The 54,514-nt window shown below is 70.6% G+C and carries 54 protein-coding genes and 2 pseudogenes (1 of these 56 running past the window's edge); 17 read left to right on the top strand and 39 right to left on the bottom strand.

Going from position 1 to position 54,514, the window contains the following annotated elements; translation table 11 throughout:
- Nucleotides 1-204 precede the first annotated feature (204 nt).
- Entirely contained in the window at nt 205-1,248 is a 1,044-nt protein-coding gene (locus EZM51_RS17895) for a helix-turn-helix domain-containing protein (protein WP_248305727.1), read from the top strand.
- An 18-nt stretch (nt 1,249-1,266) separates the two neighbouring features.
- On the opposite strand, the gene EZM51_RS17890 is transcribed toward EZM51_RS17895, so the two are convergent.
- Both EZM51_RS17890 and EZM51_RS17885 read right to left on the bottom strand, forming a co-directional pair.
- Nucleotides 1,267-3,387 carry a DUF2905 domain-containing protein gene (locus EZM51_RS17890; RefSeq protein ID WP_136709669.1) on the bottom strand — a complete coding sequence of 707 codons (2,121 nt, stop codon included), beginning with the start codon at nt 3,385-3,387 and terminating at the stop codon, nt 1,267-1,269.
- Nucleotides 3,388-3,512: 125 nt separating this feature from the next.
- Nucleotides 3,513-3,986 carry a GyrI-like domain-containing protein gene (locus tag EZM51_RS17885; RefSeq protein WP_136709668.1) on the bottom strand — a complete coding sequence of 158 codons (474 nt, stop codon included), beginning with the start codon at nt 3,984-3,986 and terminating at the stop codon, nt 3,513-3,515.
- Nucleotides 3,987-4,095: 109 nt separating this feature from the next.
- Between EZM51_RS17885 and EZM51_RS17880 the strand changes: the two genes are divergently transcribed.
- Nucleotides 4,096-5,508: a phosphotransferase gene (locus EZM51_RS17880; RefSeq protein ID WP_136709667.1), complete on the top strand. Its 1,413-nt coding sequence runs from the start codon at nt 4,096-4,098 to the stop codon at nt 5,506-5,508.
- Between the two features lie 36 nt (nt 5,509-5,544).
- Here the strand turns inward: EZM51_RS17880 and EZM51_RS17875 are convergent, their stop codons facing one another.
- The 3 genes from EZM51_RS17875 to EZM51_RS17870 all read right to left on the bottom strand — a co-directional run bounded on the left by EZM51_RS17875 (nt 5,545) and on the right by EZM51_RS17870 (nt 6,740).
- Entirely contained in the window at nt 5,545-5,940 is a 396-nt protein-coding gene (locus tag EZM51_RS17875; RefSeq protein ID WP_169053978.1) for a type II toxin-antitoxin system VapC family toxin, read from the bottom strand.
- Nucleotides 5,928-6,191, bottom strand: a complete 264-nt coding sequence (locus tag EZM51_RS20685) for a hypothetical protein (RefSeq protein WP_169053977.1) — start codon at nt 6,189-6,191, stop codon at nt 5,928-5,930. The genes EZM51_RS17875 and EZM51_RS20685 overlap by 13 nt, the downstream gene beginning before the upstream one ends.
- A 96-nt stretch (nt 6,192-6,287) precedes the next feature.
- Nucleotides 6,288-6,740 carry an isoprenylcysteine carboxylmethyltransferase family protein gene (locus EZM51_RS17870; protein WP_169053976.1) on the bottom strand — a complete coding sequence of 151 codons (453 nt, stop codon included), beginning with the start codon at nt 6,738-6,740 and terminating at the stop codon, nt 6,288-6,290.
- A 98-nt stretch (nt 6,741-6,838) separates the two neighbouring features.
- On the opposite strand from EZM51_RS17870, the gene EZM51_RS17865 reads away from it, so the two are divergent.
- Nucleotides 6,839-7,426 (top strand): TetR/AcrR family transcriptional regulator, encoded by a 588-nt coding sequence (locus EZM51_RS17865; RefSeq protein WP_136709664.1) that lies wholly within the window; start codon nt 6,839-6,841, stop codon nt 7,424-7,426.
- Nucleotides 7,427-7,434: 8 nt separating this feature from the next.
- Here the strand turns inward: EZM51_RS17865 and EZM51_RS17860 are convergent, their stop codons facing one another.
- Nucleotides 7,435-8,127, bottom strand: a complete 693-nt coding sequence (locus tag EZM51_RS17860; RefSeq protein ID WP_136709663.1) for a nucleoside/nucleotide kinase family protein — start codon at nt 8,125-8,127, stop codon at nt 7,435-7,437.
- 63 nt (nt 8,128-8,190) lie between these two features.
- Nucleotides 8,191-8,700, bottom strand: a complete 510-nt coding sequence (locus tag EZM51_RS17855; protein WP_136709662.1) for a methylated-DNA--[protein]-cysteine S-methyltransferase — start codon at nt 8,698-8,700, stop codon at nt 8,191-8,193.
- Between the two features lie 145 nt (nt 8,701-8,845).
- Between EZM51_RS17855 and EZM51_RS17850 the strand changes: the two genes are divergently transcribed.
- On the top strand, nt 8,846-9,049 hold the full coding sequence (locus EZM51_RS17850; RefSeq protein ID WP_136709661.1) for a hypothetical protein: 204 nt from the start codon (nt 8,846-8,848) through the stop codon (nt 9,047-9,049).
- Between the two features lie 56 nt (nt 9,050-9,105).
- On the opposite strand, the gene EZM51_RS17845 is transcribed toward EZM51_RS17850, so the two are convergent.
- From EZM51_RS17845 to EZM51_RS17830, 4 genes are read right to left on the bottom strand one after another with little or no spacing between them, the layout of a single operon-like run.
- The gene (locus tag EZM51_RS17845; protein ID WP_248305726.1) at nt 9,106-10,008 is read right to left on the bottom strand and encodes a carbohydrate ABC transporter permease; all 903 of its coding nucleotides are present in this window, start codon (nt 10,006-10,008) and stop codon (nt 9,106-9,108) included.
- Entirely contained in the window at nt 10,008-10,961 is a 954-nt protein-coding gene (locus tag EZM51_RS17840) for a sugar ABC transporter permease (protein ID WP_136709660.1), read from the bottom strand. The genes EZM51_RS17845 and EZM51_RS17840 overlap by 1 nt, the downstream gene beginning before the upstream one ends.
- A gap of 50 nt (nt 10,962-11,011) precedes the next feature.
- Nucleotides 11,012-12,298 (bottom strand): extracellular solute-binding protein, encoded by a 1,287-nt coding sequence (locus tag EZM51_RS17835; RefSeq protein WP_136709659.1) that lies wholly within the window; start codon nt 12,296-12,298, stop codon nt 11,012-11,014.
- A 40-nt stretch (nt 12,299-12,338) separates the two neighbouring features.
- Nucleotides 12,339-13,274 carry an N-acetylmuramic acid 6-phosphate etherase gene (locus tag EZM51_RS17830; protein ID WP_136709658.1) on the bottom strand — a complete coding sequence of 312 codons (936 nt, stop codon included), beginning with the start codon at nt 13,272-13,274 and terminating at the stop codon, nt 12,339-12,341.
- A gap of 91 nt (nt 13,275-13,365) precedes the next feature.
- Between EZM51_RS17830 and EZM51_RS17825 the strand changes: the two genes are divergently transcribed.
- Nucleotides 13,366-14,448 carry a serine hydrolase domain-containing protein gene (locus EZM51_RS17825; protein ID WP_169053975.1) on the top strand — a complete coding sequence of 361 codons (1,083 nt, stop codon included), beginning with the start codon at nt 13,366-13,368 and terminating at the stop codon, nt 14,446-14,448.
- Nucleotides 14,445-15,326, top strand: a complete 882-nt coding sequence (locus EZM51_RS17820; RefSeq protein ID WP_136709656.1) for a MurR/RpiR family transcriptional regulator — start codon at nt 14,445-14,447, stop codon at nt 15,324-15,326. Before EZM51_RS17825 ends, EZM51_RS17820 begins: the two co-directional genes overlap by 4 nt.
- A 20-nt stretch (nt 15,327-15,346) precedes the next feature.
- Here EZM51_RS17820 and EZM51_RS17815 read toward each other — a convergent pair whose 3' ends face one another.
- A complete protein-coding gene (locus EZM51_RS17815) occupies nt 15,347-15,709 on the bottom strand; it encodes a helix-turn-helix domain-containing protein (protein WP_136709655.1) in 363 nt (120 codons plus the stop codon).
- 94 nt (nt 15,710-15,803) lie between these two features.
- On the opposite strand from EZM51_RS17815, the gene EZM51_RS17810 reads away from it, so the two are divergent.
- The 4 genes from EZM51_RS17810 to EZM51_RS17795 all read left to right on the top strand — a co-directional run bounded on the left by EZM51_RS17810 (nt 15,804) and on the right by EZM51_RS17795 (nt 20,997).
- Nucleotides 15,804-16,241 (top strand): pyridoxamine 5'-phosphate oxidase family protein, encoded by a 438-nt coding sequence (locus EZM51_RS17810; RefSeq protein WP_136709654.1) that lies wholly within the window; start codon nt 15,804-15,806, stop codon nt 16,239-16,241.
- Nucleotides 16,242-16,441: 200 nt separating this feature from the next.
- Nucleotides 16,442-18,748, top strand: a complete 2,307-nt coding sequence (locus EZM51_RS17805; protein ID WP_248305725.1) for an immune inhibitor A domain-containing protein — start codon at nt 16,442-16,444, stop codon at nt 18,746-18,748.
- Nucleotides 18,749-18,908: 160 nt separating this feature from the next.
- Complete coding sequence (locus tag EZM51_RS17800) at nt 18,909-19,850, top strand: DUF1254 domain-containing protein (RefSeq protein WP_136709653.1); 942 nt, start codon at nt 18,909-18,911, stop codon at nt 19,848-19,850.
- 34 nt (nt 19,851-19,884) lie between these two features.
- Nucleotides 19,885-20,997: an epoxide hydrolase family protein gene (locus EZM51_RS17795; RefSeq protein ID WP_136709652.1), complete on the top strand. Its 1,113-nt coding sequence runs from the start codon at nt 19,885-19,887 to the stop codon at nt 20,995-20,997.
- A gap of 92 nt (nt 20,998-21,089) precedes the next feature.
- Here the strand turns inward: EZM51_RS17795 and EZM51_RS17790 are convergent, their stop codons facing one another.
- Nucleotides 21,090-21,488, bottom strand: coding sequence for a DUF1801 domain-containing protein (locus EZM51_RS17790; protein WP_169053974.1), 399 nt, complete (start codon nt 21,486-21,488; stop codon nt 21,090-21,092).
- Nucleotides 21,489-21,559: 71 nt separating this feature from the next.
- The gene (locus EZM51_RS20680) at nt 21,560-22,489 is read right to left on the bottom strand and encodes a hypothetical protein (protein ID WP_169053973.1); all 930 of its coding nucleotides are present in this window, start codon (nt 22,487-22,489) and stop codon (nt 21,560-21,562) included.
- Nucleotides 22,490-22,639: 150 nt separating this feature from the next.
- On the opposite strand from EZM51_RS20680, the gene EZM51_RS17780 reads away from it, so the two are divergent.
- The 4 genes from EZM51_RS17780 to EZM51_RS17765 all read left to right on the top strand — a co-directional run bounded on the left by EZM51_RS17780 (nt 22,640) and on the right by EZM51_RS17765 (nt 28,067).
- Nucleotides 22,640-24,229 carry a glycosyltransferase family 39 protein gene (locus EZM51_RS17780; protein WP_211195974.1) on the top strand — a complete coding sequence of 530 codons (1,590 nt, stop codon included), beginning with the start codon at nt 22,640-22,642 and terminating at the stop codon, nt 24,227-24,229.
- A 241-nt stretch (nt 24,230-24,470) separates the two neighbouring features.
- Nucleotides 24,471-25,793: an FAD-dependent oxidoreductase gene (locus EZM51_RS17775; protein ID WP_136709650.1), complete on the top strand. Its 1,323-nt coding sequence runs from the start codon at nt 24,471-24,473 to the stop codon at nt 25,791-25,793.
- The gene (locus EZM51_RS17770; protein WP_136709649.1) at nt 25,783-27,567 is read left to right on the top strand and encodes a cytochrome bc complex cytochrome b subunit; all 1,785 of its coding nucleotides are present in this window, start codon (nt 25,783-25,785) and stop codon (nt 27,565-27,567) included. The genes EZM51_RS17775 and EZM51_RS17770 overlap by 11 nt, the downstream gene beginning before the upstream one ends.
- Before the next feature lie 119 nt (nt 27,568-27,686).
- Complete coding sequence (locus EZM51_RS17765; protein ID WP_136709648.1) at nt 27,687-28,067, top strand: YciI family protein; 381 nt, start codon at nt 27,687-27,689, stop codon at nt 28,065-28,067.
- A gap of 15 nt (nt 28,068-28,082) precedes the next feature.
- Here EZM51_RS17765 and EZM51_RS17760 read toward each other — a convergent pair whose 3' ends face one another.
- The 4 genes from EZM51_RS17760 to EZM51_RS17745 form a co-directional block, all read right to left on the bottom strand.
- Nucleotides 28,083-28,313, bottom strand: coding sequence for a hypothetical protein (locus EZM51_RS17760; protein WP_136709647.1), 231 nt, complete (start codon nt 28,311-28,313; stop codon nt 28,083-28,085).
- Nucleotides 28,314-28,396: 83 nt separating this feature from the next.
- Entirely contained in the window at nt 28,397-28,822 is a 426-nt protein-coding gene (locus tag EZM51_RS17755; protein ID WP_136709646.1) for a type II toxin-antitoxin system VapC family toxin, read from the bottom strand.
- Nucleotides 28,819-29,118, bottom strand: a complete 300-nt coding sequence (locus tag EZM51_RS17750) for a hypothetical protein (RefSeq protein WP_211195973.1) — start codon at nt 29,116-29,118, stop codon at nt 28,819-28,821. Before EZM51_RS17750 ends, EZM51_RS17755 begins: the two co-directional genes overlap by 4 nt.
- A 29-nt stretch (nt 29,119-29,147) precedes the next feature.
- Complete coding sequence (locus EZM51_RS17745; RefSeq protein ID WP_211195972.1) at nt 29,148-29,519, bottom strand: hypothetical protein; 372 nt, start codon at nt 29,517-29,519, stop codon at nt 29,148-29,150.
- A gap of 246 nt (nt 29,520-29,765) precedes the next feature.
- Here EZM51_RS17745 and EZM51_RS17740 point away from each other — a divergent pair, with 246 nt between their 5' ends.
- Complete coding sequence (locus EZM51_RS17740; RefSeq protein ID WP_136709644.1) at nt 29,766-30,242, top strand: GNAT family N-acetyltransferase; 477 nt, start codon at nt 29,766-29,768, stop codon at nt 30,240-30,242.
- 80 nt (nt 30,243-30,322) lie between these two features.
- Here the strand turns inward: EZM51_RS17740 and EZM51_RS17735 are convergent, their stop codons facing one another.
- The 7 genes from EZM51_RS17735 to EZM51_RS17705 form a co-directional block, all read right to left on the bottom strand.
- Entirely contained in the window at nt 30,323-31,126 is an 804-nt protein-coding gene (locus tag EZM51_RS17735; RefSeq protein WP_136709643.1) for an ABC transporter ATP-binding protein, read from the bottom strand.
- The gene (locus EZM51_RS17730; protein WP_211195971.1) at nt 31,123-31,995 is read right to left on the bottom strand and encodes an ABC transporter permease; all 873 of its coding nucleotides are present in this window, start codon (nt 31,993-31,995) and stop codon (nt 31,123-31,125) included. Before EZM51_RS17730 ends, EZM51_RS17735 begins: the two co-directional genes overlap by 4 nt.
- A 20-nt stretch (nt 31,996-32,015) precedes the next feature.
- Complete coding sequence (locus EZM51_RS17725) at nt 32,016-32,885, bottom strand: ABC transporter permease (protein WP_136709641.1); 870 nt, start codon at nt 32,883-32,885, stop codon at nt 32,016-32,018.
- Between the two features lie 61 nt (nt 32,886-32,946).
- Nucleotides 32,947-33,933, bottom strand: coding sequence for an ABC transporter substrate-binding protein (locus tag EZM51_RS17720; protein ID WP_136709640.1), 987 nt, complete (start codon nt 33,931-33,933; stop codon nt 32,947-32,949).
- Nucleotides 33,934-34,112: 179 nt separating this feature from the next.
- Entirely contained in the window at nt 34,113-35,720 is a 1,608-nt protein-coding gene (locus EZM51_RS17715) for an AMP-binding protein (protein WP_136709639.1), read from the bottom strand.
- A gap of 2 nt (nt 35,721-35,722) precedes the next feature.
- Nucleotides 35,723-36,634, bottom strand: coding sequence for an SDR family NAD(P)-dependent oxidoreductase (locus EZM51_RS17710; protein WP_136709638.1), 912 nt, complete (start codon nt 36,632-36,634; stop codon nt 35,723-35,725).
- Entirely contained in the window at nt 36,631-37,101 is a 471-nt protein-coding gene (locus EZM51_RS17705) for a MaoC family dehydratase (RefSeq protein ID WP_136709637.1), read from the bottom strand. The genes EZM51_RS17710 and EZM51_RS17705 overlap by 4 nt, the downstream gene beginning before the upstream one ends.
- Nucleotides 37,102-37,388: 287 nt before the next feature.
- On the opposite strand from EZM51_RS17705, the gene EZM51_RS17700 reads away from it, so the two are divergent.
- Nucleotides 37,389-39,647, top strand: a complete 2,259-nt coding sequence (locus tag EZM51_RS17700; protein ID WP_136709636.1) for a beta-galactosidase — start codon at nt 37,389-37,391, stop codon at nt 39,645-39,647.
- A 59-nt stretch (nt 39,648-39,706) separates the two neighbouring features.
- On the opposite strand, the gene EZM51_RS17695 is transcribed toward EZM51_RS17700, so the two are convergent.
- The 14 genes and pseudogenes from EZM51_RS17695 to EZM51_RS21165 form a co-directional block, all read right to left on the bottom strand.
- Nucleotides 39,707-40,894: a Wadjet anti-phage system protein JetD domain-containing protein gene (locus EZM51_RS17695; RefSeq protein WP_136709635.1), complete on the bottom strand. Its 1,188-nt coding sequence runs from the start codon at nt 40,892-40,894 to the stop codon at nt 39,707-39,709.
- Entirely contained in the window at nt 40,894-44,226 is a 3,333-nt protein-coding gene (locus EZM51_RS17690) for an SbcC/MukB-like Walker B domain-containing protein (protein WP_136709634.1), read from the bottom strand. Before EZM51_RS17690 ends, EZM51_RS17695 begins: the two co-directional genes overlap by 1 nt.
- Nucleotides 44,223-44,918 (bottom strand): DUF4194 domain-containing protein, encoded by a 696-nt coding sequence (locus EZM51_RS17685; RefSeq protein WP_248305724.1) that lies wholly within the window; start codon nt 44,916-44,918, stop codon nt 44,223-44,225. Before EZM51_RS17685 ends, EZM51_RS17690 begins: the two co-directional genes overlap by 4 nt.
- Nucleotides 44,915-46,369, bottom strand: a complete 1,455-nt coding sequence (locus EZM51_RS17680; protein ID WP_136709633.1) for a DUF3375 domain-containing protein — start codon at nt 46,367-46,369, stop codon at nt 44,915-44,917. Before EZM51_RS17680 ends, EZM51_RS17685 begins: the two co-directional genes overlap by 4 nt.
- A gap of 96 nt (nt 46,370-46,465) precedes the next feature.
- Nucleotides 46,466-46,903 carry a helix-turn-helix transcriptional regulator gene (locus tag EZM51_RS17675; protein ID WP_136709632.1) on the bottom strand — a complete coding sequence of 146 codons (438 nt, stop codon included), beginning with the start codon at nt 46,901-46,903 and terminating at the stop codon, nt 46,466-46,468.
- Nucleotides 46,884-47,651: a hypothetical protein gene (locus EZM51_RS17670; RefSeq protein ID WP_136709631.1), complete on the bottom strand. Its 768-nt coding sequence runs from the start codon at nt 47,649-47,651 to the stop codon at nt 46,884-46,886. The genes EZM51_RS17675 and EZM51_RS17670 overlap by 20 nt, the downstream gene beginning before the upstream one ends.
- A gap of 128 nt (nt 47,652-47,779) precedes the next feature.
- Complete coding sequence (locus EZM51_RS17665; protein ID WP_136709630.1) at nt 47,780-48,109, bottom strand: ribbon-helix-helix protein, CopG family; 330 nt, start codon at nt 48,107-48,109, stop codon at nt 47,780-47,782.
- Nucleotides 48,106-48,339 (bottom strand): hypothetical protein, encoded by a 234-nt coding sequence (locus EZM51_RS17660; protein ID WP_136709629.1) that lies wholly within the window; start codon nt 48,337-48,339, stop codon nt 48,106-48,108. Before EZM51_RS17660 ends, EZM51_RS17665 begins: the two co-directional genes overlap by 4 nt.
- Before the next feature lie 63 nt (nt 48,340-48,402).
- On the bottom strand, nt 48,403-48,816 hold the full coding sequence (locus tag EZM51_RS17655) for a hypothetical protein (protein ID WP_136709628.1): 414 nt from the start codon (nt 48,814-48,816) through the stop codon (nt 48,403-48,405).
- Between the two features lie 113 nt (nt 48,817-48,929).
- Complete coding sequence (locus EZM51_RS17650; RefSeq protein ID WP_349236075.1) at nt 48,930-49,730, bottom strand: DUF4143 domain-containing protein; 801 nt, start codon at nt 49,728-49,730, stop codon at nt 48,930-48,932.
- A 42-nt stretch (nt 49,731-49,772) separates the two neighbouring features.
- Nucleotides 49,773-50,009: pseudogene (locus EZM51_RS21320) on the bottom strand (AAA family ATPase); the annotation flags it as partial.
- Nucleotides 50,010-50,102: 93 nt separating this feature from the next.
- Nucleotides 50,103-51,965, bottom strand: a complete 1,863-nt coding sequence (locus tag EZM51_RS17645) for a hypothetical protein (protein WP_136709626.1) — start codon at nt 51,963-51,965, stop codon at nt 50,103-50,105.
- Between the two features lie 71 nt (nt 51,966-52,036).
- Nucleotides 52,037-52,912: a DUF4143 domain-containing protein gene (locus tag EZM51_RS17640; protein ID WP_248305729.1), complete on the bottom strand. Its 876-nt coding sequence runs from the start codon at nt 52,910-52,912 to the stop codon at nt 52,037-52,039.
- A 45-nt stretch (nt 52,913-52,957) separates the two neighbouring features.
- Nucleotides 52,958-53,248, bottom strand: a pseudogene (locus EZM51_RS21165) (AAA family ATPase); the annotation flags it as partial.
- Nucleotides 53,249-53,740: 492 nt separating this feature from the next.
- Here EZM51_RS21165 and EZM51_RS20675 point away from each other — a divergent pair.
- Nucleotides 53,741-54,514 carry the 5' portion of an NINE protein gene (locus EZM51_RS20675; protein ID WP_211195970.1) on the top strand. 255 nt of this gene lie beyond the right edge of the window, so only the first 774 of its 1,029 coding nucleotides appear in the window; it begins with the start codon at nt 53,741-53,743; its stop codon lies beyond the right edge, outside the window.

Below are 54,514 nucleotides of genomic sequence, written 5' to 3'. Positions count from 1 at the left end.
CGTCGGGCGCGGCGGTCGCGGGGAGCGCGGCCGCGCCGACGCCGGCGACGCCGATCGCGAGGCCGCTCAGGGCGGCCGCGATCGCTCGGCGGCGACGCGGCGCCGCGGGATGGATGGATGGTGGCATAGGGAACACCTCTCGCACGTGCTGACTGCTTGCCATGCAACCTCTCACGGCGGAGTGGTTAGGGTGGTGGCGGAGAAATGCCATGGCCGCGATCCGCCACGACGGTCGCCGAGCCGGGTGGATCGGCCGAGGCGGTCGAGGGGAACGGAAGGCGTCGCGTGCTCGAGGCGATCGGACTGGACGACGAGCACACCGCCGTGTACCGGCTGATCCTGCAGGCCCCCTCGGCGAGCATCGACGAGCTCATCGCGTCTGCCGCCCTCCCCGCCGGCCGGGTGCACGAGGTGCTCGCCGAACTCGAACGCCTCGGACTGCTCGCGCGCCAGGCGTCCGCCCCCGACCGGGTCGTCGCCTCACCGCCCGCGGTGGCGCTCCGCCCGATGCTGCTCGAGCGCGAACGCGGCCTGACCCAGGCGCACGAGGCCCTCGTGCAGCTGAGCGAGCTCTACCGCACGGGCGCCGCCCGGCGCGAGGCACCCGACGTGGTCGACGTGGTACTCGGAGCGGACGCCGTGCGCCAGCGGTTCGCGCAACTGCAGGCGTCGGCCACGCAGCAGGTGCGCGTGTTCGTGCTGAGCGAGGTGGCCTTCCTCGACGCCGACGAGAACCTCGCGGAGGACGACGCGCTCGCCCGCGGGGTGCGATACCGGGTGATCGTCGAGAAGCCCGTGCTCGAGCGTCCGGGATTCATCGACGCGGCACGTGAGGCGGCCACCTTCGGCGAGGAGGTGCGGGTGCTGCCGACGCTGCCGACCCGGCTCATCATCGCCGACGACGCCATGGCGCTCCTGCCCATGCGGTCGCACGGCGAGGAGCGGTCGTCGGGCGCGCTGCTGGTGCATCCGAGCGGGCTCCTCGACCTCGTGGTCTCGATCTTCGAGGTGTTCTGGGCGAACTCGACCGAGTTCATCTCCACGGGCGATCTGCCGGGCTCTCACGACTCGGTCGACCGCGACCTGCTGAAGCTCCTCCTGCTCGGGCTCACGGATGCCGCGGCCGGCGCCCAGCTCGGCATCTCGGTGCGCACGGTGCAGCGCCGGGTGGCCGAGCTCATGGAGACGGCGGGCGTGACGACGCGCATCCAGCTCGGCGCGGAGGCCGTGCGCCGCGCGTGGGTGTAGGACGTCAGGTGTAAGACGTCAGGTGCGGGGACGCGCGAGCACGCCGCCGATGTAGCCGAGCACCGCGCCGAACCAGACGATCGGGAGTCCGAGGGCGAGCTCGGGCACGAACGACGTGATCGCGAGGAAGATCAGGAACCCGACCGACAGCAGCACGACGAGGATCGCCGACTTGCGCGTGAGGCCGCCCGCCTTTCCAGCCAGCCCGAACGCCATCATCAGGGCGAGCACGAGGAGCACGAGACGCAGCGGCGGCTCGACGACCTGCGCCCCGACGGTGAACGCACTCAGGGTGAGGAGCTCGCGGATCCACTCCACGAACGGGAGCAGCGGCGGGAACCCGGCGAACCAGGGGCTCAGCGCGCCGATCACCACGAGGATCGCGCCGATGATGACGAGCCACTTGCTCGCCGGGCCGCGGCGGTTCGGTGCGGTCTGGGTGAGCTCGGCGGCGGCGCTGAGGCTCTGCGCCCCGTCGGTCGCCTCCACCTCCAGTCGGCGCACGCCGACCTGGTTCGCGGGCGGGTGCGGGCTCGACACCCGCAGTTGCGACTGTCCGACGCCGCCCGGTCCGACGGCGAGCTGCGGCGGCGCGAAGGTCGCGCGCGCCATCCCGTCTTCGGATCGTGCCGAGAACGTGACGTGCAGCGGCTCGGCGCCACGGCGGTTGTCGACGATGACCGCGAATCGCCCCTCGCGGCGCGTGCCGACGTTCAGCTTCGGCGGCTCCACCTGCAGTTCGGCGGTCGTGATCGCGGCGGCGGACGACGTGATCTCGAGCACGCCGGATGCCTCGACGTCGTTCGTGCCGTCCGACGCGACGACGGTGAACGGATGCGTCGCGGTGCTGCCCCGGGCCGGCAGGTGTGCGCGCACGCGACCGTGGGCGCGCGTGATGTGGCCGGGCACGGCGAGGAACCGCGCGGGCGCGAACGCGAAGGCGAGCCGGTGCTCGGGATCGTTGCCCGCGAGCGAGACGGTGACGCCGTTGTGGCCGCCGCGGTTGTCGACGTGCACGTCGAAGTCCGCGTCGGAGGCGTCGGCGATGCGGAGGGTGCTCGGCTGCAGCCGCACGCGGATCGGCTGGTCGACCGGGGCGGGCGTCGTGTGCTGCACGAGCGTGACGATCGCCGTGATGGGTCCCTCGTCGTTCGACGCCGTGACGGTGAGCTGGCGGTTGAGCTGCTGGCCCGGCGCGGGCTGCGGGGCGGTGAAGTTCACGGCGGCCTCGACCATCGCGCCGGCGGGGACCTCGACCACGGCGGGGGAGAATGCGAAGCGCACCACGCTCTCGGGATCGCTGCCCGACAGCCCGACGGTCTGCGGGTAGTTCGCGCCGCGGTTGTCCAACCGGAGCGAGAGCGATCCCGAGCCCGAGTCCTCGAGCCGGATGAGCGTCGGCCGTGCCTCGAGCGAGATCCTGGGCCCCCTCGGCGGCACCGTCACGTGCACGCTCGCATCGATCGTCAGACGTGGATCCTCCATCGACCGCACGACGAACGCGAGCGTGAGCCGTTGCGCGAGCACGAGGACGCCGGGCCGCATCGTGAGCGACACCGGGACGGTGCGGCGCTCGCCCGGCATGAGGTGGGTGTCGGGGTGCGTGAGCTCGAGCCAGGCCGGCGGATCGACGGCCTCGATGACGTAGCCGTCGACGATGGTCGACGTGTTCTCGATCGAGAGCTCGACGCGGGCGGGCGCATCCTGGGCGATCGTCACCTCGGGCGTCGTCACGTCCACGTCGGGCGGATCGTAGCGCGACGGGTCCCGGTCGCCGGGCTCGGGCTCGCCCTCGGCGGGGATCGTGACGGCGGGCTCCGTGGCGGCGGCCTCCGTCACCGCGCCCGAGCCGTCGACGGTCGGGACATCCGTCGCGGTTCCGGATGCCGCGGACGACCCGCCCGTCCCCGCGCCCGGCGCCGTCGTGCCTGCTGCCGCAGTGCCTGCCGCCGCAGTGCCTGCCGCCGCCGTCGTGTCGGTCGGCACCGTGCCGACCACGCGGGGGATCGTGCCCGTGAGGGCGTCGCCGCCGAGCGTGGAGCGTCCCACGTCCCAGCCCAGGTACGCGTCGCACGTCGCGCAGAAGCGGGCGCCGACGTCGTTCTTCGCGCCGCACGTCTCACAGGTGCGTTCGGCCATCCCCGTCCCTCCGGCCGCAGCGTCGCGACATCAGGATGTCGCGATACCGCCGATCGTACGAATCCTTCGGAGCTTCCGGCCAGTCAACTGCCTCAACGGGCACCGATCCCTGCCCATGGCGCGCCTCAGGCCGCGGCCTTCAAGGGGCAGTAGACGACCGTCTTCGTCTGGTCGTCGGGCGTGCCGGGCGGGCTCCAGTACTCCTCCCACATGGTGGTCTCGTCGAGCTCGCGACCCTGCACGGCCATCGCCTTCGCGATCGCGTCGTACGCCTCCGAGACCGTGGCGTAGGTGCCCAGGTGCGTCGTCGTGGCGACCTCGCTCGCGGGCGTCTCGTCGGGCACGATGTCGCCCTCGCCCTCGACGGGTTGCGGCACGACGAAGCCCGCGGCGACCACGACCTCGCCGCTCGTCATGTCCATCTCGGTGTAGCGGCCGATCGCGGGGTGCGGTCCGAGCAGGCCCTTCGGGCCGAGGTAGGCCGCGACCTTCTCGAACGCCGAGCCCATGAACGTCGGGATCTCGCCGAACGTCGTGCGTTTCCGTACGACCGCGAGATCCTGTCGCGGCTGCTGGATGATGCGGACCTCGTAGGCCATGAGACCTCCCCCGTGAGTCGTCCCGCCTCCAGTATGGCCCGCGACACGCGCGGGCGTACCCCCCGGTCGGGTCCTCGACTTCGGATGCCCCGCACCCTACTGTTCAGGCATGGACAGCGCCGTCGCCGCGATCGCCGCCTGGCTGCCGCGGCAACGCTGGTGCGGCGGCAAGGCCCACGCGCCCCGGCTGCGCCTGATCGGCGCGTTCGAACTGCCGTCGGCCGATGCGGACGCCCGCGTCCGCACCCTGCTCCTCATGGACGATGCGGCGACGCCGCCGATCCTCTACCAGCTGCCGGTGGTCGAGCGTGCCGAACGACTGCCCGCGGCATCCGACCATCTCATCGCGCACCTGCCCGAGGGCGGGTTCCTCTACGACGGACCGTACGACCGCGCCTACACCGATGCGCTGCTCGCCCTGATCGTGGACGAGGGGCGGGCGGTCGCCGAGGGGGCGGATGCCGCGGGGCGATACTCGGGGGCAGGGGGTGCGTCGGGCGCCGAAGATGCCGCGGGCGCCGCCCACCCGCCGCTCAGCGCGCCCGCCACGGTCGTCGGCGGCGAGCAGTCGAACACGTCGATCGTCTACCGTCCGGCGGATGCGGCGCCCATCATCTGCAAGGTGTACCGGCAGCTGCATCACGGCGAGAATCCGGATGTCACGCTGCAGACGGCGCTCGCGGCATCCGGTTCGCTGCACGTGCCCGCGAGCATCGGGCACGTGGTGGGCGAGTGGGCCGACGTGGGCCGCGCCGACGGGCGGGCGCACGGGCACCTCGCGTTCGCCCAGGAGTTCCTGCCGGGGGTGGCGGACGCGTGGCGCGTGGCCCTCACCGCCGCCGCGGCGGACACCCCGTTCACCGACGAGGCGCGCGGGCTCGGCGCGGCGGTGGCGGCGCTGCACCTCTCGCTCGGCGAGCTCTTCCCCCGCGAGGAGCCGTCGCCCGAGCTCATCGGCATGATCACGGGCGCGTGGGCCCGGCGGCTCGCGATCGCGGTCGCGGAGGTGCCGACGCTCGCGCCGCGCCGCGCCGAGATCGAGGCGATCCACGAGCGGGCGCGGGCGGGCGCGTGGCCGCAGCTGCAGCGCATCCACGGCGACCTGCACCTCGGGCAGGTGATCCTCGCGCCGGGGCGCGGCTGGGTCATCCTCGACTTCGAGGGCGAGCCCATGCGGCCGATGGAGGACCGCACGCGACCCGACCTGCCGGTGCGCGACGTCGCCGGCATGCTGCGCTCGTTCGACTACGTCGCCGGGTCGACGGCGATCGCCTTCCCCGAGCGCGCGTCCGCCGCGGTGCGATGGGCGGATGCCGCGAGGCGGGCGTTCCTCGACGGATACGTCGCGGCATCCGGCCTCGACCTCGGCGTGTACCGCGACCTCCTCGCCGCGTTCGAGCTCGACAAGGCGGTGTACGAGGCGACCTACGAGACCCGCAATCGCCCGAGTTGGGCGGCGATCCCACTGGGCGCGATCTCGAGCCTGCTCCGGTCGGAGCCGTTGCCGGTCGAGCCCGCGTAGCTCGCAGCTCGCAGCCGTCAGCTCGTAGCCCGCAGCTCAGGCGAGGTCGACGACGGCGACGGCGAACGTCGAGGCCGCGCGCGCGAGCCGGTCGTCGAACGTCGCGAGCCCGGCGCGGTTGCCCATGGCGACGTCGATCACGCAGCAATCGGGAAGCTTGAGGCCGGTCTCGACGCGGATCCGTGCGAGCCGCGCCGCACCGGGAGGCGGAGCCCATTCGGTGATGCCGAGTTCGGCGAGGTGATGCTCGGCGACCGAGCCGGCCCCGACTCGCATGGGGCCGACGAGCACCTCGGTGATCGTCAGGGGATGCATGACGAACTCGGCGTCGAGATGCGCACGGAGGAATCGCCCCGCTGCGGCATGGTGCGGGTCGCGGGACGACAGGTGCGCGATGACCACGCTCGCGTCGAGCGCGATCACTCGGGCCATTCGCTGCGCAACTTCTCGAGGTAGTCGGGTTCGTACGCCACGTCGAGGCTGCCCGCGCTCGCGTCGACCGCCTGCCGTCGGCGGGACCGCGGCTGCTCCGCGTCGGCGTCGATGGCCTCCGCACCGCGGAGGAAGAGCCGCAGGACGAGTTCGCTGCGGCTCGCCTCGGGCCATGCCCGTGCGGCGACGTCGAGTGCGCGCCGGATCTCGGGCGTCTCCGTCACCTGGAACCGAGGACGGGTGGTGGGCATGCGACAAGTGTACCACCGGCAGGGTTCGGTGGTACACCTCGGTGGATGCACGAGTGAGGTCCCACTCATCCGAGTCGGGAGAACGGCCCGGGCGGGTCAGCGGATGCCGCGGGCGAACAGCAGCAATGGCGTGCGCGCCGCGTACTCGCGGTACTCGTCGCCGTACGCATCGATGAGCCGTCGCTGCTCGACGTGCGCCTTCGTGACGAGCACGGCGACCAGGAGCACCCAGATCACGACGAGCTCGATGCGGCCGCGCCAGAGCACCCAGCCGGCCGCGCCGATGAGGATGCCGAGGTAGATCGGGTTGCGCGTCCACCGATAGATGCCGCCCGTGCGGAGCGGGGCGTCGGGCTTCGGTGCGACCCACGGCACCAGGTCGCGGCCGAGGGCCACGACGCCGGCGGTCGCAAGTCCCGCGCCGACGAGCGCGAGGAGCACCGCGACGACGGTGATCCACGTCGCGCCCCACAGCGGGTCACCCGGGAGCAGCAGCAGGGCGAGCAGCAGGAACTGCGCCCACACCAACCAGTTCGCGCGGTCTCTCACGGTCGCCTCCCTCGTCGAGTCCCATCCTCCCCCACTCAGGACCGGCTGCTACCGTGAGTGAGCGTTCACCTTTCGCGGCATCCCAAGGAGACGGACCCATGACCTCGTCGTCACCAGCTCGAGAGCGCATCCTCGATGCGGCCGCCACGGTACTCGCCCAGCGTGGCGTGGCCGGCGCGACGACCCGCGAACTCGCCCGCGCTGCGGGGTACTCCGAGGGCATGCTCTACAAGTACTTCACCGACAAGCAGCAGCTCTTCGTCGCGGTGCTCAGCGAGCGGATGCCCCGCATCGAGCTGCCCGCGGCATCCGACCGATCCGACCTGACGTCGTCGCTGGCGGGCATCGTCTCGGCACTCCTCTCCTTTTTCACGCGGACCTTCCCCCTGTCCGTGTCGATCTTCAGCGCCCCCGACCTGCTCGCCGAGCATCGCGACGGCGTGCGGGCGCACGGCGCCGGACCCGAGGGCGTCGTGCCGCTCGTCGTCGGCCTCCTCGGCGAGGAGCAGGCGGCCGGCCGCATCCGCGACGACGCCGACCTCGAGGCCGCCGCCCACCTGCTCGTGGGGCTGGCGTTCCACCGGGCGTACCTCGCCGCCTACGAGGGCGAGATGGAGGTGACGGATGCCCCGGACTTCGCACTCCGGGGCATCCGGTTGCTCGTGCCGTCGCTGGCGCCGCACTGAGCTGATCGCTACCGCGGTGGCTGACGCGGCCCGCCCTCGGCGACGACCTCCCACGTGACGCCCGACACGACGAGGTCGGCGCGTTCACGCCCGGGCGCGATGCGTCGTGCGTTCGCACCGTCGACCTGTGTCGCCCAGTCCCGTGCCGCCTCGGGCGAGCGACCGGAGGCGGTGTGCCGGCGCACCAGGCGCGGCATCCGCTCGTCGTCGTCGGCGTCGCAGAACCACGCCTCGTCGAGCAGGCCCCGCACGCGCCGCCACGGCTCGGACTCGTCGAGCAGGTAGTTTCCTTCGACGACCACGATGCCGTGGCTCGGCGCCACGGCGATCTCGCCCGCGACCGGCTCGTCGACGTCGCGCTCGAACGCCGGTGCGTACACCGTGTGCTCGAGCTCGCGCCGCGCCCGTTCGAGCAGCGCGACGAAGCCCCAGCCGTCGAACGTCTCGATCGCACCCTTCCGGTCGCGGAGGCCGAGTCGGTCGAGGGTGGCGTTCGCGAGGTGGAAGCCGTCCATCGGCAGGTGGACCGCGGATGCCCCGCCTGCGCCGTTCGCGTTCAACGCCGCCACGAGCTCGACGGCGAGTGTGGTCTTGCCCGCGCCGGGGCTCCCCGTGATGCCGATGAGCACCCGGCCCCGGGATGCCGTGGCGCGCACGCCGCGCGCCCGGGCCGCGAGCACGGCGAGCGCGGGATCGGGCATGCCTTCAGTATGTCGGGATGCCCCCGGGTGCCGGTCGCATCCCTCCGACTTGCCGCGATCTCCTCAGATCGAGAACAGGCGCGGCTGCGACACCACCTCCGCGCCCTCGAGCTCGAGCAGGAACCGCTTGCGCTCGAGCCCGCCCGCGTAGCCCGTGAGCGACCCGCTCGCGCCGACGACGCGATGGCACGGAATGAGGATGCTGACAGGGTTCCGCCCGACGGCCTGGCCAACCCGGCGCGCGAGGCCGCGGTCGCCGAGCCGCTCGGCCAGCGCGCCGTACGTCGTCGTCTCGCCGTGGCGGAGGTCTCGGAGCATCCGCCACACCCGCTCCTGGAACGGGTCGCCCGAGGTCGCGACCGGCACGTCGAAGCCGGTGCGGCGCCCGTCCAGGTACTCCCCGAGCTGCGCGGCGGCGAGCGCGAACAGCGGATCGGTGCGCGCATCGACCTCGACGCCGACGTCGCTCGGCGGATACCAGTGGCCGGGGAAGTACAGTCCGACGAGCGCGGGCCCCTCGCCGACCGCGAGCAGTCCGCCGAGCGAGGTCGGGAGCGTGGCGTGGCGTGTCATGGTTCCATCGTCGCGCCGAACGGCCCCCGACGGCGCTCGCGCACCAGCGGGAATCGGACCTCATCGCGGACGCCGCAGTCAACCCCGCGCGGCCGGCGCGGCACCGTGCCTACGATGACCGGACGATCCGATCGAGGAGCGACCGATGACCGACGAGATGCGACCCGACGACCCCATCCGTGTTCCCGGCGAGCGCGAGCGTCCCGACGAGACGCAGCCCGCCGACGACCGGCCCGGCGATCGCGAGCCGGCCGGCGAGGAGACGCCCGGCGCGCCCGGCAGTGCCGCCCCGATGACCGAGTCCACCGACGGCGGCCTGGAGGGCGGCGACCCCGGCGTCGAGGAGTAGTTCCGCGCGTCGGATGCTCACCACGTCGGCGAGAGCCGCCCGCGATAGCCCGCCCGCTACTTGCTCATGCCCGCCGTCAGCCCCGAGACGATCTGCTTCGTGGCCAGGAGGAAGAGCACCACGAGCGGGATCGTCGCCAGCGTGAGGCCGGCGAAGAGCGTCGCCCAGTCGGTCTGGTACTCCCCGAAGAACCGGGTGATGCCGACCGGGAGCGTGTACGACGACTGGTCGCGGATGAGGATGAGCGGGTAGAAGAAGTCGTTCCACACCGGCACGAACCGGAACACGATGACCGTCGCGATCGCCGGGCGCACGAGCGGCAGGTGCACCCGCCAGAAGGTGGTGAACGGGCCGGCACCGTCGAGCCGTGCGGCCTCGTCGAGTTCGATCGGCAGCTGACGGAAGAAGCTCGCCAGGACGAACGTCGAGAACGGGATGCCGAGGGCTCCGTAGACGAGGATGAGTCCCCAGAGGTTCGAGATCATTCCGGCCGCATCGAGCATGAAGAACAGCGGCAGGATCGCGAGGTACACCGGCAGCATGAGCCCCGAGAGGAACACGCCCTCGAGAGTCGTGAAGAGCTTCGATCGGGTGCGTGCGAACGCGTAGGCCGCGAGCAGTGACACTGCCGTCGAGAGCAGCACGGATGCCACGGTCACGAAGATCGAGTTGAAGAAGTACGTGTCGAACGACGCGGTGATCCACGCCTTGCCGTAGCTCGTGAAGTTCGGCGGCAGCGGCAGCCCGAGCGGTTGCTTGGCCATGTCCTGCGTGGTGCGCAGCGAGTTCGACAGCATGAGCAGGAGCGGCGCGATCGAGATCGCCGCGTACAGCCAGAGGAACGTGCTGGAGGCGACTCCGCCGACGGTGGCCCGGCGACCCGCGCGGCGGCTCGGCGCCGTGCCCCCACGGTCGGTCGAGTCATCCGTCGAGGTGTCGGGCGTGATCGTCGCGGTCATCAGAACAGCTTCCGTTCCGTCCGGCGCATGAACCAGGTGATGAGCATGGAGATCCCGAAGATGAAGAGGAAGAGAAGCGTGGCGATCGCCGAACTCGTCCCGATGGCATTCGACGAGCCCGACTCGAACGCCGTGCGATAGAAGAGCAGGCTCATCACATCGGTGGCACCGGCCGGATTGCCCTGCGAGCCGCCGAGTGCGTAGGGAATCGGGAACGCCTCCATGGCGCCGATGAAGGTGAGCACGCTGACGGTGCCGATCGCCGGCAGCAGCATCGGGAGCGTGATGGCGCGGAACCGCTGCCACGCCGACGCCCCGTCGATCGACGCGGCCTCGTCGATCTCCTGGGGGATGCCGCCGAGTGCGGCGCCGTAGAGCAGCACGGGGAACCCGATCCACTGCCAGGCCGTGACGACGACCACGACCCAGATCGCGGTCTGCGGGTTGCCGAGCCACGGCTGCGCGAGCTCACCGAGGCCGATGCCTCGGAGCACCGCGTTCACCGGCCCGAACAGCGGCGAGAGCATGAGCGACCAGAGGTAGCCGATCACGAGCGGCGAGACGAGGTACGGCAGCGTGTACATCGTCTGGAAGAACCGCTTGAACCGCCCGATGCGGTGCAGCAGGGTCGCGAGTCCGAGGCCGATAGTGTTCTGGAAGACCATCGCGCCGACGAACAGCAGCAGGTTGTGCACGAACGCGTTCGGGAGGTCGTCGCGATATGGCAGCCGGGTGAACAGGGTGACGTAGTTCTCGACCCCCACGAAGCCGCCGCGCACGATGCCCGTCCAGTCGAAGAACGAGTAGCTGAGTGCCGTGAGCAGCGGGTATGCGATGAAGATCGAGAAGAGCGCGAGGGCGGGGAGCACGAAGACCATGCCCGCCCGACGTGACAGGGTGATGCCGGTGCGGACGGTGCCGCGGCGCACCCTGGGCGTCGTGATGGCGGACATGGTCTTCGTTCCTCGCGATCGGATGGTGTGTGGTGGGCGACTCGCCGTGGCTACTCGCCGGGCGTGAACCACTGCGAGATGCCGGCCTGCAGGGAGGCAGCGGCGGCCGCGGCATCCGTCTGGCCGAGGAACATCTTCTGTACCTCCGCGCCGAGTACCGCGGTACCGAGCGGCTCACCGTAACGGAAGTCGACGAGCAACAGGTACGGAGCCTGTCCGTCCTCGTAGTTCGCCCATGCCTCCTTCATGACTTCGTCCTCGTACTCGACGCCCGGGATGGCGGAGAACTGGTTGAGCTCATCGGCGACGAGCTGGCCGAACTCGGGGGTCGCGAGCCAGTTGAGCAGCTCGAAGGCCTCGTCCTGGTGCGTCGACTTCGTGTTCACCGCGAAGTTCCCGTCGGCGTACGCCGGCGAGACCGGCGCGTCGAGCACGGCACCATCGGGCAGCGGCACCTGGTACGAGCCGAACTCGAGGTCCGGCGCCTGGTTGCGGAAGGTCGCGATCTCGAACGATCCCCCGGGGAACTGCGCGGCCTGGCCCGACGTGAACTGGATCTGGCTGTCGGTGTAGCTCACGCCGACGACGTCTGGGGTCAGGTACTTCTGCACCTGCGTGACGAGTTCGAGCGACGCCACGTAGTCGGGGTCGGTGAAGTCGGTCTCGCCCGCGAGCACCTTCTCCTCGAACTCCGAGCCGCCATATCGGGCGCTGCCGATGATGTCGGCGAAGATCGGCAGGATCCAGTCGTCCTTCGCACCGAGCGCCATCGGCGTGACGCCGGCGGCGAGGAGCTTCTCGTTCACCTCGATGAACTCGTCCCACGTATTCGGGACTTCGAGTCCGTGCTCGTCGAAGATGGCCTTGTTGTAGAACATCTGGAGCGTCTGGGTGGCGAGCGGCACGGCGTACGTCTTGCCGTCGGCCTTGCCCTTGGCCCCGGCGATCACGCTCGGGGCGATCTCGTCGAGACCGTCGACCTTGCCGTCGATCGGCTCGAGCTGGCCCGCCTCGATGTTCGGCTGCAGCTGGCCGTACGCGCGCACCATGGGCACGTCGGGGCCGTCGCTGCCGGCGAGGCCGGTGGTGAGGATCTGGTTGTACTCGGTGTTCTGGAACGCCTCGAACTCGACTGTGATGTTCGGGTGCTGCTCCTCGAAGACGTCGAAGATCGTGTTGTACGCCTCGACGTCTTCGGTGCGCCAGGACCAGACCTTGAGGGTGACCTGGTCACCCTCCTCGGCCCCATCGCCGCTCGCTGCGCTCGGCGCGCAGGCGCTGAGCAGGAGTGCGGACCCGGCCAGCAGGGCCGTCGTGGTGAGGATGCGTCGCCTCATGGGTTCTCCTTCGGTGGGGTGATGACTGCGGGGTGGTGCGTCAGGTGTCGGATGCCGCGGCGAGCGCGTCGCGCACGGAACCCTCGTGGTCGGCGAGCAGCGCGCGGGCGCTCGCAACGTCGGTGACGGCCAGCGCAGCGACGATCGCCGTCTTCAGCTGACCGTCGGAGGCGAAGAGCAGGTCGCGTGCGGCATCCGAGTCGAGGTCGGCGGCCTCTTCCAGGATGCGCACCGTGCGGCGACGGAGTTTGTCGTTCGTCGCGACCACCGAGACCATGAGGTTCGACCACGTGCGCCCCACCGCGACCATGAGCGCGGTCGAGAATCCGTTGAGCACGAGTTTCTCGGAGGTCGCGGCCTTCAGCCGGGTCGAGCCGGTCAGCACCTCGGGCCCGGTGTCGAGCACGATGTTCGTGTCGGCGAGCGTCGCGAGCGTCGCATACGGGTTGCTCGACACGAGCACCGTGTAGGCGCCGGCGCGGCGTGCCGCGGCGAGCGCACCGCCGACGTAGGGCGTATTGCCGCTTGCGGCGAGCCCGATCGCGACGTCGTCAGGGCCGACGCCATCGGCCGCGGCGCCCCCCTCGATCTCGGAGTCCTCGGCGTCCTCGACAGCGTTGACGATGGCGTCAGCGCCGCCTGCGATGTGGGCGACGACGCGGCCGGCCTCGAGGTTGAACGTGGGCAGCAGCTCCGCGGCGTCGAGCACGCCGAGTCGGCCGGACGTTCCCGCGCCGAAGTAGTGCACGTTGCCGCCGCGGCGGAACCGCTCGGCCGCGACGTCGACGACCTCTGCGAGCTGCGGCAGGATCGCCGCCACCGCGTCCACGGCCACGCGATCGTGCTCGTTGAGGAGCCGGAGCACCTCGACGCTCGCAAGTGCGTCGAGTCGAGCGGATGCCTCGAGGCGCTGCTCGGTCGGCGACACGAGGTCGTCGCCGTCGTGCTGCCGGTCGAGGAGTCGGTGGCTGGGCATCGTGGTGGGGCATCCTTCGGTTCCGCTGAGCTTCCGACTCAGTATGTACAGAACTGTCGCATTTCGGAAGAGCATCGATTATTTTTTTCAGATGACGTCTTCGAGGTTCACGATCGACTCCCTCGACGACGTCCTCGAGCAGGCGGCGGCCGACGGCGCCTACTCGGCCGCGGTCGTCCTCGTCACCGTGGACGGCCGGCTCGTGTACCGGCACGCGACGGGCGACATCCGTTCCTGGGATGCGCCGGGGGTGCCCGCCGGTCGCCCCTGGGCGGAGGCGGATGCCTCGACCCGGTTCGATCTCGCCTCGGTGACGAAGCCCATCGTTGCGGCAGCGCTCCTCGCTGAACTCGAGGCGCGGAGCCTGGAGCCCGACCTGCCGGTCGCCGAACTTCTCGACGAGTTCCGCGACCCCGCCCTCCGCGCGCTGACGCTCGCCCAGCTGCTCACGCATACGGCGGGCTTCCCCGCGGAGTGGGCCGATCGCGACCCCGACCCCGACGGTGCGCGGTTCCGGGCGAGAGCACGGCCGACGGCCCCTCCTGATGCCGCGCACCGCTACTCCTGCGTGGGCTACATCTGGGCGGGCTTCGCGGCAGAGGCGCTTGCGGACGCACCTCTCGACGAGGTGGTGCGAGCGCGTGTGCTCGACCCGCTCGGAATGGCGCAGACCACCTACCGACCCGAGCCCGCACTGCGGTCGGCCATCGCCGCGACCGAGTTCCAGCCCGGGCGCGGACTCGTGCACGGAGAGGTCCACGATGAGACCGCATGGGCGCTCGGCGGCGTCGTCGGCAACGCCGGCCTCTTCGGAACGGCGGGCGACCTCCTCCGATTCGCGGAGTCGCTGCGCACGGGCGGGCATCTCGACGGCCGGCGGCTGCTCTCACCGGCCGTTGCGACCGCGCTCGTCACCGCCGTCCCCCTGCCCAGCAACCCCGGCTACCGACAGGCGTTCGGCACGCGCCTCGACGAGCACTGGATGCGGGGTCTCGGCCCGCGCACCGCCGGGCACACGGGATTCACGGGAACCGGCTTCGTCACCGAGCCGGGCGGTCGGCGCTCGGTAGTATTCCTCACGAACCGGGTCCACCCGACCCGATCATCGACCGAGCTCCACGCGTTGCGGGGCCGAGTCGTCGATCTCGCAGCCGGCCTCGGAGGCACCGCATGACCGATGTGTTCGTCACCCTCCGGCAGCGCCTGCCGACACTGAGCAAGGCTGAACGACGCGTCGCCGAGGCGGTCATCGATCGCCCCTCGCTCGTCATCGAGTCGACCATCACGCAGCTCGCGGCCGCGTGCAGCACCTCGCCCGCGAGCGTCGCCCGCATGTGCCGCGCGGCCGGCTTCGGCGGCTACAAGGAGTTCCGCATCACCGTGGCGGCCGCGAACAGCCGCGAGGAGGCGGCCCGCGAGCTCTTCAAGGTGGCTGATGCCGAGATCTCGCCGACCGACTCGATCGCCGACCTGGTGGCGAAGGTCGCCTACCAGGAGGCGCGCGCCATCGAGGAGACGGCGCGTGAGATCGACCTCGACGCGCTGGACGCCGTGGCCTCCCTGATCCGCGGTGCATCCCGCATCGACATCTTCGGTGCCGGCTCGAGCGGACTCACGGCACAGGACTTGCAGCTGAAGCTGCATCGCATCGGTATTCCGGGATTCTGCTGGTCGGACGCGCACCTCGCCCTCACCTCCGCGGCTATCACAACCCCGGGCAGCGTCGCGATCGGCATCTCCCACACGGGCACGACCCTCGAAACGAATCAGCTCATCGGCCTGGCACATGAGCGAGGCGCCGTCACGGTCGCGATCACGAATCATCCGGATTCTCCACTCGGCCTCGCCGCCGATCACGTGCTGACCACCTCGGCCCGCGAGTCGGGATTCCGAACGGGCGCCATGTCGAGTCGCCTCGCCCAGATGGCGATCGTGGATTTTCTGGTCGTGCGCCTCGTGCAACAGGATTTCGCCGCGGCGAGCGAGTCGTTGCATAGTACGTATCGCGCGGTGCAGAATCACCGCATCGGCGGCAGTGCCGACACAAGGTAGCCAGGCACCGCCGCCGCCGCTCAGCGCCCCACGATCACGTCCGCCCGCGCCGCCACCCACTCCACGAGGGGAAGCATGCGCTCCATGAGCTCCTCGCCGAGCTCGGTCAGCGAGTACTCCACGCGCGGCGGCACCTCGGGATACGACGTGCGCATCACCAGCCCGTCGGCCTCGAGCGTGCGCAGCGTCGAGGCGAGCATCTTCTCGCTGACGCCCTGCACCTCGCGGCGCAGCTCGCCCCAGCGGTGGGTGCCGTCGGTGAGCGCGAGCAGCACGAGCACGCCCCACTTGCTCATGATGTGGTCGAGCACCACGCGCGAGGGGCATCCCTCCATCAGGACCTCGGGCCTGCGTTCCCGGAGCTGCGCAAGACTTTCCACCATGCGGGTACCCTACGACACCGTGGGTACAGGCGTTCAGGAGGGTGGTCGTGCGGCGAGATCGCAGCGTGTCGGCGGTGCGGCATAGCGTCGTGACATGACCCTCGAATCCCTCGAACCCACCACGCCCGAACGCGAGAAGGCGCACGGCAAGCTCGAACGCGATCTCATCTGCTGGTTCACGACCACGTACCCCGACGGCCGGCCGCACGCCGTGCCGACGTGGTTCTTCCGGCACGACGAGCGGCTGTTCGTGTTCAGCCGGCCCGACGCCGTGAAGGTGGCGCACGTGCGTCGCGGCTCGCCGGTGCTGGTGCACCTCGAGAGCGGCCGCTTCGGCAACGACGTGGTGGTGCTGAGCGGCACGGCCGAGATCTCGAGTCGCAGCACGACCGAGGTGCTGCGCGAGTTCCGCGACGCCTACGAGACGAAGTACGCCGAGGCGATCGCCGACTACGGCATGTCGCTCGACGAGATCGCCGAGCTGTTCAGCACGGCCATCGTGTTCACGCCCGAACGCCTGATGGCGTGGTGACGCGGGGTCGCGGCATCCCGTCGCGGCATCCCGTCGCGGCATCCCGTCGCGGCATCCCGATCTCGAAGACGATCTCGAAGAACCTGCGAAATCCTCATGAAGATGACCGTGGTCAACATCTTCCCCTGCCCCGAACCGGGGTGCTAGCGTGACCGCACCGTGCCCGGCGATCCCGGGCGCTTTTCTGTGAAGGAGAACTCGTGATACGACGCACGCGCGGCATCCTCGCCGTCGCTGCGGCGGGTGCCACGATGATCGCGGGGGCGGCCTTCGGGCCGGCCGCGATCGCCGCACCGGCCGACAGCCCGACCGATGAGCCGACCACCGCCCAGCGGCTCGACAACCGCCCCGGTCCGCTCACCGCCCGTCAGGACGAACGGCGCAAGGCGGCGCAGGAGCTGATCCTCTCGGGTCAGGCGGCGCCCGGAGAAGACGGGGTCGTGCAACTCGCGGAGGACAAGTACTACCAGGCCGCGGTCACCGGCACCGGCCGGCTGTTCACGATCCTGTCGGAGTTCGGCGACCAGGGCAGCGGCAAGCTCGGCACCGCGCCCGGACCGTCGCACAACGAGATCCCCGAGCCCGACCGTGCCGTGAACAACACCACGCACTGGGCGCCCGACTTCACCACGGCGTACTACGAGGAGCTGTTCTTCGGCGACGGCGACGCGGCCACCTCAGAGGAGTCGTTCGCCGACTTCTACACGAAGCAGTCGTCGGGCAACTACACGGTGGCCGGCTCGGTCAGCGACTGGGTGCGGGTGCCGGGCAACGCATCGACGTACGGCGACAACAGCGTCGAGGACTACGGCGGCGCGTGGCAGTTCATCGAGGACACCGGGAACGCCTGGTACCAGGCCCAGCTCGACGCCGGCCGGACCGTCGACGAGATCAAGGCCGAGCTCGCGACATTCGACGTCTGGGACCGCTACGACCACGACGGCGACGGCGACTTCGACGAGCCCGACGGATACCTCGACCACTTCCAGGCGGTGCACGCCGGTGAGGGCGAGGACGCCGGCGGCGGCGCCCAGGGCGAGGACGCCATCTGGTCGCACCGGTGGTACGTCAACTCCACCGACTACGGTGTGACCGGCCCCTCGGACGCCGCACTGTTCGGCGGTTCGCAGATCGGCGACACCGGCTACTGGATCGGCGACTACACGGTCGAGGCCGAGAACGGCGGCCTCGGCGTCTTCGCGCACGAGTACGCCCACGACCTGGGCCTGCCCGACTTCTACGACACGTCCGGCGGCGAGAACTCGACCGGGTTCTGGACGCTCATGTCGAGCGGTTCGTGGCTGAACCACGGCCCCGACGACATCGGCACGACCCCGAACTACATGGGTCCCTGGGAGAAGCTCCAGCTCGGCTGGCTCGACTATGCGATCGTGAACCCGGGCGAGAACGGCTCGTACACGCTGAGCCCCGCCGCGCTGCAGGCCGACGGCCAGGAGCAGGCGCTCGTCATCGACGTGCCCGACCAGGGCATCGAGACCACCTACACGACCCCCGCCTCGGGCACCGGCATGTGGTGGACCTCGAGCGCCGATGACCTCAACACCACGCTCACGCGCACGCTCGACCTCACCGGCGTGACGAAGGCGACGGTCACGGCGAAGGCCTGGTACGACATCGAGGCCGGCTACGACTACCTCTACGCCGAGTACAAGGATGCCTCGGGCAAGTGGGTCCAGATCGGCCAGCCGATCGATGGCACGACGAACGGACGCTGGTCGACCCTGCGGTTCAGCGTCCCCGGTGGCGGCCCGGTCGACTTCCGGTTCCGCTACCAGAGCGACGGCGGCGTGCACCTCGCGGGCGCGTTCATCGACGACATCGTCGTGAAGAGCGGCGGCACGACCATCCTGAGCGACGACGTCGAGGGCGATTCCCAGTGGACGGCCGACGGCGGCTTCAAGATCAGCACCGGCACCGAGACATCCGTCGGCGACCGGTACTACCTCGTCGAGAACCGCACGTACGTCGACTACGACACGACGCTCGAGACCGGCGCCTACCAGTTCAGCAAGGGCCTCACCGCCCCCGACTGGGTGGAGCGGTTCCCCTTCCAGGACGGCATGCTCGTGTGGGCGGTCGACGAGACCTACACCGACAACAACACGATCGACCACCAGGGTCACGGCCTCGCGCTCCCGGTGGACGCTCGTCCGGCGAAGTTCACGTACCCCGACGGCACGGCGCCGAGCAACCGTCGCCAGCCGTTCGACGCGACCTTCGGCACCCAGACCCTCGACGCGGTGTCCCTGCACAAGGAGATCGTGGTCGGCAAGGGCAAGAGCCAGACGGTCGAGACGGTGGCGGCCGTGGGTTCCGACGGCACCCAGACGCAGGCGGCGACGTTCACCGACCTCGACCCGAACGCGTTCATGCACTCGAGCAACCCGCTCGGCGGCGTGATCGTCGCCGGACACGGCGTGACCGTGACGGTGACCGGCCAGAACACCGGCGGCATCATGACGGTCGACGTGGTGAACCCGGAGTAGTCCGCGTTCCCGCGCACGATTCGTGCACGACAGGGCGGGCCCGTCTCCTCGGAGGCGGGCCCGTTCGCGTGTGCGGCGAACGGCGGCGCGGCTGAGACATCCGGGGATCCGCTCGTCGGTATCCTCGGCTGGGCAACCGTCGGAAGGATGAGGGGACCGAATGGCCGAGCACGTGAACGTCGACAACTTCGCGCACGCCGAGACGAGCCGCATGTTCGCGGCGATCGCGGCGCAGGCGGGCGGCTCGGGGCGGTGGTCGCACAACCGCACGCCGACGCCGCTCGACAACCAGCCGGTCATCCGGCAGAACCGCGACACGATCTACAGCACCGTGATCGTCGACGTCTCGAAGGGGGCGACCCTGACGATCCCCGATGCCGGCGATCGCTACCTGTCGGTGATGGTCGTGAACCACGACCACTACATCCCGCTCGTGCTGCACGAGGCCGGCGAGCATCGCCTGCATGCCAACGAGCTCGGGTCGCGGTTCGTGCTGCTCGCGGCGCGCATCCTGGTCGACCCGGCGGATGCCGCGGATGTCGCCGCCGTGAACGCGCTGCAGGACGGATTCATCGTGGATGCGGCATCCGACGCACCGTTCGTGGCGCCCGACTACGATCAGGCGACGCTCGACGAGACCCGCGACGCGCTGCTCACGCTCTCGCGCGGGCTCAGCGGCTTCGGCGGCGCGTTCGGCACGCGTGACGAGGTCGACCCGATCCATCACCTGCTCGGCACGGCGGCCGGCTGGGGCGGCCTGCCGGAATCGGAGGCGTTCTACGTGAACGTCGAGCCGCGCCTGCCCGTGGGCGAGTATGCGCTCACCGTGGGCGACGTGCCGGTCGATGCGTTCTGGTCGGTGTCGCTGTACAACGCCGACGGGTACTTCGAGCAGGCCGACGGCCTCGTGAGCGTGAACAGTGTCACCGCGGCGCGGAACGACGACGGCACGGTCACGATCCACTTCGGCGGTCCCGACGACGGCCGCCCCAACCGGCTCGGGCTCATGGACGGCTGGAACTACCTCGTGCGGTTCTACCGGCCGCGGCCCGAGGTGGTCGACGGGACGTGGAGGTTCCCCGAGGTCGCGCCGGTCGGGTAGCGGCGGTGTCGGGGGTCGTGCGTAGCGTCGATGCATGACCGACCTGCAGCCGTTCGAACTCCACGTCCCCGACGACACGCTCGACGACCTCCGGGCGCGGCTCGCGCGCACGAGGCTGCTTCCCGACTCGCCGCGGCGACCGTCATCGGGCATGGATGCCGCGTACCTCCGCGAACTCGTGGACACGTGGATCGCCTGGGACTGGCGGTCACGGGAGGCATGGCTCAACCGGCATCCGCAGTTCATCGCGCAGATCGGCGACACAGCGCTGCACTTCGCCCACCTGAGGTCGCAGCGCGCGGATGCCCCGGCACTGCTCGTGATGCACGGCTGGCCGCACACGTTCGCCCTCCAGCTCGACTTCACCGACCGGCTGCCCGACTTCCACGTGGTCGTCGCGAGCATGCCGGGGTTCGCGTTCTCGTCGCCGTATGCCGAAGGCCCGATGACCGAGACCCGCATCGCCGCCACGATGCATGCGCTCATGACCGACGTGCTCGGCTACGAGCGGTACGTCACCTACGGTGAGGACGTCACGGCGAATGTCAGCGACCTCATCGCCGCGCGCCACCCCGACCACGTCATGGGCATCGTCGCGACGCACGCGCACTTCCCGACGAACGAGGAACGCGAGGCGTTGACGGATGCCGCGGAGCGCGCGTTCTTCGCCGACCTCGCGTCCCGGCACGACACCGCCGGCGCCTACGGGCACGTGCAGGCCACGCGCCCGGACACGCTCGCCGCCGCGCTCAACGACTCGCCCGCAGGCCTGCTCGCCTGGATCGCCGAGAAGCTCGTGGAGTGGAGCGACACGCCGGCGGGCGACCCGGCGGCGGTCGAGCGACGCATCTCGCGCGACCGCATCCTGACCGAGGCGATGATCTACTGGGTCACGCAGAGCATCGGGTCGTCGTTCCGCCCGTACTACGAAGGTGCCGACCAGGCCGGACCGATTCCGCCGACGTCGGTGCCCGCGGCCGTGTTCATCCAACGACACGAGGCGGGGTATCCTGAGTCGCTCGCCCGCTCGCACTACCGCGACCTGCGGGTGTTCGACCGGCTCGAGGAGGGCGGCCACTTCGCCGTCGCCGAGGTGCCCGACGAGATGGCGGCGCGCATGCGGGCGTTCGTGGGCTCGCTCGGGTGAACCTCGCCGTGGAGTGCCCAGCGTGCACGTCGTGATGTGCCCAGCGTGCACGTCGTGATGTGCTCGGCGTGCACGTCCTGCGGCGCGCGCCGCTACCCCTCCGCCATCCAGGCCCGAATCACCGCGACGACCGCCTCGCGCTCGCGCTTCCCGTCGAGCTCGGTCGCCTCGGGCAGCGCGAGGCTCGCCCGGATGTCCGAGTGCCACGTCAGCAATCCGTCGGGGTCGCCCGCGAACGTGGGCGCGGCGTTCTTGTCTTCCGCTCGGCCGGTGCCGAAGTGGAGGATGAGCCGCACCGGTCCGCGGCCTGCGGCGTTGATCGTGAGCCGGTCGGCGCCGTCGAGCGTGTAGTTCGGCGAGTTCCACTTGACGATCTCGGTGAGCGACGGTTCGGCCTCGCGCACCAGCGCACGCAGCGCCTCCACCTCGGCGCGCCGCTGCGGCGACTGTGCGGCGAGGTACTCGTCGACGGTGGCGAAGCGCTCGGGCATGAGGCGATCGTAGGGCAACCGTTCCACCCTCGCACCAGAGGAGGGGGCCTCACACCGCGCGACGTCCACGATCAGGGTCGAGTGGACGGATGCCCCTCCGCGGCGACATCCGGGTCGGCCACGGCGGCCGCGGGCACCACCCGTGGCGCCACTCGTCGCTCGGCGACGGCGACGACCATCGCCGCGGCAGCCGCGGAGAGCACTCCCCATACCGCCTGCTCGCCGCCGTATTCGGGTCCGCCACCGATCACGAACGGCGGAACCGCGAGCGCGAGCGCGGCGAACACCCCGGCACCGAGGGCGCGCACGAGGCGTGGCGCGACCCACTGGTCGACGAGCAGCACGACGAGCACGGCCCACGCAGCGACCAGTCCGACGGCGATCGCTGCGAACAGCGCCCACAGCACCTGGCCGGCCAGGAACCCGCCGTTGCGCGGGTCGGTGAAGAACTCGAAGCTGCGGGCGACGGATGCCACGACCTGCAGGGCTCCCGCGGCGACGCCGGCCAGCAGCACGATGACGGCGAGCGGCATCCGAGGCGCCGGAACCGTCGATCCGGTCGAGGCGGCCGCCCGCTCCATCGTCACGCGGGCCGCCCGTAGATGGCGATGCATCCCGACGCCCACCAGGAGGCCGAGGAAGACGGCCGCCGCCGCGACGTATGCGCCATCCGTCGTGATCATGAGGTTGACGAGCCCGAGGCTTCGTGTCGCGGGAACGAGACTCAGCCCGCCCACGATCAGGGCGGTGATCGCGGCGAGGAGTGCGTGGTGCAGGACCGATCGACCGAACCGGTAGACGAGGAATGCGATGACGCCCGCGATGACGAACACCACCGGGCCGGCGAGCAGGGCGCCCATGTACACGTACTCGGCGCCCGTGTGACCGGCGTAAGCGATGAACCGCGGCGCCGCCATCCCGGCCACGGCCCCACCACCCGCAATGGCCACCGCCAGCACGAGCTCTCGGTGATCTCCCGGAACCTGCTCGAGAACCATCATCGGCCCTTCTCCGCCGGGCACCGGCCGGCGCTGCGGAGACCTGCGCGAGGGGGCGGGTCTTCGACGCAGACTAGGGCAGTGGCGTCATGCCTGTACAGGGCGGGTCTCGCGCCGCCCCACCGTGCCGCACGATCCCGCTACGGTGGTCGGATGAACCCGGCTGACGCCGCAGCCACCCCCGCGCACGAGCGCGCGGCACCCGGCCGCGCGGCGCCCGCGTCCGCGGCATCCGGCCCCGCGACATCCGGCCCCGCGACATCCGGCCACGCGGCATCCACCCCACGCCCACCCCTTGCTCCGCTCGCCCTCGGCCCGGTCATCGCTGCGATGCTCACCTTGGGTGCGCTGCTCGCCGCCACCAGCAACCGGTACGGCTACCACCGCGACGAGCTGTACTTCCGCATGCTCGACCCGGCATGGGGGTACTTCGACCAGCCGCCGCTCACCCCGCTGATCGCCCGCACGCTCGCGTCGATCGTCGATGAACCGTGGCTCCTGCGGCTACCCGCCATCGTCGCGGCGGTCCTCGCGGTACTCATCGCCGCGCTCATCGCGCGCGAGGTCGGTGGGGCGCGCCGGGCGCAGGCGCTCGCGGCGTGGACGGCCGCCGCGGCCGCGTTCCCCATGATCTTCGGGCACGTGCTGCTCACGGCATCCATCGACCTCGTGGTGTGGCCGCTCGTGTGCCTGTTCGCCATGCGCGCGCTGCTGCGGCGCGACGGACGCTGGTGGCTCACCGTCGGACTCGTGGCGGGACTGGCGACGTACAACAAGCTGCTCGTCGCGGTGCTGCTGGTCGGACTCGGCGCGGGCCTCGTCGCGTTCGGACCGTGGCGCGCCCTGCGTTCCCCGTGGATCTGGGGCGGCATCCTGATCGCGGTCGTGCTGGCGCTGCCGGCCATCGTGTACCAGGCGACGCACGGCTGGCCGCAACTCGCGATGGGCGCCGCCCTCGCCGAGGACAACGGCGGCGAGACGCGCTGGCTGATGTGGCCGATGCTGCTGCTGCTCACCGGTCCCCTGCTCGTGCCCATCTGGGTGACGGGCCTCGTGGAACTCGCGAGGCGACGATCGTGGCGCGACATCCGTCTGCTGATCGGGGCCTTCGTGGTGGTGCTCGTGTTCACGTTCGCGGGTAGCGCGCAGTTCTTCTACCCGCTCGGCGTGCTGCAGGTGCTGCTCGCGATCGGCTGCGTGCCGACGGCCGAGTGGATGCGCGCCCGCGTCCGCCGCGCGCTCGCGTGGACGGCCGTCGCCCTGAACGGCGCGATCTCGGCCGTCATCGCGCTGCCGCTCGTGCCCGTCGACGTGGTCGGCGCCACTCCCCTGGCGGGGATCAACCAGGTCACGGCCGACAGCGTCGGTTGGCCCCGGTACGTCGAGCAGATCGCGGATGCCGCGGGCTCGGTGCCGGGCGCCCCGATCATCACGTCCAACTACGGCGAGGCCGGCGCGCTCGACCGGTTCGGCCCGGCGGTCGGGCTCGACCCCGCCGACGTCTTCAGCGGGCACAACGAGCTCTGGTTCCAGGGACATCCACCGGATGCCGTGGACACCGCCGTGTTCGTGGGCTACGGGCCGAGGCTGCTCGGGCCGCTGTTCGACGCGTGCGAGGTGCACGACGAACTCGACAACGGGCTCGGCGTCGACAACGAGGAGCAGGGAATCCCGGTCACCGTCTGCACCGGCATGCGCGTGCCGTGGAGCGAGGCCTGGCCGCGATTCGCGCACCTGGATTGAGTCGCACAGCGCGCCAAGCCGACCCGGCCCGGTTCAGCCTTACATGAGAATCCGGGTCATGGGTCGCCTGGGGAGCCCATGACCCGGATTCTCATGTGTTTTCACCATCGACGGGCCACGCGCGACGGCCACGGGCGACGTGGCCGTGCGAGTGGGCTGTCAGGCACTTCACAGCCGACGGATGTCACACCCCGGCGCCGAGATCTGTCGTATCTAGTGAACGAAGATCTAGGAGCAGCGCATGCGCAGAATCGTGATCGTGGGCGGCGGGTACGCCGGTTTCACCACGGCCTGGAAGCTCGAGAAGCGGCTCAAGCCGCACGAGGCCGAGCTGGTGATCATCGACCCGCGGCCGTACATGACGTACCAGCCGTTCCTCCCCGAGGTCGCCGCCGGTTCCATCGAGGCGCGCCATGCCGCGATCTCGCTGCGGTCGCACCTCGAGCGCACACGGATCATCGCCGGCGGCGCGACCATGATCCGGCACGCCGACAAGACCGTGACGGTGCGACCGGCGGATGGACCCGACTTCGTCGTCGACTACGACGTCATCGTGGTCACCGCCGGCGCCGTCACCCGAGTGCTGCCCATCCCGGGCGCCGACGAGGTGGCGATCGGCATGAAGCACGTCGAGGAGGCCGTCGCGATCCGCGACCGACTGCTGACGGCGTTCGACCGCGCCTCGGTGCTGGAGCCGGGGCCGGAGCGCCGGCGCCTGCTCACCTTCGCCTTCGTCGGCGGCGGCTTCTCGGGCGTGGAGGGCTTCGGCGAACTGCTGTCGCTGGCAACCGCCCTGCTGAAGTCGTATCCCGAACTGCACTTCTCCGACCTCGCGTTCCACCTCGTCGAGGCGAACAGCCGGATCCTCCCCGAGGTGACGGATGCCCCGGGGCGCTGGGTGGTCGACTTCCTGCGCGGCCGGGGAGCACACGTGCACCTCGACGCCCGCGTGGTCTCGGCCGTCGACGGCCACGTCGAGCTCTCGAACGGCGAGGAGTTCGACGCCAACCTGATCGTGTGGACCGCGGGCAACGCCGCGCATCCCGTGATCTCGAAGCACACCGACCTGCCGACCGACGAGCGCGGCCGCGTCATCGTGCGCGCCGACCTCCGGGTCGGCACCGACGAGGATCCGGTTCCCGACGCGTGGGCCGCCGGCGACAACGCCGCCGTGCCCGACCTGGCCTCGCCGGTGCCCGGCGCCCTCACCGTGCCGAACGCGCAGCACGCCGTGCGTCAGGGCAAGCGCCTCGCGGCCAACATCGCGGCGACCCTGCACGGCGAACTGCCACGCGCCTACCGGCACGACTCGCTCGGCGTCGTGGCCACGCTCGGGTTGGGCCGTGGCATCTTCCAGTACAAGGGCCTCGTGATCACCGGCCTGCCGGCGTGGCTGATGCACCGCGGCTACCACGTGCTCGCGATCCCCACCTGGGAGCGGAAGCTCCGCGTGCTCCTCGTCTGGCTCTCCGCGCTCGTCGTGGGCCGCGACATCGTCTCGCTGCTGTCGGTGCAGGATCCGCGCGGCGCGTTCGTCTCAGGAGGCGTTCCCCATGCCCGTTGACCGTCGACCCAAGCGCCCCTCCGCGACCGATCGGCTCGCGGCATCCATCGCGAACGCCACGTTCCTCGGCCGTCGCATCGCCGATGTCACGGCCGCCCTGCGCCGGCGCACCGTGCCGAACCACTGGACGAACCTGTTCGGCGTGGTCACGCTCGCCTGCATCGTGGTGGTGTTCGTCACCGGCGTGATCCTGATGTTCTGGTACACGCCGTCGAGCGCGACGACGACCTACACCGGCGGATATCTGCCGCTGCACGGCGCCGAGGTGTCGCAGGCATTCGCGTCGACCATGCGCATCTCGTTCGACATCCCCGGCGGCCTGCTCATCCGGCAGGCGCACCACTGGGCGGGGCTGCTGCTGCCCGCGTCGATCATCATGCAGCTCCTGACGACGTTCTTCACGGGCGCCTTCCGCCGGCCGCGGCGCGGGATGTGGGTGCTGCTGGTCCTCGTCTTCATCGTGGCCCTGGTCGGCGGCTGGAGCGGCTACGCCCTGCCCGACGACATGCTCTCGGGCACGGGCCTGCGGATCGTCGAGGGGATCGCGCTCGGTGTGCCGTTCGTGGGCACCTGGGCCGCGGCGCTGCTGTTCGGCGGGTCGTTCCCGGGTCAGGTCATCGACCACCTGTATCCGCTGCACGTCGCGATCGTGCCGGCCCTGCTCGTCGCACTCGTCACGCTGCGCGGCCTCGCGGCGTGGCACCGCAAGCCGCCGCAGTTCCCCGGGCCCGGGCGCAGCGAGGAGAACATCGTGGGCGTGCCGCTGTGGCCGGACGCGGCGGCCCGCGCCGGCGGGCTGTTCGCGATCGTCACGGGGCTCATCCTCGGAATCTCCGCGACGGTCACGGTGAATCCGGTCCACCTGTACGGACCGGCCGACCCCGGCAACGCCGGCGCGGGCAGCCAGCCCGACTGGTACACGGGATTCCTCGACGGCGCGCTCCGGCTCGTGCCCGCGGGCTGGGAGGTCGTGTGGCTCGACCGCACGTGGACGCTCGCGATCCTCGTGCCGCTCGTGGTGGTGGGTGCGTTCTTCGTCGCCATCACGGTCTACCCGTTCGTCGAGGAGTGGGCCTCGGGCGACCGGCGCGACCATCACCTCCTCCAGCGCCCGCGCAACGCCCCGACCCGCACCGCCATCGGCGTCGCCGCCATCGTCTTCTACGGCACCCTCTGGATCGCCGGCAGCGCCGACGTCATCTCGACGCATTTCGACGTGGCGTTCGAGCACGTGATCACCGTGCTGCAGGCGACCCTCGTGCTCGGCCCGGTGGTCGGGTTCGTCATCGCGCGACGCGTGTGCCTCGCCCTGCAGCGCAAGGACCACGAGCTGCTCCTGCACGGCTACGAGACCGGACGCATCGTGCGCCTGCCCGGCGGCGAGTACGTCGAGGTGCACCGCCCGATCGGCGAGTACGAGCGCTGGCGCATCGGCGTGGTCGACTCGCCGCGGCCGCTCGCGCTGCGACCCGACTCCCGCGGTCGGCTGCCCCTCGGGCGGCGGCTCCGAGTGCGGGTGTCGCGGTTCTTCTTCGAGGACCGCATCGAGGTGCGGGCGCCGGTCGGCGCGGTCGAGGCGATCGGCGCGATCGGCGAGATCGAGGGCGGGGCCGAGCGGATGGTGACGGATGCCGCGAGCAAGACGGATGCCGCGAGCAAGACGGATGCCGCGAGCAAGGCGGATGCCGCGGGCGTGACGGATGTCGCGACATCCGCCGACCCTGAAGCCGCCGCCCTGGCGACGCACCCGGCCGGCGCACCCGTGCGTCGCTGAGCGCCGTCGAGCGATCCCAAGTTGCGGCGAAAACCGCGCCGATGTCGATCTCGGACCATGCCCGTTCGACGCCTTGGCAAGGTCGGCGTCGACGGCGCCGCAACGAGAGGAGCCCAACGATGACGCAGTACTTCCTGACCATGCCCCACGACTCGGCGACCGAGCCGACGATGGCGTCGATGCAGGAGTTCGACCCCGCCGAGCTCGCCGCGGTGATGGCCGCGGTCGACGAGTTCAACACCGCGCTGAAGGACTCGGGCGCGTGGCTGTTCGCCGGCGGCCTCAACCCGCCCTCGACCGCGAAGACCGTCGACGTCACGTCTGGTGAGACGAGCGTGCTCGACGAGCCGTTCGTGGAGGCGCCGTCGTACGTCGGCGGCTTCTGGGTGATCGAGGCGGCCGACGAGGCATCCGCCATCGAGTGGGCGGCCAAGGCATCTGCCGCGGTGCAGTCCCGCATCGAGGTGCGCGCGCTGCAGGAGGCGCCGCCCGAGGCGTAGGCCTCGCTCCGCGCGTCAGTCCCAGTCGGACGCGCGCGGCGTGCGGTGGCCGCCGCCGGTGTCGAGGTCGTCGCCGCCCTCGAGGTCGGGGCCGTCGTGCTCGGTGATGTTCGCACCTTCGAAGAACGGGTCCACCCCGAGCTCGCGGGCGTGCTCGGCGCGCAGGCGCGCCTGCTCGTTCGCGTCGTCGGCGAAGTCGCGGTCGTCGCGGTCGGCGCGATCGCCGCGGCCTGTGGTGTCGCTCATGTGCTCCCCCTCGGTCGATGGGTTCAGGGTAGTTCGCGACCTGCGCCGCCGCGACCGGGTTGCGGTTCGCCGAGCAGGCGGGCTCACGGCAAGATCGCGAACCCCTCACGGACGGCGGCGACCGAGAGCTCGCCGTCGAAGACCGCGAACGTCGAGCACGTGGGATCGATGAGCCGCGCCGCGCGGGCACTCGCCAGCTGAACGGCATCGTAGGCGCGAAGTCCATGGATCGCCGTGAGCTCCGCGGCGCGCTCGAGGACCTCGTTCGTCAACTGCAGCGTGACGAGGCGACCCGTCGGGCCGGCCAGGTCGCGCCCGAAGGCCTGCACGAGGGTGCGTGCGTCCTGGGCACTCAATTCACCCATGCGGTTCTTGCGCCAGAACGCGGCGGGGACTTCAACACGCGCGATTGCGCTCACGATCATGGCGTCAAGGGAGCGGACGTGCTCGTGCCCCTCCTCGTCTGCGTACAGCTTGACGATCGCAGAGCTGTCGGCGAAGACGCTCAACGCCGCTGTGCGGACACGATGTCGGCGAGCTTCGTGCCCGTTCCGGCGGCCGCACGCGCCCGATCGAGATCTGCCGCATCTGGTGGCGCGGGCGAGGTCGGTGCCCACGACGCGAGCATTCCGGCGGCGCGCAGCCGCTCGCGCAGTCGCACGGCGGCGGGGTCGCGTTCGTCGCTATCGGTCGCAATCGAGAGCACGCGGGTCATCAGCTCGTTCATGCTGAGACCCTCGGATGCCGCGACGGCCTGCACCCTCCGAACGAGGTCGTCGTTCGCCCGCCACGTGACCTGAGCCATGGTCGGGAGTTTAGCATTCGCGCTTGCAGTCATGCATGCACCGCTCGCGGTCCGAAATCATCGATTCGACGGTCGATCACGGTGCCGACACCCCACAGGCTTGCGAGCTCGAGCAGCCCGTCGGCGAGATCCGCCGCCCAGTGCTCCGGCCAGCCTCCATCTCGAAGACTCGTCTGCATCGCCAGGATCATGTCATCGCGCGTGAACCCGGCGATCTCATCCACCCGTGCCGTTGTCGTCGACCGGTGCGAGCTCATGCCTGCGAATCCACGCCCGCAGCCGCACGGCCCGTCGGGGTTGCGCCTATCACTCGCGCACGGCTCCTGCACCCAGACCAGCTCGCCCTCGATGCACCTGTTGTAGTCGCCCTTGCGCTCACCCTGCGTGAGCGCCGTGGCCACCAGGACCTTCATGTTGACTCCACTCTCGGCACGAGCGATATCGTGACGCTAACTCCGACCACCGACATGGGGCGGTGCAGGCGGCCGACGACTGCGAGTGGGTCATGGGCTCGCGATGGCGTTCAGGCTCGTTCGCGATCTCCGCCGACGTCGCCGGGTTCGCGGCCACCGCCACCGACGTTGCTCGTGCGTAATCCGCCGCGATCGCGCGCCCCGCGACCCCGCGTCGCACGCCAGCATGGAACCATGAGCGACACGACCGATTCCCGCACCTGGCTGCCCGAGGGCTTCGTGCACCCCGAGCGCGTCGACCTCGTCGACGGTTACCACCTGCGCCCGATCCGCGCCGACGACGTCGACATCGACTACCCCGCGGTCATGGGCTCGCGCGAGCGCCTGTGGCAGATCTACGGCGAGGACTGGGGCTGGCCGCCCGCCACCATGTCGTACGAGGCCGACCGCGACGACCTCGCTCGGCACCAGCGCGAGATCGCGGCGCACGAGACGTTCAACTACGCGATCCTCGACGCCGACGAGACCCACCTCGTGGGCTGCGTCTACATCGACCCGCACGACACCCACGACGCCGAGTCATCCTGGTGGGTCGTCGACGAGCTGGTGGGCTCCGCACTCGAGAAGGAGCTCGACGCGTTCGTGCCGCACTGGCTGCGCACGACGTGGGGCTTCGGCGACGTACACTTCCCGTTCAACGCGGCGGAGTGAAGCGAGCGGATGTCGCGAGCCGGCGTCAGCGCACGTCGGGGGTCGCCCGGGCAAGGGCGGATCAGGCGAGGCCGCAGGCCTCAGGCAGCGGGGCGGCCCTTCATCGACTGGTCGCGGATGAGCCGGGCGATGTGGGAGCGCAGGTGCACGAAGTCGTCGAGCTCGCGGGTGCTCACCTGGTCGCGCGGGCGCGGCAGGTCGACATCCAGGCTCTCGACGATCGTCGACGGCGACTTCGAGAGCACGAGCACGCGATCGGCGAGGTAGACGCTCTCGTCGATGTCGTGCGTGACGAAGAGGATCGTCATGCCGAACTGCTCGCGCACCGCGAGCATGAGGTCTTCGAGCTCGGCGCGGGTCTGCGCGTCGACGGAGGCGAACGGCTCGTCCATGAGGAGGATCGCCGGCCGGTACGCGAGCGCCCGGGCGATCGCGACGCGCTGCTGCATGCCGCCCGAGAGCTGCCACGGGTACTTCGCCCCGGCCTCGCCGAGCCCGACGGCGTCGAGGCTTTCCTGGACGCGGGCGGCCCGCTCCGCCTTCGGCAGGTCGCGCGGCAGCACGTAGGCGATGTTGCCCGCGACCGTGCGCCACGGGAAGAGCGAACGGCTGTAGTCCTGGAACACGAGCGCGAGGTCGCGCGGCACTCCCGTCACCGGTTCGCCCTCGAGTCGCACCTCGCCGCGGGTGGGCTTCATGAGGCCCGAGAGGCAGCGCAGCATCGTGGTCTTGCCGCATCCCGACGGCCCGACGATGGAGACGAATGCGCCCTCGGGCACCGTGAAGTCGAGCTTCCCGATCGCCTCGAACGGCTCCGTGCCCTCATAGACGTGGCCGAGACCTTCGATCGTCAGCAGATCGGTCGCTGTCGCCTGGATGCTCATGACACTCCTTCTCGTGAACCCCGATGCCATCTCGTGATGCGCGACTCCACGGCGGACAGGATGGCGTTGAGGACGTAGCCGAGGATCCCGAGCAGCAGGATTCCGGCCCACATGTCGTCCATCCGATAGGTGCGTTGCGCCCCCAGAATGATGTTGCCGATGCCGTCGGGGCGCCCGACCATCTCCGAGATCACCATCATGATGATCGCGACGGAGAGTGCCACCCGCATCCCGGCGAAGATCTTCGGCGACGCGCTCGGCAGCACGATCCCGAAGAACCGCTTCCGCCAGTCGAACTCGAACACTCGACCGGTATCGAGGTGCAACTGCTCCACGCTGCGCACCCCGTCGATCGTGTTGAGCACGACCGGCCAGATGACCGCGAACGCGATGAGCGTCACCCGCATCTCGTTGCCGAAGCCGAGCAGGATGAAGAAGACCGGGATGAGCGCGGGCGGGGGGATCGCGCGCACGAAGTGGATGATCGGCTCCACGTAGTCGCCGACGACCTTGCTGCGCCCGATGGCGACGCCGAGCAGCACGCCGAACACGACGGCGGCGGCCCAGCCGCCCAGCAGCCGGGCGAGGCTCGGCATGATGTTCGTCGCCACCGACTCGGTGAGGAAGAACGTCGTCGGCGGGCCCGAGAGCCAGAGTTCGAAGAAGCGCTCGATGATCCGCGACGGCGGCGGGAAGAACAGGTTGTCCGCGAGCCGCGCGGCGAGCTCCCAGACGAGGCCGATCGCGAGGAGCGCGCCCCAGCGGACGGCGAAGTCCTTGAGGCGACGGGAGCCGTTGGCGGGACGCCGTCGCGTGGGACGCGGAGGTGTGGCGAGCGACACCGTGTCCACGCTCGATGAGACCTTCACGGGATGGGTCCTTCCGGTGGTCATTTCGACGCACCCCCCGTCGGGCGCAGCGCCGTCTGCCAACCGAGGAACCGCCGCTCGATGAGCTGCAGCAGGAAGTTGATGATGAGACCGAGGAGGCCCGCGATGATGGTCGCGGCGAACACGAGGTCGGGCCGGTTGCCGGTCGCAGAGGCGTCGAGCATCCACCGACCGAGCCCGTTCGAGGCTCCCGCGAGCAGCTCCGCGCTGATCGCGACGATGAGGGCGACGGATGCCGCGATCCGGATGCCCGTGAAGATGAACGGCATTGCGCTCGGCAGCGACACGGTGAGGAGCGTCGACAGCCTGCCGTGGCCGAAGCTCTTGGCCGTCAGCTTCGCGATGGGGTCGACGTCGTGCATCCCATAGATGGTGTTGAAGAGCACGGGCCACGAGGTGGAGAAGACGATGAGCGCGATCTTCATCTCGGCGTCGTTGCCGAGCACGAGCATCGCGAGCGGGATGAGTGCGACTGAGGGAATCGGGCGCAGGAACTCGATCACGGCACGACTGCCGGAGTAGGCCGCGCGGGATGACCCGAGCAGCACCCCGATCGTCACCGAGACGACGATGCAGATCGCGAGGCCGATCGCCCAGGCGGAGAGCGTCGCGCCGACCTCTACGAGGAAGGACGGGGTGACGAGCAGCTCGACCACGCGAAGCAGCACCAGCGAGGTCGGCGGCAGGAACGTCTCACTGACGATCCCCGACCGCGAGACGAGTTCCGCGATGGCGAAGAGCGCCGCGAAACCGGCGGCTCCGCGCAGCAGCGTCGTTCGACGCGATGCGGTGCTTCTCGTCCGACGCCGCCCGAACGGGGGCGCGGAGGTGGTGCTGGACAATCGTCGCTCCTTCTCCTGCACGGTCATGGGACGGTCCTTGGACGGTCCTCGGGATCCGGTGCATCACCGGACCCCGAGGACCGAGACGTCACTCGCCTTGCCAGGCGTACTGCGACAGGTCGTCGAGCGGCTCGTCGAGCAGGCCCCACTCGACCATGAGGTCCATCGTGAGCTCGGCGCCCTCGAGGTCGGGCGTGCCGTCCTCGACGAAGCTGGGCAGCACGAGCGCGCCGGCGAGCTCGGGGGTGAGCGTCGTGAAGGTGGGCAGGATGTCGACGACGACCTGCGGGTCGTCGATCGCGAGCTGCGTCGCCTTGTCCATCGCCCGCACGAACGCGGCGACGGCCTCGGGGTTCTGCTCGGCGAACTGACGCGAGGTGTTCCAGTTGATGAGCGGCGAGTTCGCCTGGTCCTCGTTGCAGACCGACGGGTACATGACCGGCACGAGGCCCTCGGCCTCGCCGATCGTGATGAACGGCTCGGGCACGAAGCCCGCGGCGATGCGGCCCTGGCTGACGGCGGCGCCGACCTCGGGGAACGGCACCTCGACGAGCTCGTACTCATCGGGGCCGACACCCGCGCTGTCGAGGCAGTCGCGGATCTGCAGCTCGGTCGCGGACTGGAGCGTGTTGACCGCGATGGTCTGACCGCGGAAGTCTTCAGGGCCCTCGATGCCCGAGCCCTCCTTCGCGATCATGCCGTTGATGCCCTCCTTCGAGGAGTCGGTGCCTTCGCGCACGACCTGGATCTCGAGCCCCTGCGACACCGCCGACAGCGTGTTGGCCCAGGTGGCGGAGCTGAAGTCGAGTTCGCCCGACACGAGCTGGGTCACGCCGACGGCACCGCCGGCGATGATCTCGATCGTGACGTCGAGGCCCTCCTCTTCGAAGAAGCCCTCCTCTTGTGCGATGTACAGCGGGGCGTAGTCGCCGGCGGGAAGGGTGCCGACGGTGATGGCGACGGGCTCGTCGGGGTCGGGGGCGGGGCCTTCGCCGCCGCCGGTGCAGCCGGCGAGCAGGACGGCGGTGGACGCGAATGCTGCAGCGGCGATCAGTCGCTTTCGGGGGAACGTCATTGCTCTCCTCAGGTCTCTTCATCGAGATGGTGCCCGGCGTGGCGCTCGCCGGATCGGGAATTCTCAGGCTACCTGAAATACGTGCTCGGGGTCAACCATTTCGCGGACTGCCGGACAAATACGCTCGGCCTCGATCGCCGCCATCGACCACATCGCCGCCGACCGCGGCTCGTGCCGCGTCATGCCGAGACGCCCTGCTCGAGCGTTCGCCGGCGGAGCTCGGCGAGGTCGAGCTTGCCGGTGGGGCTGCGCTCGAGGTCATCGACGATGAGGAGCCGGCGCGGCTTCTTGTAGCCGGCGAGCTCGGTGCCGACGTGAGCGACGACCTCCGCGCCCGAGAACCGTTCCGGATGCTCGACGGCGATCGCCGCGGCGACGATCTCGCCCCAGCGCTCGTCGGGCACCCCGTAGACGACCGCGTCGAGCACGCCGGGAAAGCGCAGGAGCGACTCCTCGACCTCCGCCGGGTACACCTTCTCACCGCCGGTGTTGACGACGGTCGCCCCGCGGCCGAGCAGCTCGATGACGTGGTCCTCGTCGACGCGCACGAGGTCGCCCGGGATGATGTGCCGCGTGCCGCGGATCTCGACGAAGTTCGCCGCCGTCTTCTCGGGGTCCTTGTAGTAGCCCTTCGGCATCCCGCCGGTGAAGGCGATCCGGCCGACGGAGCCGGGGACATCCTGCACCTCCTCCTGCGACTCGTCGAGCACGACGGTGCCGGGCGTGAGCCGGAACCTCGCCGGCAGGTCGTCGGCGGAGCGGGTGATGCCGAGGCCGACCGCACCGCCCTCGGTCGAGGCGAGGATGTCGGTGATCACGAGGTTCGGGGCGAGCGCGTGCAGGCGGGCCTTCGTCGAGTCGCTGAAGCGCATCCCCGAGGAGAGGATCGACTGGAGCTCCGGGAGCTCGGTGATGCCGGCCTCCTCCGCAGCTTCGAGGAGCGGCAGTGCGATCGCATCCCCCGCGACCGCGACGCGGGTCACGCCCTCGTCGAGGATGGTGCGGATCGCGAGCGCCGGGTCGAATCTCGCCGTCGGCAGCACGACGATCGTGCCGCCGAGCAGCAGGGCGTTGATCACCGTCGTGAGCGCCGTGCCGTGCATGTACGGCGAGAGGGCGAGCGCGACGATGCGCCGCGACTCCGGTCCCGTCGCGAGTCGCACGACGTCGTCGGGCGTCTCGGGGATCGGGAGCCCCGCGGTGAGGTAGGCGTTGTAGACCTGCATCGAGAGCATCTGGCGCACGCCCCACACGGCGGCCTTCGGTGCCCCGGTCGTGCCGCCGGTGTAGATGAAGAAGTCGCCGTCGACCGGATCCTCGTAGGGTTTCGGCTCGCGGTCGGTGAAGGTCGCGAAGTCGAGCGCCCCGGGAAGGAGCGGCGCGGCGACATCCTGCACCTGGAGGAGGGCGATCGGTCGGCCGAGCAGCGCGACCGCCTCGGCGACCGTCTCGGCGAGGCTCGCCGCGTAGACGAGCACGGTCGAGTCGGAGTCGTCGAGGAGCGCGGCGATCTCCCGCGGGCGGTACCGGAAGTTGAGTGCGACGGGGACGATCCCGACCCGGAGGCCGCCCGCGAAGGTGAGCAGCCACTCGGGCCGGTTGTGCATCAGGATCGAGACCTTGTCGTCGCGTCGCATCCCCAGTTCGCCGAGCAGCGTCGCGACCCGGGCGGCGGCGGTGTCGAACTCGGCGTGGCTGAGTCGGGACTCACCCACCGTGACCATCGCGGGTCGGTCGGGGTCTGCGAGGGCGATGCGGTGCCAGAGGTCGGCGTAATGACCCTGCACGGTCAGTCCTGCGGGGCGAAGGTCGGGCCGGACGGCTGGGCGAGGGCGCTGAGCTCGGCCTCCCACACCTGCCGGATTCCATCCGGCGTCCAGCCGCCGTCGGCGTCGCGCGTCTCGAGGACCGCCGGGTGCGCATAGAGCGTGAGCCGATCGCCGCCGAGGCCGATCGCCTGCCCGGTGATCCCCGACGATGCGTCGGAGGCGAGCCACACGATGAGCGGCGCGACGTCTTCGGGCGAGCCGAGGGCGTGCTCGCGGCGCACGACGGGCGGCAGCGGCTCCCCCTCGAGGAAGCGCTGGTAGACCTCCTGGTAGATCGGCATCGTGCCCGTCATCTCGGTCATCGCCGTCGGGATGACCGCGTTGACGGTGACCCCGGCGCGCGCGAGCTCGAGCGACCAGGTGCGAGCCATCGCGACGATGCCGGCCTTGCACGCGGCGTAGGCGGTCTGCCCGAAGCTCCCGAACTGCCCGGCGGGCGAGCCGATGAGGATGATGCGACCGCCCTCGCCGGCTTCACGGAAGTGGTTGGCGGCGGCGCGGCCGCACGTGAACGAGCCGCGCAGGTGGGTCGCGACGACGAGGTCGAAGTCCTCGTCGGTCGCCTTCCACATGACGCGGTCGCGCAGCACGCCGGCATTCGCGATCATCGCGTCGAGCCGGCCGAACTCGGAGACGGCCGTGGCGACGAGCCGGTCGGCGGTTTCCGCCGGGCCGACGGGCGCGACCACGACGGCGGCGCGCCCCCCGGCCGCGCGGACGAGCTCGGCGGTCTCCTCGGCGGAATCCGTGTCGACGTCGTTGACGACGACCGCCGCGCCGGCGCGACCGAGGGCGACGGCATACGCGCGACCGAGACCGCGGCCGCTCCCCGTGACGACGGCCACCCGGCCGGTGAGATCCTCGGCGCTCATCGGTAGTACCTCAGCACCATGTCGGCGACGCAGGCGGGCTTGCTGCCGCCCTCGATCTCGAAGGTCACGCGGGGGAAGGTCTGGTAGCCGCCCTCGATCTCGTCGACCTTGAGGATCTCGCCGACGACGCGGACGCGTGAGCCGACGGCGACCGGCGCGGGGAACCGCAGCCGGTCGAGTCCGTAGTTGATGCCCACCCCGAAGTCGGTCACCTCGAACACCTCGGCCATGAGCGGCACGACGAGGCCGAGCGTGAGGTAGCCGTGCACGATGGTGCCGCCGAAGGGCGTGCTCTTCGCGAACTCCTCGTCGAGGTGCACCGGGTTCGTGTCGCCCGACAGTCCGGCGTACGCCGTGACCTCGCTCTGGTCGATGCGCCGCCACGATGACGGGCCGAACGTTCGGCCGGCCGTCTCGGGGAGGCGATCGATGGGGACGCTGATACTTCCGTCGTGATCCGACGTCATGCGGTTGACTCCTCTGCACCGTTGCAAGCTTTGATTCAGGTTACCTGAAACTGCGACAGGATGTCGAGACGGCTTCCCCGCCGCCCGGCACCCACCGCCCATGTGCTACAACCGTGAGGCCAGCCCGACTCGAGAAGGAGCACTTGGTCGTGACATCCGTTCGCCCTTCTGCCCTGCACACGGCATCGGATGACCCTGCGCCCCGCGAACCCGGGTCGCCGTCACGTGTGGCGGCGCCGCACAGCGTCACGCACGAGCCGTGGGCCGAGCCGCTGACCCGCCCTGCGATGAGCAACGACGTCGACCGGCACGACCGCATCGCCCTCACCAATCGCTATGTCGAGCGCGACGGCCGCCCGTTCATCCCGGTGACGGGTGAGCTGCACTACAGCCGCGTGCCGCGCGGCGAGTGGGACGAGCGCCTGCGGCTCATGCGATCGGGTGGGGTCACCGCCGTCGCGACCTACGTGATCTGGAACCACCACGAGCCCGAGCGCGGTCGCCCGAGCTTCAACGGCGGCCTGGATGTCGCGGCCTTCGTGCGCTGCGCCGCCGCCGCGGGTCTCGACGTGGTGCTGCGCATCGGCCCGTGGTGTCACGGCGAGGTGCGCAACGGCGGGTTCCCCGACTGGGTGCAGCAGGCGCCGGTCGCGCACCGCACCGACGACCCCGCCTACCTCGCCCTCGTCGAGTCGTGGTTCGCCGCGATCGGCGAGCAGCTCGCACCACTGTGCGGGCCGTCGAGCAACGTCATCGCGATCCAGCTCGACAACGAGCTCTACGACCAGCCCGAGCACCTCACGACCCTCAAGGCGATGGCCCGCCGGCACGGCCTGCTCGCCCCCATCTGCACCGCGACGGCGTGGGGCGGCGCCGAGCTGCCAGAGGGCGAGGTGCTCCCCCTCTACGGCGGCTACGGCGACGGCTTCTGGGTCGACGCCGACCACGACTGGGACACCACGTTCCGCGAGCACTTCTTCTTCTCGCACACCTGGGACGACCCCGGCATCGGCGCCGACCTGCGCGACCACCCGGGCATCGGCCGTCGCCCCGAGACGCCGCGGCTGCCGTCGGCGTCGTTCCCCGCGGCCACGTGCGAGCTCGGCGGCGGCATGGCGACGGCCTACCACCGACGTCCGCTGCTCAGCGGGGCGGATGTCGCCGCGGTCGCGCACAACAAGATCGGCAACGGCTCGGGCTGGCAGGGCTACTACATGTACGCGGGCGGCACGAACCCTCGGCCCGGACTGCAGGAGTCGCACGCGAGCGGCTACCCGAACGACCTGCCCGAGTTCGACTACGACTTCCATGCGCCGATCGGCGCGTCGGGGCGGCTCGCGTCGAGCCACGCGGCGCTGCGGCGCCAGCATGCATTCCTGTCGGCGTTCGGCGCGAGGCTCGCGCCGATGCCGTCGACGATTCCCCCGGTGCATCCGACCTCGGTCGACGACGTCAATACGCTGCGGTGGGCACTGCGCAGCGACGGGGCGTCGGGATGGCTCTTCATCACCTGGCAGCAACCGCACGTGCCGCTCGACACCGTGCGCGACGTGCGGTTCACGGTGACCCTCGACGGGGGAACCACCGTGCTGCCGCATGCGCCCATCGACGTGCCCGCCGGCACCATCGCGCACTGGCCGCTGCACCTCGAGCTCGGGGGCGTGCGGGTGGACTGGGCGACGGCGTCGGCGCTGACGGTGCTCGAGGGTGAGCGGCCGACGCTCGTGCTCGTTGCGGAGCGCGGGATTCCCGTGGAGGTCGCGACGGCGGCGACGGTTGCCGGCGACGGGTCGACGCGGCCGGCGGCGGGGGTTGTGGTCGTCGAGGCCGAGGCCGGGCCGGTGCGGCTCGAGTTGGCGGAGGGCGACGGCCGGCTCGACGTGCTCGTCGTGCCGGCGGCATCCGCCGACCGGGTCTGGGTGCTCGAGGCGAGCGGACGCCGCCGCCTCGTGCTCTGCGACGACGCCGTGTTCGAGGAAGCCGACGGTCGGCTGACCGTGCGGGCGGCCTCGGTGCCGGTGGTGGAGGAGTACGTGCCGTCGATGGGGAGGTTCGAGCCCGTCGCCGTGGGCGAAGCGTCTCCCGCTGGTCACTCGGCGGTCGTGGTGAGCGCGCCCAAGCCCGGCGAGGCGCCGCCGCCGCCGAGCTACGGCTCGCGCGCCGGTCGCGCATCCGCGCCGACCCGTGAGGATGTCGCGCGCCACGCCACCTCGTGGACGCTCGAGCTGCCCCCAGAGCGGCATGGACGCCGCTACCTCGAGGTCGAGTGGGCGGGCGATGTCGCCCGCCTGGAGGCCGACGGCGTCGTGGTCGCCGACCGCTTCTGGGATGGCACGTCCTGGACGATCGGGCTCGACGGGCTCGGCCTCGCGCACGCCACGGAGCTCACGCTGCGCATCGTGCCGCTGCACCCCGAGGCATCCGTACACCTGCCGGCCGCGGCCGAGGCCGGGCGACGAGCGACCGACGGCCCACTGCTGGCGCTCGACGACATCCGCCTCATCGAGGCGCCGCTCTGGCGCGAGACCGTCCCGGTGTTCGAGTAGGCCCGCACCAACCGAGCACCGAGCACAACGCGATCCACGCCTCCAGCAATCAGCGACGCTCAGGCGTCGTGCAACGCTCCCTCGAGCGCAGCGAACGCTCGCGCCCACGGGATCCGCTCCTGCTCGAGCCGCACGCCACCCTCGGCACGGATGCGAGCCAGCGCCCGCCGCTCCTCGGTGCTGAGCAGGCCGAACTCCCCGGGCACCTGCCTGGTCTCGCGCACCCAGAGGTCGGCGAACTCCAGGAGCGTGCCCTCGTCCATGAGGATGCTCGTGACGTCGCCGCATGCGGCGCGCAGCAGGTCGAGGATGCGGAAGCCGTCGGAGTCGAGGTCGCCCCAGTAGACGATGCGGCCGTCACGGATCCACGGGATGCCGCCGAGCCGGGTGACCGCATAGCCCGAGCCGTGCACGACCACGGCGCCGGCCATCTCGGGCATCGACAACATGGTCTCGAGGTTCTCGAAGACGAACACCGTCGACGGCGCCGCCTGCAGCGCGGCGAGCTGGTCGACGGGCGCGGCGACGTCGAGCAGCCCGCCCGGGCGCAGCGCCGGGTCGAGGAACCGCACGCGCACGAGCGACTGGCTCTCGAGGAGGCCGAGCGAGTGCGCGCCGGTGACGGCGGCGACGAACGCTTCGACGACGCCGCGGTGCGCTTCGAGCCACTTCGTGTCGATCCCGCGGATGGGAAGCTGGCGGATGCGCCGACCCGACGCGGGATGTGCGATGAGCCAATCGACGACGTCGAGCAGCGTCGTGAACTCGTCGTCGCCGTACGCCTCGATGGTGCGGGCGTGCGGGCGGATGGCAGAGGCGAGCGAGCCCGGCGAGCCGAGCGCATCGGACGACCCCAGTCGACCCCGCAACTCGTCGGCCCGTGCTCGAAGCCGCTGCCAGGTGCGTCGGTGCGCCGCACCTGCGAATGCGGCGATCGCGTCGGAATCCCTCAGCACGCATCGCTCGGGCACGCGTTGCGTCCCCGCGCTCGGCCAGCGGCGCTCGCCCCAGACGACCGCGACCGCGTCCTGCCCGCGGCTGCCGCGCTCGTCGACCGCGCGCCACTCGCTCGCCCACGCCATCGCCCGCGGCAGGTCCGCGAGGGCGGCCTTCTCGGTGGGCGGATGCAACGGAAGCTCCATGCCGGCATCCACGTCGATGCCCGCCGCCCAGTCACGCAGCGAACGCTCGACCGTGCGGGCTGCGCGTGCGCGCGCCTCGGCCACTGACACCATCGACGCGGCCATCAGGCGGGGTCGTCGAAGGTCAGGTTCGCGACGAGCGACAGCTTGCGGGTCGGGTTGTCGATCGTCGTCACCGCCCCGACGTACGGCTCGATAGTCTGCAGCAGCTTCTGCGGGGTCGCGAGCAGCATGTGGAACCCGAACTCGACGAACACGTCCATCGCCATGCGGGTGTAGCGGCTGTCGGCCTTGTCGAACGCCTCGTCGAGGATGATCGTCGCGTACGACGGCACGGAATCCTCATCGACGGTGAGCTGGTACCGCAACGCGGCCGCGAGGCAGAAGACGACGAGCTTCTGGCGCTGCCCACCCGACAGCCCCGCGCTCGACTCGTGCAGGTTCACGACGCGGCCGGCGCGGTCGATCTCCTTCGCGAGGAACGTGACGTGCTCGCGCGTGTCGAGGCAGCGTCGCCGCCAGACGACGTCCACGTGCTCGTTCGAGCCGAGCCGGTGCATCACGCGGGCGAGCACCGCGAACCGCCGCTCGGCGGACTCGAGGCCTTCGTCCTCCCAGTTGCCCTGCACGATGGTCTGCAGGTCGGTCATGAAGTCCTGCACCTCGCCGCCGCGCTGCACCTTCACGTCGATGCGCAGGAACCGGTCGTGGTCGAACGGCGACGTGCCGAGCGACGCATTCACGGGCGCGATGCGCTCGGTCACCTCCTTCGGCGCGTTGCGCAGGTCGGATGCCAGGAGGCCGATCTGGTCTCGCGACTTCTCGCGAAGGAGCTTCAGGAAGTTGCGCTCGTGTTCGGGCAGCCCGCGCGCGACGATGCCGGCGAGCAGCTCGCGGTAGGCCCGCCGGTCGCCGATCTGCGCGGTGAGGTCGGCGCTCGCCGCGGGCCAGTTGGTGGCGAAGGTGCTCGCCGCAGCGACGAACCGTGTCTCGGCCCCCGACTGGCGTCGGCGGGCGGCGTCGAGTTCGGCGTGCAGCACCGCGCTCGCACGACGACCCACCGTTTCGACATTGTCGCGGGTGAGGCTGCGCTGCACCGCGCGATACCGGGCATCGAGGTTCGCGACATCCGCCTCGTCGAGCGCGACCGCAGCCACCCGGTCGGCGAGCCGGGAGATCTGCGCCTCGATGCCGCCGAGGCGCTCGGTGATCGCCGTCAGCGCGACCCGCTCGTCGGTGAGGCGCGCGTGCGCGGTCCGCACGCCGTCGATCGCGGCGTCGCGGGCGGCGAGTGCATCGCCCAGCTCGGTGTTGCCGTCGGTGAGCTCGCGGAGTCGGCTGCGACGCGCGTCGACCCGCTCGTGCGCAGCCGTTCGGTCGAGCTGCCCCCAGTCCTCGCGCAGCACCCCCTCGAACACGCCCCGGCGACGCATGGTCGCGTCGCGCGCCTCCTGCGCCTCGCGAACGCGGGCATCGGATGCCGCGAGCCGGCGCTCCGCGTCGCGCCGACGCTCGAGGAGCAGCGCGACCTTCGCGTCGTTGTCGGCGCCCAGGATCCAGGTGCGGCGGTCGTCGACGCGGAATCGGTCGTTCTTCTCGTACCGGCGCGCGGACTTCTTGATCTGTCCGCCGATCGTGACGCCGCGTTCGACGTCGTCGAGATCGTCGGGGTGATCGACGCACGCGACGTCGAACTCGGTCGACAGCCTGGCCTGGAGCCACTCCTCGAACGGACCGGATGCGACGCGGATGCGGCGTAGCAGCGATCGGTCGTCTCGCGCTGGCCGCACGGGCGGCGGCGTCAGCGGCACGGCTTCGAACACGAGACGTGCGCCGAGGTGCCGACCCTCCACCCGGCGGCGCACCTCGGCGAGCAGGTCGTCGCGCACGAGCAGCGCGCTCGCGATCGGGTAGAGCACGCGTTCGATGGCGCCCGTCCAGTCGGCGAACTCGGGCAGCACTTCGATGAGCTCGCCGGCGAACGGCAGCGCCTGCTCGGCGAGGCCGAGCTCGTCGGCCAGTTCGCGTCGGGCGACGAGGAGCGCGGGCGGCAGGTTGCTCCTGCGATGCTTCAGCTCGTCGAGCTCGCGGTCGATCGCCGCGAGCTCGTGGCGCGCTTCGAAGTACTCGCGGTGGTCGTCGCTCGCGGCAGCGGCCGGTGGCGGCGAGTCCAGCTCGCGCGCGGCCGTCTCGCGGAGCTCGGCGAACTCGGCCGAGTCGGCGGGCGCCCGGTCGATGCCGACGGCGCGCAGCGAATCGGCGAACCGCTGCCACCGCCGCTCGGTCTCGTCGGCGTCGCGCTCGGCGACCTGCAGGAGCTGCTGCTCGTGCTCGGCATCGGCGCCGCCGAGTTCGAGGGTGCGGCGCTCGGCGGCGGCGCGCCGCTCCTCGGCGTCCTCGGCCGCCTCGGCGGCCCGTCGCACGCGGTCGTTCGCTCGGGCTTCGTCGGCGCGGAGCTGCGCGCGCTCGTCCTCGGCGAGCTGGAGCGTGAGCCGCTCCTGGAACGGGTCGATGAGCGCGCCCAGGCGTTCGGCTTCGGCCGCGGCATCCGTCGCCGTCTCGTAGTCGGTGATCGCCTGATCGATGACGCCGAGTTCCTCGGCCTGCCTGCGCAGGTCCACGACGTGCCGGTGCGCCTGGTCGAGTTCGCCGAACTGCTCGACGGCGCTCTTCGCCCGCGCGAACGTCGGCGGCTCGTCGAGCATGAAGGTGCGGAACAGCTGGTCGAGGCTGCCGAGGTTCTTGGCCGACTGGGTCTTGTGCAGCAGGTGGAGCGCGTTCTGGTGCTCGATGCCGAAGATGCGCCGCATGCGCGCGTAGAACCCGCCGTGGCTGCCGTTGGTGGTGACCGTGGCATCGGGCCAGGCGGCCTTGATGCGCCGCGCCTCGATGCCGCCGAGCACGAACTCCCGGAAGTCGAGCAGCCCCACGTCACCGCGTTCGATGAGGCACAGGTCGCGGAGGTCGGACTTGTCGGCCGAGACGCCGCGCAGGTGGAACAGGCGCACGAGCGTCACCGGTGCGTCGCGGAGGTTCTCGTACCGCAGCAGTACGCCGCTCCAGGTCGCCGTGCGCCGGAGGTACGCGGAGACGGCGCGATCGTAGTTCGCGTCGGCCTCGTTGCTCCACGCCCCGCGCACGTAGCTGACGAGGCTCCGATCGTCGTTGCGCGACGCCGAGTCCTGCGCGGCGGCGTTGAACCGGAGCCACTTGTCGGGCGTGAGCACGCTCGCGATCGCGTCGAGCAGCGATGACTTGCCTGAGCCGGATGCCCCGGTGAAGAGGTGTCCCGCGCGGGCGACGTCGATGCGGTAGTGACCGTCGAAGGTGCCCCAGTTCACGACCTCGATGCGCGCGAGCCGCCATTGTCCGGGATGACCCGACGCGTCGGCCGCCTCGTGCTCGCCGACGGCGTCGGGCAGGTCGAGCAGGGTCATGCGCTCAGCTCCTCGAGGTCGGGGTCGGCTTCGGCGGCCCCGCCGGCCGCGTCGCGTCCGGCGATGCGCCGGTACTCGGCCTCGATCTGCCGCACCTGCTCGGCGTCGACGATGAGCCGCAGCACGGGTGAGATCTCGGCGCGCTCGCCGCCGTCGGCGGCACCGGCCTGGTGGATGACCCTGAGCTTGTTCTTCATGTTCATCCACGACGAGTTCAGCCGCGACCCGAACAGCTTCTCGTCGTGGTCGGCGGGACGGTATGGACGCAGTTGTTCGAACACCTCGTCTTGTCCGACGATGACCCGCCCCTCACCCTCGCGGGCGAGCAGCATCTGGCGGAGCACGAGCAGCATCGCGGTGTCGAGGAAGGTGAGCGACTCCGTGCGCACCGTGCGCGGGGTCGTGACCTCGCCGGCGTCGACGTTGCGAACGAACGCGAACTCGCCGACCCGGTCGACGACGAGATCGAGGAAGAGCTCGTGCAGCCGCGACCGGATCGCGGTCTCGTCGGCGAGCAGCGCCGCCCAGAGCCCGGGGTTGGCCCGCCCCGAGAGATAGGGGCCCTTGATGAGGTCGAGCAGGGCGCGGCGCGAGTCCATGCCCAGCACGCCCGTATCGCCGTTCCAGAGGCCGGCTGCGACATCCGCTCGCTCGTCGCTCGCGCCGTCGGCCGGACCGATCGTGACGTTCACAGCACCCTCCCGGTGAATCGGTGGACGGGGATGGTCGCCGCCCGCGCTCGGCCGTCGCGCCCCTGCCAGCGCACCGGCTCGGTGTCGTCTGTGACGACGCCGTTGGCTGCGGCGAGCGCGATGAGTCCGACGACGCTCGCGACGCCCTGACTGGCCGGATGCCTCGCCAGCACCTCGCCGACGGTGCACGTGTCGAGTTCGCCGAGCACGGCGTTGACGTGCCCGGTGAGCTCGTCGAAGTCGATCTCGGTCTCGCGGGCGAGGGCCCGCAGCGCCGCGAGGTCGGCGGTCGCGGTCTCGCGCACCTCGACGGGCGCGCTCGCGTCGAGCTCGGCGGGATCGTGCAGGCGCAGGGCGCCGGCGCTCGACATGCTCACCGTCGAGAGGCTGAGTTCGAGCCCGGTCACCCGGTAGGGCTTCGTGCGAGCGGATGCCGCGAGGCCGGCGCCGAGGGCTTCGCGAAGCAGGCGCTGCAGCACCCGGTCACGCTGGAAGTCCTGCGACTGCACGTACCGCCGAAGTCCGCGGGCGAAGGTCGTGATGACGTCTTGGATCTCGCCGCTGCGCTCCTTCAGCACGCGCACGTAGCGACGCAGGAAGCGGCGCTGCGACGGCGTGAGGGAGTCGGCGAACTCACGCTCGAGCACCTGCGTCATGTGCTCGTCGAAGGCGGCGCCGAGCTCGGCGTCGAGCACGAGCGCCGAGAAGCCCGCGAAGCTGCGCCCGGCCTCGGATTCGGCGATGTGGTCGACTCCGCGGAAGATGTCGTCGAGCACGGCGCGCTGCGTGGCATCCGATTCGACGATGCCGGCGCGCACCGACCGGTTGAGCTCTTCGAACTCGGCGCGCACGCGCGCGAAGTCGGCCGGGATCTCCTCGGCCTGCGCGAGGATGTCGCGGATGCGTTCGAGTGCCCGCGACGGGTCGAGCGTCTCGAGTTCGCCGGCGTGGATGCGTTCGATCGCCTGATCGATGCGGTCGCGCTCGGCGTGCAACTGCGCGAGCCGGCGGGTCGCGTCGGGGTCGGTATCGACAGCGAGCCGGCCGAGCTGAGCCGCGATGCTCGCCAGTCGCGACTCGGTGGCGGTCTGGCGGGGTGTGGCGAGCTGCTCGAGGTAGCGGATCGCCTGCAGCGCCCCGGGCGAGAGCTCGTACGTCTCGCCGCGTGCCTCCTCGGAGGGGCGGCGCACGAGGAAGCCCGCCTCGCGCCACTCGGCGCAGTACCCCTGGGCGTTGCGCCTGAGCTCGAAACCCGCCTCGCGGAGCCGCTCGAGATCGTGGTCGAGCACCTCGAACAGCTCGTCGGCGGGCAGACGCTGCGGCTCGCCGCCGAGGTGCTCCGAGAGGAGCGCCGCGATGACCGGTGCGTTGTCGGCGCGGAGCAGCCGCCAGCTCGCGTCGTCGTCGAGCAGGCGGCTGAGCGCGAGGCTGGTGGAGGTGACGGAGGACATGCCGATCGGAGGTCGTGAGGAGGTGAGTGCGGCTATGGTATCCGCCGGGGATGACATCGACGTGACGCGGGCCTGTGGCCGCACGCCCAGCCGACGTCAGACCAACTCGTTGCGGCGGGTGCGAGCGACCTCGGCGACCCGCTCGAGCAGCGCGGCCGATGGCATGACCGCCCCCGTCAAGTACGAGTTGAGCCGCGTACGACTCGTGCCGATGCGGGCGGCGAGGTCGCCCTGGCTCAGGTCGGTCTCGAACGCGAGGCGGCGCAGCCGACCGGCGACCCGCTCTTCCGGCGTCAGTCGCTCACGCTCGAGCGCGCCGCGCAGGAGCGCAGCAGCACCACGTGACTCGGCGAGTTCGAGCGCCTCTTCGAGGTCGGCCGCGACCGGGCCATGCGGTGCCGCCTCGATGGCCACGATGATCTTGCGCCAGTCATCCGCCCCGCCTCGATCGATCGCGGCGAGGATCCCCTCCACTCCCCATCGGTCGACGGGGTCGTCGGGGGTCACCTCGAGATTACGGAACCGCAGGGTCATCCGGCGCTCCCTTCATCTGTCCGCCGGACCGCGCCGTGATCTCGGCCGCGAGCGCCTGGCACGCCACGATCACGTCATTCCAGTCGTGCCACCGCGGCTTCAGCCCCTTGTATCCGGCAAGCTGCCGCGTCGTACGGGCGTCGCGAGGGTCGGGCTCGGCGAGCTGGCGCACGAGCTGGTCGCGCACGGGACGTTCGCCGGCGGGCTTCGTGTCATCGGCGTAATAGTCGTCGATGCGAGCGAGCACGTCGGCCGCGTCGTCGATGCCGTAGCGCGCGGCGAGAGCAGCGACATCCAGATAGTCGCGCGTCTGGTTGCGCCGCACGATGAGGAACGCCTTGACGCGCAGCGTCTCCGCGAGCGTGGGCACGGTGATCTGCCTCCCCGACGGCAGGTCGTACGGCTGGGTCTCGAGCGGGCGGGTGCGGATGAGCTGGCGGATGCCCGTCTCGATCCCGCCCAGCTCACCGAGGATGATCTTGCCGGCCACCAGCCGGTTCGTCACGAAGTCGCCTTCGCGCTCGAGCGCGTCGAGGATCACGTCGAATCGGTCGCGCAGGTCGGCGACCACGTGGTCGTGGTCGTATGACGCGCGATGGCGGGCGTACAGTGCCGCCGCCGATCCGCCGACGAGCACGGCGTCGGGCACGAGCTCCTGCAGCCGCGCAGCCGACTCGAGCACGACCGCCAGGTCGGGGTGGACGTGGGCGACGTCGGGGGATTCGCCCTGATTTCGTGCGCCTGCCATGGAATCTAGTGTATCCGATCAGATACAGAAGCCATCGGAAACGATCAGTGTCTGAGTAGTCCCATCCAGCGCGTTAGTTTCCCGAACATCGTCGATATAACGGATGGCCGGCGGAACCAACCTGGGACTCAACGCGAGGCTGCTCGGCGCCGCTCCGCCCACTCCTCGAGCACCGCCCGGGTGAACTTCGACACGCTGACGTGCGATTCGTCGGCGGCATGCTCGAGCGCCTGGAACAACTCGTCTTGCACGCGAAGCGACAGACGACGTGAGTGCGACCCATCGCGATTCAGCGACTTCCCGCCGGGGATGAGATTCGCTCGACGCACGTCTTCAACGATCTGCTCCACGCGCTCATCGGTGAGTGGTACGCCGCGGTAGATCACCTCTTCGGTCTCGACGAACTCGACCTCGGGGCTCGCCGACAGTTCGAAGCGACGACGCTCTCTGGTGTTCATCGGTTCCTCCTGTAACTCGTCGGCATCGCGTGGATGATCGTCCAGCCGTCTCGGCGGTCGTCGGGCACCAGCACGAGCTCGAGTTCAATGCCCCGGTCGTCGGTGCCGATGATCCGCACCGCATCGCCGCTCTCCGCACGAACGGTCTCATTCGCGAGCGCCGCCAGCATGTGCTCTACTCCGATCCGGTGTTTCCGAGCCGATCTCGCGACTCTCAGCGGTTCATCCACTGTTCGAGTATGTCTGACACCACCGACACTACTCCGATCGTCTCCGATCGCAAGTGCCGGCGATCACGACTGGCTATACGCGACACCGTGCCGCGGACCATCCCGCGCCCGCCCCCGCCCCCGCCGATCGCGGTACCGCGCATGCCGCTCGTCGAGCTGCACGATGCGCTGCCGCAGCAGCGTGAGGATGGCGGCGACGTGGCGGCGGCGATGCGGATCGAGCGCGCCGGCCGCCTCGAGCGCACCGGCGCGATCCGCGAGCGAGCGCAGCCGCGTCACCGTGTCGCGGCGCCATGCCCGGTAGGCGTCGTCGGACCGGGCGGCGAGCCGCTCGAACCGGTCGTCGATGATGGCGAGCCGCAGTTCGAGCGCCTGCACGTCGGCGAAGAACTGCGGCCGGTCGACCCGCGCATCCGGAACGCCGGCCGCACGAAGGTGCGCTTCCATGCGAGCGCTGAGGGGTGAGTCCGAGCCCATGACGGTGCTCCTTGCGGGACTCCGGTCGTAGCCGAAGATTCCGACGGTAGGCAGACCCACCGACATCCGGATGTCCCACGCTCACCTGACGCGCTCGACGGTCGAAGGCGGCCCTACGACCCGAGCTCCCACAGTGCGCTGATGGGCAGTGCGCGGTTCTTCTCACCGAAGGGGAGGGTCTCGGTGCCCGCGTAGAGCACGATGCCGACGATCAGGTCCTCGCCGAGCCGCGCGGCGAGGTGGTTGATGCCCTTGAAGTCGTCGGGTCGCACGGTGGCCGACGCCTTCACGTCGATCGCGACGACGCGCCCACGCCGGTCCTCGAGCACGATGTCGACTTCGACCTGATCCTTCGTACGGTAGTGCGACAACTCGGCGCGGGTCCGCGACCACGTGAGCTGCCGCGCTATCTCCATGGCGACGAACGCTTCGAGCAACCCTCCCAGGGGGCTGTCGAACCGTCGGAGGCTCGCGGCATCCTGACCGATGAGGTTGGCGGCGATCCCCGAGTCCACCATGGCCACTTTCGCGGTCGACACCGCGCGACCGCTCAGGTTGCGCGACCAGGCGGGGATCCGCTTGATCAGGAAGACCTCCTCGAGCAGCCCGAGATACCGGCTGACGGTCGTCTGCGGCAGCCCGAGCCGACCCGCCAACGCACCCGGCACCAGCAGTTGCCCTGAGCGAGCCGCGAGCAGGCGGATGAGTGCACGCATCTCGTGTCCGCGTTCGATCTCCGACAGCTGCATGACGTCGCGATTCACGATGTCGGCGACGTAGTTGTCGAAGAACGCTTCGCGGCGGCGCCCCTCGCGCGCGACGGCTTCGGGGAATCCGCCCCGCACGATACGGTCGATGTACCCGGATCGAAGTTCGTCGCTCTGGTGCCTCAGTTCGGACCCGAGTTCGAACACGGCATCGATGAAGCCGTCGGGTCGGCCCTCGATCTCCCCCTGCGAGAGCGGCCAGAGTTCGATGGTCTCCATCCGCCCGGGTAGCGCGTCTGGCACTCCGCGAAGGCCGAGAACACGCGCCGACCCCGTGAGCAGGAACCGGCCCGGCCGCGGGTCGGCGTCGACGACCTCCTTGATGGCGAGCAGGAGTTCGGGAACTCGCTGCACCTCATCGATGATGAGCAGTTCGTCCGCCCTCACGAACGAGGTCGGATCGAACTCGGCGGCCTGCCGCGTGGCGGCGCGATCGAGGCTGCGCCCCGCGTGAAAGTTTGGTCGCTGCTCACGTGAGAGTTTCGCCGCCCTCCACGTGAAAGCCTGGTCGGGACGCGCTCACTCCTCCGTGTCCTCCGCGTACAGTATCGCCATCGTCAGGATGACGCCCCGCGCAACCGCCCCGCGAAGCGCGACAGGAACCACGAGCTCGCCCTCGGCGTCGGCTTCCAGTAGGCCCGCATCTTCGAGGCGCTTCAGTCGCTGCAGTGCACGCGGCGTCAGCATGCGCGCGAGCTCGCTGGATTCCGTGTCGTCGTCGTCGACGCTCTCGGGTGAAAGGGCGGCCAGCAGCCTCCGGATCGACTCGGCGGCGACGGCGGATTCGAACATGGGGATCGCGCCTGCGCTCTGCTCGGTGAGCACCTCGGCCACGAACACCCCGACCACCATGTCGGCCGACTCCAGCGGCGGCAACGGGTGGGCGAGCCATTCCCCGGCAGCCGGGCCCGGTCGCACGCGGGTCGCACTTCGGGTGATCAGCTCTGCGGTCGCCAGCGCCTCCCACCAGGCGCTCAACATCGGGACCTCGTACATCGAGCGGGCGCGGGTGGTCGCCGGCTCGGGCAGCGGGGCGTCCAGGTCGACGTCGCTGAGCGGAAGGAACCCGCGCTCCTCTGACGAGCGCGTGGCGACGCCGACGGCCGAGACGCCGATCATCGCCGCGACCCGTTCGATGTCTGCGCGACGTACGCCTCCCGACGGTGACACTGGCCGCCCCGTCCCGATCCACGCCAGCAGGTCGCGCACGGCGGCGACGATGCGGGTCTCGGCGAGGGCTGCGCGCCGCTCCGCGGGGTCGATCTGCTCGGCGCTGTCGATGGCGTCGGCGATCACGTCCGATCCGGGGAGCATCTCGGCGATCGCATCTTCGACGACCTCGTGGGCATCTTCCCACCCGTCGGCGTCACGAGACGTCTCGAGGCGGAAGTGCACGTAGTCGTGAAGCGTGTCGAGCGCGTTCTCGAGCGCGTCGGATGCCTCAGGGTCATCGTCCTCGAAGAGCACGTCGATGAGCGGGTCGATGTCGTCGGGGTCATTGGCATCGAGCCCCGCGTTGCGCGCGAGCACCAGCAGCGCTTCGAGCATCCTCGTCTCGTCGGCGACGGTCGGCGCGCCGATCGAGGACTGTCGTTCGAGCCATGCGCCGAATTCGCGAAGGGTTCGGCGGTCGTTCGGCAGGCTTCGGCGATGAGCGCGGTTGCCCGATGGCTTCGCAAACGCACGGGGTGCCGCCGCCTTCCGCGACGGCGGCGCCGCCTCGCCGATGAGCACTCGCCCTGCGACCTCGCTCACCCCGACTTCCTCGGCCGCAGCCTGCGCGATCAGCGAGGCGGCGACGACGAGCGCGCCCCCCTCGAAGACGGCGAGCCCGCGGTGCCGACGGTGGAGGCTGTCGAGCGCATCGAACGCCCGACCCTTGGCTGCCAGCGCGAGGATGTCGACGGCTGCCGCCTTCGAAGGTCGCCCACCCCACTTCGGAACGCGTGTGCCGGCCAACGCCGCGCGGAGCGCCGGATCGGCATGACGGGCGTCGAGCAGCCCGAGGCTCGCACCGATGACCTGCGAGACCGCCGGGGCGTCATCTGCGGGCTCGGGTCCGATGGCCGCGAGCACGGCGCGCGCTCGTTCGTCGTCGCCTTCGGCGATCGCCTCGGTGAATTGGGCGAGCACCGCGAGCGCCCCGGCCCGGTGCATCCCCACCGGGGTGAACAGGGCGAGGTTGTGCCGCTCCGTCGCCCTCGCGAGCGCCGCGTTGAGGTCTTCGAGGTCGGTGCCTTCGAGATCGTCGAGATCGATGCCCTCCGCGTTCAGGAGCGGCGCGAGTTCACCGAGCATCCGATCGGCCAGGCCCGGCGTGTGCACGACCCCCATCTTCGCCAGCTGGGCACGGAATTCAGGGTCGTCGAAGGGCGTCGTCACCCGCCAAGGCTAACGCCGACCGCCCGTTCTGGGGCGGCCATCGCGAACAGCTGGGCGTGCGCAGTCAGTGCTCAAGGCCCCAGGGCGCCGATCGGGACCACGAGCACGCCGTCGTCGCGCGTGTACGCGTACCCGCCGACGGTCATCACCATGCGCGCCCGTGGCGCACCGCTCTGCGCCGTGTCGATTCGTTGCACGAACGCGTCGAGCGACGCGACCGCGTCATCGACCTGGCTCGTGCCGAGCTTCACCTCGACCGCGGTCCATGCACCGTCGGGCATCTCGATGATGGCGTCGACCTCGCGTCCGGCGCTGTCGCGATAGTGGCGTATCTGAGCACCGAACGACTGCGCGTAGACCCGGAGATCGCGCACGACGAGCGACTCGAAGAGGAGGCGGAGCGTGTTCGGGTCGCTCAGCAGGCGTGCGGGTGAGGCGTTGAGCGCGGCCGCGGCGAGCGACGGATCGGTGAAGTGTCGTTTGGCGGCCTTGCGCACAACATCGCGCGACCGAAGATGAGGCGCCCAGCTCGGCTGGTCTTCGATGATCATGAGCCGTTCGAGCGCAGTGAGGTATTCGCTCACCGTGTCGGAGTCGATGGCGGCACCCTCGCCGCCGGTGTCGCGGGCGATCGAAGCTACGGATGCCTCTGTGGCCGTGTTCCTCGCGAGTGATACCAGGAGTCGTCGCACCCGCGCAGGATCGTGTCGGCGCGTTCCATCGAGTCGGGCGAGGTCGACTCTGGCCACGTCGTCCAGGTACGAGCCGAGCACCTGCTGGGCATCGGCAGCCGACATCCGCTGCAGGCCCGGCCAACCGCCCACGCAGAGTCGCTCTGCGACCTCTCTCAGCGTGAGCGATGACTGGGCGGCGCCGATCGCGCGACCCTCGGCGATGGCCGCCAGCGATACTCGGCCGTTCGAGTGGCCGGATTCGAACAACGACATCGGTCGCATGCGAATGCGGCTGATACGGCCGGCGCCGGAATGCCGGGTGACGTCGTCGGCCGGCACCGCGGATCCCGCAAGGATGAACTGGCCCGGCGCACGGCGATCATCGATGGCACGCCGCACGTGATTCCAGACCCTCGGCTCGAGCTGCCACTCGTCGATGAGGCGAGGGGTCGCACCGGCGAGAACAAGGTTCGGGTCGATCCGAGCGAGTTGGAGCGCGTCGTCATCGACGTCGAGGCGCACTTCTGACTGGGCGTGGGCACCGCCGGTCGCCGTCTTCCCACATGCCCGAGGACCTTCCAGCAGGATTCCGCCGATCGCACTGAGCATTCGGTCGACCTGCGCGTCGACGACCCTCGGGCGATACTCAGGTTCCATCCTTCTTCCGTTCGTCCGTTTGAGAGCTGTCGATTCGGTCATCTACGGAGAATTTGTTCGGTCATTTGTGATCACCCTATTCCGCGATCTGTGGGGCGTGCAACCAAGAGGAGCGTCATCCACTCCCGGACCTGCCGCCGAGCGTTGTGCCCCGTTGTGGGGCGGATGCCGCGACATCCGCTGATCAGAGTCGGTTTCTTTGCCCATTCGGATGCCTCGACCCGCCGCATCGGGCATGCCGCGTCGGTCCACCTGAGTAACGTCGGTCAGCTGTCGACCCGACGGCGATGCGCTCTGTAGACGCACCCGACCTCACAGCGAAAGAGAACGACCATGAGCGACCCCACGACGAACGCACGCACCGGAGCCGACGCTCCGGCGGGCACGCCTGCGCCTGCCCCTGCGCCTGCGCCCACGAGCGCTACTGCGCCTCTGAGCGCACCGATGCCCGCGCCGACCCCGGCGCCCGACCCGTACGCGACGGCCGACCCCGCCGCCCCGAAGTCCTTCATCGCCACCTGGCTCTTCGCCCTCTTCCTCGGAATCCTCGGCGTCGACCGGTTCTACCTCGGCAAGATCGGCACCGCGCTCGGCAAGCTCTTTACCCTCGGCGGCCTCGGCGTGTGGGCGCTCGTCGACCTCATCCTCGTGCTCGCCGGCGCCCAGCGCGACAAGCTCGGCCGCCCGCTCGAGGGCTACGCGAAGTACCGCACCATGGCATGGATCGTCACCGGCGTCGTGCTCGTGGTCTCGCTCGTCATCAACGGCGTGAACGCCGCGAACCGCGCCGGCGATGCATCCTCCGCCGCACCCCAGCCGGCGGCCGCGGCACCCGCAGACCGTGAGGAAGGCGACGAGCCCGAAGCGGATGCCGCGCCCGCGCCTGAACCCGCCAAGCCCTCGGTGCAGGAACTCAGCGTCGTCGAGACCGCCTTCGGCAAGGACCTCGACTCCGACATGTGGTGGTACGCGGTGGTGCTCGACAACCCGAACCCCGACCACGTCTTCCCGTCGGCCGGCATCACCATCGAGGCGGTCGACGCGAACGGCGTCATCCTCGATTCGGGCAGCGAGTACACGACGATCCTGCAGGGTCGCACGGTGGTCGTCGGGGACTTCTTCTCGGTCGGATCCGGCACCATCGCCAAGCTCGACGTGCGCGGTCCGACGAGCGCCGCAGCGACGTCGTCGCCCGCCGCCGAGACCGGCTCGTTCAGC

Source organism: Agromyces sp. H66, assembly GCF_004959775.1.
GTDB lineage: Bacteria > Actinomycetota > Actinomycetes > Actinomycetales > Microbacteriaceae > Agromyces.
This window is presented reverse-complemented; position numbering and strand designations above follow the sequence as displayed.

What these genes read in the sequence shown, in the direction of transcription:
- EZM51_RS17665 (WP_136709630.1), bottom strand. Translation starts at nt 48,109, where the DNA reads ATGAACACCAGAGAGCGTCGTCGCTTCGAACTGTCGGCGAGCCCCGAG.
- EZM51_RS17750 (WP_211195973.1), bottom strand. Translation starts at nt 29,118, where the DNA reads ATGGCTCAGGTCACGTGGCGGGCGAACGACGACCTCGTTCGGAGGGTG.
- EZM51_RS20685 (WP_169053977.1), bottom strand. Translation starts at nt 6,191, where the DNA reads ATGCCCACCACCCGTCCTCGGTTCCAGGTGACGGAGACGCCCGAGATC.
- EZM51_RS17690 (WP_136709634.1), bottom strand. Translation starts at nt 44,226, where the DNA reads ATGACCCTGCTCGACCTGCCCGACGCCGTCGGCGAGCACGAGGCGGCC.
- EZM51_RS17725 (WP_136709641.1), bottom strand. Translation starts at nt 32,885, where the DNA reads ATGACCGTGCAGGAGAAGGAGCGACGATTGTCCAGCACCACCTCCGCG.
- EZM51_RS17740 (WP_136709644.1), top strand. Translation starts at nt 29,766, where the DNA reads ATGAGCGACACGACCGATTCCCGCACCTGGCTGCCCGAGGGCTTCGTG.
- EZM51_RS17865 (WP_136709664.1), top strand. Translation starts at nt 6,839, where the DNA reads ATGACCTCGTCGTCACCAGCTCGAGAGCGCATCCTCGATGCGGCCGCC.
- EZM51_RS17860 (WP_136709663.1), bottom strand. Translation starts at nt 8,127, where the DNA reads ATGCCCGATCCCGCGCTCGCCGTGCTCGCGGCCCGGGCGCGCGGCGTG.
- EZM51_RS17790 (WP_169053974.1), bottom strand. Translation starts at nt 21,488, where the DNA reads ATGCCCGAGCGCTTCGCCACCGTCGACGAGTACCTCGCCGCACAGTCG.
- EZM51_RS17670 (WP_136709631.1), bottom strand. Translation starts at nt 47,651, where the DNA reads ATGGCAGGCGCACGAAATCAGGGCGAATCCCCCGACGTCGCCCACGTC.
- EZM51_RS17845 (WP_248305726.1), bottom strand. Translation starts at nt 10,008, where the DNA reads ATGACCGCGACGATCACGCCCGACACCTCGACGGATGACTCGACCGAC.
- EZM51_RS17810 (WP_136709654.1), top strand. Translation starts at nt 15,804, where the DNA reads ATGACCCTCGAATCCCTCGAACCCACCACGCCCGAACGCGAGAAGGCG.
- EZM51_RS17770 (WP_136709649.1), top strand. Translation starts at nt 25,783, where the DNA reads ATGCCCGTTGACCGTCGACCCAAGCGCCCCTCCGCGACCGATCGGCTC.
- EZM51_RS17850 (WP_136709661.1), top strand. Translation starts at nt 8,846, where the DNA reads ATGACCGACGAGATGCGACCCGACGACCCCATCCGTGTTCCCGGCGAG.
- EZM51_RS17720 (WP_136709640.1), bottom strand. Translation starts at nt 33,933, where the DNA reads ATGACGTTCCCCCGAAAGCGACTGATCGCCGCTGCAGCATTCGCGTCC.
- EZM51_RS17700 (WP_136709636.1), top strand. Translation starts at nt 37,389, where the DNA reads ATGAGCAACGACGTCGACCGGCACGACCGCATCGCCCTCACCAATCGC.
- EZM51_RS17895 (WP_248305727.1), top strand. Translation starts at nt 205, where the DNA reads ATGCCATGGCCGCGATCCGCCACGACGGTCGCCGAGCCGGGTGGATCG.
- EZM51_RS17815 (WP_136709655.1), bottom strand. Translation starts at nt 15,709, where the DNA reads ATGGTGGAAAGTCTTGCGCAGCTCCGGGAACGCAGGCCCGAGGTCCTG.
- EZM51_RS17820 (WP_136709656.1), top strand. Translation starts at nt 14,445, where the DNA reads ATGACCGATGTGTTCGTCACCCTCCGGCAGCGCCTGCCGACACTGAGC.
- EZM51_RS17880 (WP_136709667.1), top strand. Translation starts at nt 4,096, where the DNA reads ATGGACAGCGCCGTCGCCGCGATCGCCGCCTGGCTGCCGCGGCAACGC.
- EZM51_RS17825 (WP_169053975.1), top strand. Translation starts at nt 13,366, where the DNA reads ATGACGTCTTCGAGGTTCACGATCGACTCCCTCGACGACGTCCTCGAG.
- EZM51_RS17855 (WP_136709662.1), bottom strand. Translation starts at nt 8,700, where the DNA reads ATGACACGCCACGCCACGCTCCCGACCTCGCTCGGCGGACTGCTCGCG.
- EZM51_RS17835 (WP_136709659.1), bottom strand. Translation starts at nt 12,298, where the DNA reads ATGAGGCGACGCATCCTCACCACGACGGCCCTGCTGGCCGGGTCCGCA.
- EZM51_RS17800 (WP_136709653.1), top strand. Translation starts at nt 18,909, where the DNA reads ATGGCCGAGCACGTGAACGTCGACAACTTCGCGCACGCCGAGACGAGC.
- EZM51_RS17735 (WP_136709643.1), bottom strand. Translation starts at nt 31,126, where the DNA reads ATGAGCATCCAGGCGACAGCGACCGATCTGCTGACGATCGAAGGTCTC.
- EZM51_RS17640 (WP_248305729.1), bottom strand. Translation starts at nt 52,912, where the DNA reads ATGTCGTTGTTCGAATCCGGCCACTCGAACGGCCGAGTATCGCTGGCG.
- EZM51_RS17705 (WP_136709637.1), bottom strand. Translation starts at nt 37,101, where the DNA reads ATGACGTCGGATCACGACGGAAGTATCAGCGTCCCCATCGATCGCCTC.
- EZM51_RS17890 (WP_136709669.1), bottom strand. Translation starts at nt 3,387, where the DNA reads ATGGCCGAACGCACCTGTGAGACGTGCGGCGCGAAGAACGACGTCGGC.
- EZM51_RS17765 (WP_136709648.1), top strand. Translation starts at nt 27,687, where the DNA reads ATGACGCAGTACTTCCTGACCATGCCCCACGACTCGGCGACCGAGCCG.
- EZM51_RS17795 (WP_136709652.1), top strand. Translation starts at nt 19,885, where the DNA reads ATGACCGACCTGCAGCCGTTCGAACTCCACGTCCCCGACGACACGCTC.
- EZM51_RS17675 (WP_136709632.1), bottom strand. Translation starts at nt 46,903, where the DNA reads ATGACCCTGCGGTTCCGTAATCTCGAGGTGACCCCCGACGACCCCGTC.
- EZM51_RS17885 (WP_136709668.1), bottom strand. Translation starts at nt 3,986, where the DNA reads ATGGCCTACGAGGTCCGCATCATCCAGCAGCCGCGACAGGATCTCGCG.
- EZM51_RS17695 (WP_136709635.1), bottom strand. Translation starts at nt 40,894, where the DNA reads ATGGCCGCGTCGATGGTGTCAGTGGCCGAGGCGCGCGCACGCGCAGCC.
- EZM51_RS17780 (WP_211195974.1), top strand. Translation starts at nt 22,640, where the DNA reads ATGAACCCGGCTGACGCCGCAGCCACCCCCGCGCACGAGCGCGCGGCA.
- EZM51_RS17775 (WP_136709650.1), top strand. Translation starts at nt 24,471, where the DNA reads ATGCGCAGAATCGTGATCGTGGGCGGCGGGTACGCCGGTTTCACCACG.
- EZM51_RS17655 (WP_136709628.1), bottom strand. Translation starts at nt 48,816, where the DNA reads ATGGGCTCGGACTCACCCCTCAGCGCTCGCATGGAAGCGCACCTTCGT.
- EZM51_RS17710 (WP_136709638.1), bottom strand. Translation starts at nt 36,634, where the DNA reads ATGAGCGCCGAGGATCTCACCGGCCGGGTGGCCGTCGTCACGGGGAGC.
- EZM51_RS17680 (WP_136709633.1), bottom strand. Translation starts at nt 46,369, where the DNA reads ATGTCCTCCGTCACCTCCACCAGCCTCGCGCTCAGCCGCCTGCTCGAC.
- EZM51_RS17760 (WP_136709647.1), bottom strand. Translation starts at nt 28,313, where the DNA reads ATGAGCGACACCACAGGCCGCGGCGATCGCGCCGACCGCGACGACCGC.
- EZM51_RS17840 (WP_136709660.1), bottom strand. Translation starts at nt 10,961, where the DNA reads ATGTCCGCCATCACGACGCCCAGGGTGCGCCGCGGCACCGTCCGCACC.
- EZM51_RS17875 (WP_169053978.1), bottom strand. Translation starts at nt 5,940, where the DNA reads ATGGCCCGAGTGATCGCGCTCGACGCGAGCGTGGTCATCGCGCACCTG.
- EZM51_RS20680 (WP_169053973.1), bottom strand. Translation starts at nt 22,489, where the DNA reads ATGATGGTTCTCGAGCAGGTTCCGGGAGATCACCGAGAGCTCGTGCTG.
- EZM51_RS17830 (WP_136709658.1), bottom strand. Translation starts at nt 13,274, where the DNA reads ATGCCCAGCCACCGACTCCTCGACCGGCAGCACGACGGCGACGACCTC.